The following is a 57,671-nucleotide window of genomic DNA, read 5'->3' as shown; positions in this document are numbered from 1 at the left end:
CGTCACAGAAGCCTGCCGGGCATCGACCGGGTCAAATTGAACGCTGATGGACCGGCTCGATTGCATGTCGAGCGAATCGGACAGGATCCAGCTACGCGAGCGGCTGAGGGTCAGCGCGCCGCTGCCGCGCAGCGTATCAACGCTGACGCTCGCGCCCTGCTGTGACTGGCTTGCCGGGGTGACGTTCGTCCTGGTGATCCTGCCCCAAAGCATTGCCTGTTCGGAATCGGGCAGTGGCGCCCCGCCCTTGGTCGAGGCAAGCGCGATGTCGGCGCCAGCGCTCGTTTCCCATTCCGCCGGCAGGCGAAACCCCATCGTCGCCTTGTAGGACCGGTCCGAAAGCTTGGTCGGCGACCAGATCAGCAGGTCGTCCGCCCGCGCCGCGGTGGTGAGCGAGGGCAGGATGGCGAATAGAATGCATGCTATTTTGGATGTCGTCATGAAGTAAGAACATTTTGCCTGACACAGGGCCGCGGCTCCGAAACCGAAGCAGCAGCACACATGAAGCGCTCGCAGCGAACGCGATCAGGGATCACGGCCAAGCCGCTCATCCCGGTTTCATCCTCGATTTAATGGTTGGCTCGGAAAGCCGGCGGCACCGAGTGCCTGTTCTTCAATAGACGCCTTAGCGCCCCGAATTGCCCATGCGACCGAAACCAGCCGCAGCGGAACCGCGATTCCTCAAGCGATGTTATAAGGATCACATCCAACCGCCGTTCTGTAAACCCCTTAAGGGTTGAAATCTGCTGCACCGCACACTTGCCGCCCCCTCCAAAGCCTAGTAGAGCCTGAGCCTACGAGAGAAATTTTCGCGAAATTCCACATGATGACCGGCAAAAGCGCGCCGCGGCGCCTCAGCATCTTCGGTTCGACGGGTTCGATCGGCCAGAATACACTCAATGTCGTCGATCATCTGGGCGGACGGGAGAACTTCGAAATCTCCGTGCTGACCGGCAGCGGCAATGTCGAATTGCTGGCCCGGCAGGCGAAATCCTCCGGTGCGCGGCTGGCGGTGACGGCAAACGACCGGCATTACGAATCACTGAAGAGCGAACTTTCCGGCAGCGGCATCGAGGTCGCCTCGGGAAAATCCGGCCTGATGGAAGCCGCCGACCGCGAAGTCGACTGGGTGATGGCGGCAATCGTCGGCACCGCGGGCCTGGCGCCGACCCTTGCCGCCGCGCGCCGCGGCGCCGATATCGCTCTTGCCAATAAGGAATGCCTGGTATCGGCCGGCGATCTGTTCATCGCAGCGATCCGCGAAGGCGGCGGCAAGCTGCTTCCTGTCGATAGCGAGCACAACGCCATCTTCCAGGTGCTGGAAGAGAACCAGCGTCACGCCATCGAGCGGGTCATCCTGACGGCGTCGGGCGGTCCCTTCCGCACCGCCTCGCTGCGTGACATGGCTGATGTGACGGTGGAAACCGCACGCGCCCATCCGAACTGGTCTATGGGATTGAAGATCTCGATCGACAGCGCCTCGATGTTCAACAAGGCGCTGGAGATGATCGAAGCCCGGCACCTTTTCGGTCTGAGACCCGAACAGATCGAAGTCATCTTCCATCCGCAATCGATCATCCATTCCATGGTCGGTTATACCGATGGGTCGGTGCTGGCGCAGCTCGGCGCGCCCGATATGCGCACCGCCATCGGTTATGCCCTGTCCTTTCCACGCCGGCCGAACCTGCCGGTCGAGCGGCTGGATTTCGCCAAGCTCGCCAGGCTGGATTTCGAGGCGCCGGATGAGGTGCGGTTTCCGGCGTTGCGGCTCGCACGCCTGGCGATGATGCGCGGCGGCGTTCAGGGCGCGGTGTTGAACGGCGCCAAGGAAGTGGCGCTCGAAGCCTTCATCGAAGGGCGGCTGTCCTTCCTCGCCATGGCCGAGGTCACTGAGAGGGTCATGGACGATCTGGCCGGCCTACCGCCGGCTGCCGGCATGGACGATGTCTTCGCCGCCGACAGGGAGGCCCGGCAAAGGGCCGCGGAGCTCATGACCCTGGCGATCRCCGAGTGAAGATCAGACGGGCCGATCGCCGAGTGGTCGCCCGCCTTTGATCCCGACGACCGCTATTAGCGCAACCGGTTCCCGCCCTCGTCGAACAACCGGCAATCCGACGGTTCAAACAGCAGGTTCACCTGCTCGCCCGCCGCAATACTGATCGGTGATCGATGCTCGACGGTGAGCGACTGGCCATCGGCAAGCTGGCAATAGAGATATTGCGTTCCCCCGAGATATTCTGAGAAATCGACCCTGGCCGTCAGGCTGCCCGATAGATCAGATGCCACCTTCAGATGCTCCGGCCGCAGGCCGAGCGTCACCGCGGCACCAACCCGCCGGTTTACGGGCGGCAGACCGCTTTCGATCTGCCGGCCGGCGACTTCGACCAGGCCTCCCTCACCCCAGCGGGCATTCAAAAGGTTCATCCGGGGCGAGCCGATGAAGCCCGCCACGAAGGTATTCGAGGGATTCTCGTAGATTTCCCGCGGCGTTCCCGCCTGTTCGACGCGGCCGTCGCGCAGTACGACGATCTTGTCGGCGAGCGTCATCGCCTCGGTCTGGTCGTGCGTGACATAGATCATCGTGTTGCCGAGTTCGCGGTGGAGGCGGGCGATCTCGATGCGCATCGAAACGCGCAGTTCGGCATCGAGATTGGACAGCGGTTCGTCGAACAGGAAGACATCGGGCTTGCGCACGATCGCCCGGCCGATCGCCACACGTTGCCGCTGGCCGCCGGAAAGCTGTCCCGGCCGCCGGTCGAGAAGATGGTCGATCTTCAGGATCGCGGAGGCGGCCTTGACGCGCGTCTCTATCTCCGCAGCATTGGTGCGCGCCATCTTCAATCCAAAGGCCAGGTTGTCGCGCACGCTCATATGCGGATAGAGCGCGTAGGACTGGAAGACCATGGCGATGCCGCGCTCGGAGGGATCGAGATCGGTGACGATACGCCCCTTGATCTCGACCTCCCCGTCGGTCACGTCTTCCAGGCCGGCGATCATGCGAAGAAGCGTCGATTTTCCGCAGCCGGAAGGGCCGACGAAGACGACGAATTCACCCTCCGCGATCGTCAGGTCGATCCCGTGGACCACCTGCAGATTGCCATAGCTTTTTCGCACGTCCTGGAGCACGACGCTCTTGTTAGCCATACCGTTCGTCATCCCCAACAGACCTACTTGTCCGACTGGACCCAGACGAGCATCTCTCCGGGCGCGCGGTTGTCCCAGAGATGATAGGGCACGAAACGTGCGGTGGCGACCTGCCTTTCGGCCGGCGCTTTGCGGTAGAGCGGGGTTCCCCAGTTCGACGTTTCCTCGCGCTCGACCCTGAGATCAAGGGCGACGGCATCATTGAGATCCTTCAGCACGACGGTTTCGGCTGTGGAGAGCTCGCGGGGCAGGACGATGGCGTTGAGGTCTTCGCCATTGTCTGTGGTTTCGACGCAATAGACCAGCGGGCCGCGCATCAAGGCGACGCGCCCGGCATCCTGGCGCACCTTCGGGTTGGCATATTGCGGCCGAAGCGCCAGCGGCAGGTAGAGGGCGACACGATCGCCCGCGGCCCACTCACGATCGATCCTGGCATATCCGTCCTGCATATTGGCATTGAGATCGAGCATCTCTCCGTTGACGCTGAGGGTTGCACCATCGGCCCAGTCCGGAATACGCAGCGACAGCGCAAACCGCGCCGGTTTTTCCAGCCTGGTCGTAAAGGCGACCGCGCCCTCCCACGGATAGTTGGTGGTCTGCTCGAGCTCCACCTCGGCGCCATTGGCCAACTTCAGCCGCGCGGTGCTCTCGCCATAGAGGTGCACGGCGATCTCATTGTCCGAAACGGCGTACATGTAGGAGCCGATCGAGGTCACCAGTCGGGCGATGTTGGGCGGGCAGCAGGGGCAATGGTGCCATTTCCACCGGTGATGTTTGCCGGCACTTTCAAGCGGGTTGTCATAGAAGAACGTCTTGCCGTCTGTGGAAAGCCCGGGCAGCGCGCCGTTGTAAAGCGCCTGTTCCATGATGTCGGCATAGCGCCGATCCGGACCTCGTCCGAGCATGCGGCTCGCCCAGAACACCAGCCCGACCGAGGCGCAGGTCTCCGCATAAGCGGTATCGTTCGGCAGATCGAAGTAATCGGTAAAGCCTTCGTTGGAGGCCGCCGGCCCGATGCCGCCGGTGATGTACATCTGCTTGGTCGTCAGATCGTCCCAGAGCGTTTCCAGCGCTGCCGTCAGGCTGTCGTCCTTGTATTCGGTGGCGATGTCGGCCATGCCCGAATAGAGGTACATGGCGCGTACCGCGTGGCCGACGACCTTTGTCTGCGCGCGCACCGGCTGGTGCGCCTGCGCATATTCATAGGTCTTCTGGTGGTACTGGGAGACATCGCGGCCGTCCCGGCTTGCTTCCGCCGTGAAGAAATGCGGTTCGGTGCCGCGTTCGTCGATGAAGTATTTCGACAGGTCGAGATATTTCTTCTCGCCGGTCACGCGGGCGAGCTTGACCAGCGCGAGCTCGACTTCCTCGTGGCCGCAATAGCCTGATATCTGGCCTTCGCCATGACCGAAAATCTTGATCATGTAATCGGCATAGCGGCACATGATGTCGAGCAGCTTGCGTTTGCCGGTCGCCTGATAATAGGCGACCGCAGCTTCCATCAGGTGGCCGGCGCAATAGAGTTCGTGATGGTCGCGCAGGTTGGTCCAGCGGCGGCTCGGTTCCACACGCTGGAACCAGGCGTTGAGATAGCCGTCCTCGTCCTGCAGCTTCTCATACAAGTCGATGATCTCGTCGGCGCGCGCCTCCAGCTTCGGATTCGGCCGGCGATAGAGCGAATAGGCGATGGTCTCGATCGACTTGCCGAGGTCGGAATCCCAGAACATCTGCGTCGTCCCGCCCCATGGCTGAATGGGAATGACGACCCCGGGGCTCGGCTGATCGACGTCGATCGCCTTGAGCATGCCGGCCTCGACGCAGCGGTCGAGAAGGGTCTCGGCGGTGGAATTGCAGACGGCGTCCTGCCATTTGCCCCAGAAGCCGCCGAGCTCCACATCGGGAACGGCGACGGGACGAAACTGGCGGTCATTGCTTGGTTTGGTCATGGGCTCCACTTTCTCTCAGATCATTTCACCGCGCCGGCCATCAGCCCGCGCATGTAGTAGCGTTGCAGGAGCAGGAAGACGATCAGGCAAGGGATCGTCATGACGACGACACCGGCCTGAACCGCTCCCCAGTTGATGGCGCCGAGCCGTCCGGCGCGAACCGCCGTCATCAGCACCGGCAAAGTGTATTTCTCATTGCTGGAGAGCAGCACGAGCGCGGCGAGAAACTCGTTCCAGGCATTGAGGAAGGCAAAGATCGCAACCGTCGCGACGCCGGGAAGCACCAGCGGCAGAAGAACCCGGACCAGAAGCCTGAGGTCGCGCGCGCCGTCGATGCGTGCGGCCTCTTCGATCTCCTTCGGCACGGCGTCGAAGGCGTTGCGCATCATGAAGACCGAGAAGGGCAGCTGCAGCGTCACATAGACGAGTGTCAGCCCAAGCAGCGAATTGTTGAGACCGAGCTTTGCCAGGATGATGAAGAGCGGCGTCAGGATCGATTGGAACGGGATCATCAGCGTCGCGATGATCAGCACGAAGAGCGCATTCTTCAGCGGGAATCGGTATCGCGAGAAGCCGTAACCGGCGAGCAGGCTGACGGCGACGGTCAACACCACGGTGGCGACCGAAACGAACAGCGAATTGATCATGTGCCGCCAGATGCCGGCGCCGAACGTATCGAGCAGCGCGTAGGAATCGATGCTGACGCCTGAGGTCGGCCACGGCGGCAAAGGCGGCAGGCTGGCCTCCGTGCCATGCCGGAAGGACGACAACAGCGTGATCACGAAGGGGGCGAGAAAGAAGATCGATATGGCGATGCCGGTCAGATGATAGGCCGACTTCGTCCGGACGGCCTTGCGCGCGCGACGTTCCTTTGAGGTGGTCATGGACGCTCCTCCCCGACGCGAAGCAGCCAGAACTGCACGATGCTGATGGCGACCAGGATGGCGAGAAGCACGATCGAGAGTGCTGCGCCATAGCCGAGATTGAACGACACGAAGGACTGATTGAAGATATAGTAGACCACCGAGATCATCTTGTTCTGCGGACCGCCCGCGGTCATGATGTAGAACTGGTCGAAGGCGAGGATCGAACCGGTGACGGAGACGATCAGCGCCAGCGCAATCGTCTTGCGCATCAGCGGCAGCGTCAGATGCCGGAACCGCTGCCAGCGGCCGGCGCCGTCGATGCGGGCGGCCTCCGTCAGCTCGGACGGAATGGCCTGAAGCCCGGTCAAAAGAATGATCATGGTGAAGCCTGCGATCTTCCAGACGACCATCACCACGATCGTCAGAAAGGCGGTGTCGAAGGTCGCAAGAAGATTGGGGCTCTTTTCGACAAGGCCGAGCGCCTTCAAGGCCGGGCCGATGAAGCCGCTATCGACATTGGCGAGCCAGACCCAGAGCAGGGAGGCTGTGGCAAGACCGACCACGACGGGCAGGAAGATGATCGTGCGGTAGGCGCCGACGAACTGCCGTTCCTTTTCGACGAAGATTGCCAGCGGAAAGGCAATGGCGAAGATCGCGATGGTGACGATCACGGTGTAATAGGCCGTGAAACTCAGCGCCGTCATGAAGCGGGTGTCGTTGGCCATGCGGAAATAATTGTTGAAGCCGATCCAGCGGGACGCCCCCATCAGCGGCCAGTTATGCAGGCTCATCCATCCGGTGAAGAGAACCGGCATGACGAAGAAGACGATGACCAGCGCCATGGCCGGCGCAATGTAGGCGAGACCGCGCCAGTTCGATCGGCGCCGTCGCCTGCGCCGAGGCAATAGAATCTCTGAACCGGAACCGGTCATCAAAACGCTCCGCATCTGTCGAGTGGAATTGGCCGGGAAGCTGCCACCGCTCCCCGGCCGCGGCCGGGAGAGAGTTATTGGCCGCTATCGATGATCGATTGCATTTCCGACTGGGCGCTCGAAAACGCGCCGTCGACATCGTCGCCGAAGATCGAGGCGTTGGTGAAGCTGGCCCAGGGTCCGTTGGCGCTGTTGATCAAGTCGTTGAACTGCAGCGTATAGGGTGTCTTGGCGACACCGATCGCCTTCAGGCCGACCTGCATGCGCGGATCGAGACCTTCCAACACCTTATCGGCGATATCGCCGCGCGTCGGCAGGCTGCCATATTTCGCCATGATCTTCTGGCCGTCCATCGAATACACATATTCGAGGAACTCCTTCACCGCGTCGATCTTCTTCGTGCCCTTGGTGATGACGAAGTTGTCGCCGCCGGCAAAGGACGAAGGCTTCCCGTCGACGCCGGGAATGAGGGTTACGCCGAAGTTGATATCGGGATGCTCGGTCACCAGCGTGCCGATGGCAAAGGCGCCGAGGCTTTGCTGGCCGATCTTGCCGTTGGTGAAGGTCAGGAAGTTCGCGCCGTTGTCGCTGGCGGCTCCCGCCGGCACGAGGTCCTTCTTGACCATGTTGCGGTAAATATCGACGGCCTTGCGCATCTGCGGCGTATCGAGCGTCGCCGTCTTGCTGTCGGCCGACAGGATATCGGCGCCCGCACCCCAGACGAGCGGCGTGAACGTGAAGATCATGCAGCCGCCGCAGCCGCCGCCGGAGAAATAGAAGCCGTAGGTATCGTCACCCAGCGCCCGGATCTTCTCGGCATTGGCGGTAATTTCGTCCCAATTCGCCGGTGCCTTTTCCGGGTCGAGGCCGGCCTTCTTGTAGAGATCCTTGTTCCAGGCAAAGACGGAGGTTTCGACCGACAGCGGCAGGCCGTAAATCCGGTCCTGATAGGTGCCGAGGCGAACATGCGATGGCGAAAGCGAGTTGAAATAGGGCAGGGATTTTGCCCAGTCCGTCAGGTCTTCCAGCTGCCCGGCCGCAGCAAAGGCAGGGTTATAGATGAGATCCATCGACAGCGCGTCTGGCGCCTGTCCGCCGGCGATCGCCGTCGCATATTTCTGCACCAACTCGGAGAACGGCACTTCGGTCATCACGACCTTGCTCTCGTGACCGGAATTATAGGCTTCGACAACCTTCTTGAAGGCATCGCCGATCCCCGAGCGAACCCACATTTCGACATTTTCGGCAGCCGACGCGGCCGACACCAGACATAGGGTAGCGATGCTGGTCGCCGCCAATAGACGCTTGATCATGACACTCCTCCCGATATGGCGCATCTCCTCGCGCCTTTGCTCATTCACGTGTTCTCATTCCGTGGGGGCTTTCCCCCCGCATGACTGCCGGACGATCAGCCGGCACGGCAATTTCCTCACTCCCGGCTCGACAGGCCGTCCTTCCGCAAGCGCGAGCACCGTCAATCCGGCTTGTCGCCCGAGCTCCTTCAGTTCCATGTCCACCGTTGTCAGCGGCGGCCGCGTCTGGGCAGCGACAATCTCCCAATTGTCGAAGCCGATCACCGAGACGTCCTGCGGCACCTTGACGCCGCGTTCGCGCAACGCATCCACAGCACCGCGGGCGATCTGATCGTTGCCGCAGAAGAGCGCGTCCGGTTTTTCTCCCGGTCTCTTCCAAAGCTGTTCGACCGCCTCATGGCCCCAGTTTTCCGACCAGACGCCGTAGAGCACCGGCTCGCGGTGACCTGCGACCTCGTGATAGGCGCCGGCACGCTCCCGCACCGAGAAGAAGTCCTCCGGACCGGTGATGTGCGCAATCCGCCGCCGCCCGATCTTCACGAGCCATTCCACCGCCAGCCGCGCACCCTGTTCGTCGTCAGACCGGAAGGTAACGCTGTTCTGCGTCCCCTCCGTGAATGCGTAGACGACAGGCACATGCAAATTCGACAGATCGACAGGCAGACGTCTGTCCAGACGTTTTCCTGTCGCGATGATGCCGTCGACCTGTTTGTCGAGCATCGCGTCGACATGGATCTGAGCGAGCGCCGGATCGTCTTCGATGGCGCACAGGAAGACCGAAACGCCGTGATCGACGAGAGCGTCGGAAATACCCGCCATGACAGGCAGCGTGAACCGGCCATAGGTGTCGTTCGTCAGCAGCCCGATAGTGAAGCTGCGTTTGCTGAGAAGACCTCTCGCCAGCGCATTCGGCCGATATCCGATTTCGGCGGCGATCCGTTTCACCCGCTCGCGCGTTTCCGACCCCATCCGGCCGGTATCATTGAGAGCTTTCGACGCCGTCGAGATGCTCACCGCGGCAGCYGCCGCCACCTCGTGGATGGTGATCCTGCCTCTTTTTCCTCCCGATATGTTCAGAACGTCCTCCTTCTGAAGTGACCTGAGAAAAGCTTTTACCAATCTCTATGTCAAGTGAGAAAAGGTTTTCTCACGCGAGCTCAAGGCGACGCAGTTTGCGGGAGGACGCAAGCGCAGGGAAAGATCCATGCGCATCGGTCGGGCCGATTGCGATGTGTCATCGGTGTTAAGACCAGGCGCAGAGCGGATGATCTTGAACGGGCATGGGAGGCTTGTTGCAGCGTCTTGCGGGAGCAAGGCTGATCGCTGTCAGAACCTCCAGTGGAGGCCCTGAATTACGGTTGGAACCGAGCGATCATCGAAAAATCAGGCGACGTGCCTTGCGAGCGCGCAGCGCGACCACAGCGAATGCAGCGCTTCGACCAGATGGGCGATATCGGCATCGGAATGCAGCGGCGTCGGCGTGATGCGCAGGCGCTCGGTCTTCTTCGGCACGGTGGGATAGTTGATCGGCTGGACGTAGACGCCGCAATTGTCGAGCAGCAGGTCGGAGATCCACTTGCACTTGGCCGCATCGCCGACCAGCACCGGCACGATATGGCTCGGGTTGGGCATATGCGGGATGCCGCGCTGGTCGAGCAGCGCTCTCAGCTTGCGGACACGGTCCTGATGGCGGGCGCGTTCGAACTGGCTGACCTTCAAATGCTGGATCGAGGCGACGGCGCCGGCGGCAAGTGCTGGCGGCAACGCCGTGGTGAAGATGAAGCCGGAGGCAAACGAGCGGATGAAATCGCAAAGTGCCGTCGAAGCGGCGATATAGCCGCCCATCACCCCGAAAGCCTTGCCGAGCGTGCCTTCGATGACCGTCAGCCGGTCCATCAGCCCCTCGCGCTCGGCAATGCCGCCGCCGCGCGGACCGTACATGCCGACGCCATGCACTTCGTCGAGATAGGTCATCGCCCCATATTTGTCGGCGAGATCGCAGATCTCCTTGATCGGGGCGATATCGCCATCCATCGAATAGACGCTCTCGAAGGCGATCAGCTTCGGCGCCTTCGGATCGGCGGCCTTAAGCTTGGCTTCGAGATCGGCCACATCATTGTGCTTCCAGATCACCTTGTCGCACTTGGCATAGCGGATGCCCTCGATCATCGAGGCATGGTTCAGCGCGTCGGAGAAGATGATGAGGCCGGGAATCTTCGCGCCGAGCGTGCCGAGGGCTGCCCAGTTGGAAACATAGCCAGACGTAAAAATCAGCGCCGCTTCCTTGCCATGCAGGTCGGCAAGCTCACGCTCGAGCATGACGTGATGGTGGTTGGTGCCAGAAATATTCCGGGTGCCTCCCGCACCCGCGCCACAGTGGTCGATGGCGTTCTTCATCGCCTCGATCACCTTCGGATGCTGGCCCATGCCGAGATAGTCGTTGGAGCACCAGACCGTGACTTCCTTTTCGCCATCCACGGTGTAACGCGTCGCGCGGGGAAAATTGCCGCGGTGACGTTCGAGATCGGCAAAAACGCGGTAACGGCCCTCGGTACGAAGCCCGTCCAGCTCGTTTTTGAAAAACGCTTCGAAATCCATCATATGCTCCAGTATCACGCGGATGTTCTTGATGACTGGACGTCCGCGCGTCAATGCTTACCCTTTGCTTTAACATCAACTGCGGCAAAAGGCCCAGATTTTTGAATGATTCCAGATAAAAAATATGCGAGCCGCGATCAACGAAATTGATGCCGCAGACGGCAGCCGAATTTGCGGACCGGGCAAAAGGCGACCCAGCCTGGTCGCAAAAAAATCAGCACATCGGATGGACAACCCTTTCTTCCGACATAGTTTTCGGTCTAGCCTGACAAAAAATAAGAAGGGACGGCCTTTGCCCGCTGGGCAACAACCTCGGAGAAAAAAGATGAAGAAAGTTGTCATACTCGCATTGATCGGCCTGTCGATCGCAAGCTGCACGCCGACGCAGCAAGGCGCCGGCATCGGCGCTGCATCAGGTGCCGTCATCGGCGGCGTAGTCACCGGCAACGTCCGTGGCGCGGCAGTCGGCGCCGCTATCGGCGGCGTGTCCGGCGCCCTCATCGGCAGCGTCGCGGAACAGCCTGGCCAGTGCTACTATCGCGACCGCTACGGCCGCCGCTACATCGATAGTTGCCCGCGCTGAGAGCGCTTGGAAATCGGCAAATTCAGGAAATCCCGGACACACGTCCGGGATTTTTTGTGCTAAATTAGCGCGTTGGCAATTTAAAATGGTACACCCCGCGCGATTTTGTCGCTAAGCTGTTCATGGCTGGGCAACGAAGCTTCAATGTAGACACAACCAAAAGCGGCGGATGCGGATCAGAGGGACAGGCCCGAAAACAGGTACTGCGTATCGGCGAACAGGCACCATGATGGTAGTCGCAGCGGCAGCTGCGTTCTCACCGGTCCTGATCGGCGACGCTTATGCCTTCAAGCTTTTCGGCATCACCATTTTCGGCAAAGAAGAAGACGAAGGCGAACAGGTGCCCGATCCGGTGCGCTACCACGTCGACCTCAGGGCCGATACCGCCGATCCCGACCTGAAAGAAGCGCTGGAAAACAGTTCTCGTCTCCTCAGTGACCAGAAGCAGCCGGTTTCCGGCGATCTCGGCATCGTCGTCAAGGCGCGCGACGACCGTGAGCGGCTGATCGCCGCCCTGTATGAAAAGGCCCGTTATGGCGGCCTGGTGACGATCACCATCGACGGCAAGAATATCGACGACCTGCCGCCCAATCCGACATTCGACCGGTCAGGGCCGATCCCCGTCACCGTCGACATTGCTCCCGGCCCTGTTTTCAAGGTCAGGGAGGTACAGTTCGGCGGCGATGCCGCAAACCATAATCCCGCCGATTACGACCTCGCCCCGGGCGCGCAAGCCGGCTCGCTGGCGATCATCAAGGCCGGCGACAAGATCGTCGAACAATTGAAGAGCGAAGGCCGGCCCTTCGCCAAATTGACCGAACGCAAGGTCGTCGCCGATCATAACAGCGACACCGTCGATATCGTCCTTGCTGCCGAGGGCGGTCCCATCGCCCCGATCGGCGATGTCGGCGTCACCGGCGAGAAGACCGTCAGGCCAGGTTTCATCCAGCGCTATTCCCGGCTGAACAAGGGCGAAGCCTACTCCCCGGAAGCGCTGAAGAAAGCCGGCGAGCGGCTTCGCGCCCTCGGCGTCTTTTCGAGCGTCACCATTCACGAAGGGGATGCGCTGGCGCCGGATGGCACCTTGCCGATGACGATCGAGGTTTCGGAAGGCAAGAGGCGCTACTTCGGCGTCGGCGCGCAATATTCCACCACCGACGGCTTCGGCATTCAGGGCTATTGGGGCCACCGCAACCTGTTCGGCGAAGCCGAAACGCTGAGGATCGAGGGAGCGGTCTCGCGGCTTGGCGAAACGACGGATGTCGGCAGCCTCGACTATTCCGCCGGCATCCTCTTCACCAAGCCCGGCGCCTTCTTTCCCGCCGCCACCCTGAAGGCGGGCATCGTCGCCAAGACCGAAAATCCGGATGCCTATAACGCGACGCTCGTCACCGCCTCGCTCGGCCTTTCCTACGAGCTGACCGACCGGGACACGGTCTCGGCCAGCGGCGAGGTCAGCTGGGAGCGCGACGATGACGCCTTCGGCGAGAACGACTATCTGACCTTCACCCTGCCGATCCAATATGATCGCGACGCACGTGACGACAAGTTCAACCCGACGGAGGGTTATCGCGCGACATTCTCGGCAAAGCCCGGCTACGAAATCTTCAACGCCACGCCCTATGCGGCATTCGAGGGCTCGATCTCCGGCTACCTGCCGTTCGGCCAGGAGGACGGCGTGGTGCTTGCCGGCAAGGTTGCCGCCGGCGTCCTGATCGGCGGCGATAGCATTGGAGATATTCCCGCCACGCAGCGCTTCTTTGCCGGCGGCGGCGGCTCCGTGCGCGGATACAGCTATCAGGAAATCTCGCCCTATAACGACAATGGCGATGCCACCGGCGGCCGCTCCTATGTGACCGGTTCGCTGGAGGCTCGCATCAAGATCACCGATACGATCGGCATCGTGCCCTTCATCGATGTCGGCACCGTATCGGACAGCACCTTTCCGGGTTTTTCCGATATTCGCGCCGGTGCCGGCGCCGGAATACGATATGCAACGCCTTTCGGCCCGCTGCGGCTTGATTTTGCCATGCCGCTGAACAAGTACGAAGATGGCACAGATTACGGAATCTACGCCGGCATCGGCCAATCCTTCTAGAATTGCCGATTCCCCCGTGTTTTCCGATCTGTGAGCCGTCATGAAAACGGGGTAGTGTCCGCGCCGATGCAAATGCTGGCAAAAATCGTCAACTGGATCGTACGGCTGACCGGCTATGCCGTCGGCGTCACTTTGATTCTCGCTGTCGCGGCACTTGCGATCTTCGGCTTCACCAGTTTTGGCGCCCGCATCGTCACCGAAAAGATAGCCTCCACGCTTTCCAACCGCGACATGACGATCCAGGTTCGTGAACCGCAAGGTCTTCTGACCGGCGGGCTTCGCGCCGCCGAGATCTCCATCTCCGATACCAGGGGCGTCTTTGCGGAAATTCATGGCATCGCGATCGACTGGAATCCGCTTGCGCTGCTGACCGGAACCTTCCACGCCAAACGCTTCGAGATCGAAGCGATCAACGTGCTACGCAAGCCGGTGCGCACCCTGCCCTCGCGGCCCGGAGCTGAAAATTCCGGCGGATTCGCTCTTCCGATCAAGGTCGATATAGACCGCGTCGCGCTGCCCGATATCAAACTTGCCGCACCCGTTGCCGGCCGCGCCTTTGCGCTCGCCGCCGAAGGCAGCCTTTCGGCGAACGGCGATGGCGGCGAGGCCGTCGTCAATGTCAGCCGTCACGCGGTACCGGATGCGCGGCTTGCCGCCGACATCGCCTATGCGCCGGCTGAAAACCGGCTGCGGCTGAAGGCGCAGCTTTCCGAGCCGAAGGGCGGGCTGCTGGCGGGCTTTCTCGGCTTGCCGGATAGCCCGGCCGTCAATATCGATCTCGACGGCCAGGGGCCGATATCCGATTGGAAAGGTAAAGTGCAGGCCGCCCTCGACGGACAGCAGCGCGCCGCAATCGAAGCCCGGCATCAGATCACGGCAGACGGATTGCACCACCTCGACCTCAAGGGCGGCGGTGACTTGAGCTCGCTGCTTCCATCGGCATTCCGGCCGCTTTTTGCCGGCCAGACCAATATCGATCTTGCCACCACCTTCGACGACCGCGGCAAGATCGATATCCAGACCGGCAATATCGCCACCGGCAGCGTCGTGATCGCCGCCTCGGGCACCCTCGATCCAGCCGGCAACAACAGCCTGAACGCCAATCTGCTCGGCACGTCGGGGCCTGTCGATTTCCGCTGGCCGCTCGCTGAAGGCGAAGCGCGCTTCCTCATTTCTGGCCTCAACCTGGCGCTAACCGGCGATGCGCAGGCCGCCCGACTGAACGTCAGCGGCTCGGTCGACACCGCAACCCTTCCGCAGGCCAATATCGGCAACATCAAGCTGACCGCAAAGAGCGACGCCTTCAATCTCGCCGCCCGTTCCGGCAGCGTCCAGTTGCGCCTCGTTGCCGGCGATACGACCTTCACCGACCCGAACCTCAATCGCGCCGTCCAAGGCCCGGTCACGATCGCCTCGCCGCTGCAGATCTCGCCCTCCGGCATCGGCTTCAACGGTACCACCGTCGAAAGCGCCAATATCAACGGCGGCCTCAACGGCTCCTACCGGCTGGCGGACAAAGCGCTGACCGGCAACCTCAAGCTCACCATCAACCCGGCAGCTCTGCCGGCTGCGATGACAAGCAGGTTCGACGGACCGATCTCGCTGGAAAGCCAGGTGGTCGGCACCATCCCCTCAAAATTCGCACTGTCCAATCTCGTCCTGAAATCCGGCACGCTCGAAGCCGCCGGCAACGTCGCACTCGACGGCGGGACGTTGAATGCCGATCTCTCCGGCCGGCTGCCTGACATCGGCAAGCTCATCCCCGGCGCCAGTGGTGGGGCGGGTTATGCGTTGAGGGTGGGGGGTGAGCTCCCGGCAATCTCCGTGACGGCCAATCTCAAGGCCGCCAGCCTTGAAATGGCCGACCGCGTGCTCGGCAACCTCAATATCGACCTGTCGGGTCTCGCCGATCCCAAGGCGCCGCAGGGCAGGATCGCCGCCACCGGCACGATCGATGGCCAACCGATCGGCATCAACGGCGACATCACCTCGCAGGACGGCAAGATAAGCATTCCGGCGCTGACCGCCGATATCGGCGGCAACCGACTGACCGGCAATGCGGAATTCTCGCCTACCCTGGAGCCAACAGCCGCACTGACCTTCGATTTCCCCAATGTCGGCCTGCTCGCCGCACTCGGCGGACAGAAGGCCGAAGGCGATCTCAAGGGTTCGCTCGGCGTCAGCAGCGACAGTGGCAAGATTGCGCTCAAGCTGCTTGCAACGGGCGGCTCGATCCACCGTGATACGCTTGCGATCGTCAAACCGGATATCGATGTCACGATCAGCGATCTCAATGCCCTTGCCGCAAACGGCACTATCAAGGCCGAGGGGGTAAGCGCCGGAACGAACAAGCTTGCCGGCCTTTCGCTGGGTTTTACCAAGCAGCAGAACCATACCGACTTCGATCTCGATGCTGCCTATGACGGCAATCCCGTGCTGGCCGCGGGCAATATCGAGGCTCAGGACGGCACGATCCACCTGAACCTTGATCGCTTCTCGGCAAGCCCCCGCAATATCCCGATCGAGCTGGCCGCACCGACGCAGGTCGCCATCGGCGGCGGCGCCGCCAATCTGAACGGACTGATGCTGAAAACCGGCACCGGCTCGGTAACCGTTACCGGTACCGCCGGCGAAACGCTGAAGCTTGATGCAGATATCCGCGAGCTGCCGGCAGCGCTCGCCAACGGTTTCGTGCCCAACCTTTCAGCCGGCGGCACGATCTCCGGAACGATTGCCGTGACGGGAACGCCGTCAGCACCGGTCGCCGACTTCAAGCTCGGCTGGAAGGATGCGACGACGGGCCAGACCAAGGGCGCCGGCCTGGCGCCGCTCGACATCACCGCCGGCGGCAAATTCGCCGACAACAAGCTCGATTTCGACACGACGGTCGGCAGCAATGACGGCCTCTCGCTGAAGGCCGCCGGCAATGTCGCGCTCGCCGACCCGAAGGCACCGGTGCTTGATGTCAACGCCGATATCCTCAACCTGCCTGCCCGCATCGCCAACGGTTTCGTTCCCGATCTCGCCGCCGCAGGCACGATTACAGGAAAAGTGACGGCCTCCGGCTCCCTCGCTGCGCCGACCGCCAATTTCGATCTCAACTGGAAAGACGCGGCGACGAGCCAGACGAAGCGTGCCGGCCTTGCGGATCTCGGCGTGAAGGCAACCGGAAAATTCGCCGACAACAAGCTCGATTTCGATACGGCGATCGGCGGCGGAAACAGCCTCTCGGTGAAGGCGACCGGCAATGTCGCCATCACGGGCACGACGATCGGCAACGTCAAGGTCGACGCTGCGCTGGCAAATGTCCCGGCGAATATCGCAAATAGTTTCGCCGCCGACCTCGCCGCCGAAGGCGCGATCTCAGGAAAGATCTCGGCCAGCGGGTCGCTTTCCGCTCCGAGTGCCGATTTCGATCTCACATGGAAAGACGCGGCAACGAGCCACACAAAGCGCGCCGGCCTTGCTGCGCTCGGCGTGACCGCATCGGGAAAATTTGCCGACAACAAGCTTGATTTCAACGCGGTGGTTGGCGGCGCCAACAGCCTGTCCTTAAAGGCAAACGGCAATCTTGCCATCAAAGGCACGACGATCGACAACCTCACGGTCGACGCCACACTGGCGAATGTTCCGGCAAATATCGCAAACAGCTTCGTCGCCGATCTCGCCGCCGAAGGTACGATCTCAGGAAAGATCTCGGCCACCGGATCCCTCCCGGTTCCGAATGCAGATTTCGATCTCACTTGGAAAGATGCGGCGACGAGCCACACGAAACGTGCCGGCCTTGCAGCGCTCGGCGTGACCGCATCGGGAAAATTTGCTGAAAACAAGCTTGATTTCAATGCTGCAGTCAGCGGCGATAAAGACCTCTCACTGAAGGCCATGGGCAATGTCGCACTCGCCGGCACGGCGATCGACAGCATCAAGGTCGATGCCGAGATCGCCAAGCTTCCGGCCAGTCTCGCAAATGCCTTCGTTCCCAATCTGGCGGCCGGCGGCACGATATCCGGCACTGCGTCCGCCTCAGGGACACTCGCCGCACCGAAAGCCGACTTCAAGCTCGACTGGACGGATGCTGCGACCAGCCAGACCAGAAGCGCTCATCTCTCGGGCTTAGCGCTCACCACATCCGGACGCTTCGCCGACGACCGGCTCGATTTCAATGCCACTCTCGCCGGCAAGGACGGCCTCTCGCTGAAGGCCGCTGGCAACGTCGCGATATTAGGCACCTCGGTTAAAACCCTCGACGTCAAGGCCGATCTTGCCAACCTGCCGGCAGGCCTCGCCAATGGCTTCGTCCCGGGTCTTGCCGCCGAAGGCACCGTCTCGGGCACGGCATCCGCCTCCGGCGCGCTGCCTAAACCGGCGGTCGATTTCAAGCTCGACTGGAAGAACGCCGCGACCGCCCAGACCAAGAGCAGCGGCCTTTCGGGCCTGAGTGCCGCGGCATCCGGCAAGTTCGCCGACGACCGGGTCGACTTCGATGCCAACCTTAGCGGCAAGGACGGCGTGTTGGCCAAGGCGACGGGCGGCGTCACGATCGCGGGAACGGCCATCCGGGACCTTTCGATCAATGCCGATATCCCGGCGCTGCCGGCAAATATCGCAAATGCTTTCGTTCCCGGTCTCGGCGCCGAGGGCACGCTTTCGGCAAACGCCATAACGTCGGGAACGCCGGCAAATCCGATCGTCGATTTCAAGCTCAACTGGAAAGATGCCGCGACCAGCCACACCAAGGCTGCCGGCCTTTCCCGCCTTGCGCTGGCGGCGACGGGAAAATACGCTGGTGACAGGCTGGATTTTGATGCCGCGCTCAACGGCAGCGGCGGTATTGCGCTGAAAGCCGCCGGCAATCTCGCCATCGCAGGCACGTCGATCAAGTCTCTCGATGTTACGGCGAATACCACCAATCTTCCGGCCAGCATCGCCAACGGCTTCGTTCCCGGCCTTGCAGCCGAGGGCGCGGTCTCAGCAACCGCAAAGGCCACCGGCACGCTATCGGCGCCCTCCGTCGACTTCAAGGTCGACTGGAAGAACGCGGCGACGAGCCAGACCAAAGGTGCCGGCCTTTCGCCGTTCAGCATCGGTGCATCAGGCAAACTTGCCGGAAACAGGCTGACGGTCGACACCAGCCTTGCCGGTGACGCCGGCATGTCGCTGAAAGGCGGCGGCAGTGTCGTGATCACAGGCAATCGCGCCCTCGACATGCGATTCAACGGCAATCTTCCTTTCGCCGTGCTCGGCGCCCCGCTTGCGCAGCAGGGGCTCGTTGCGGACGGCGTCGCCACCGTCAACCTCCAGATTGGCGGAACGGCCGCAGCGCCCGTTATCAACGGCACTGTCTCGACATCAGGCGCGAAGCTCGTCGACGTCCGACGCAATCTTGCCGTCAACAATCTTGCGGCGACCGTGACCTTCAATGGCAGCCAGGCCGTGATTTCGCGCCTCAGCGGCAACCTTGGCGGCGGCGGCACGATTTCGGCCAGCGGCACCATCGGCATCCAGCCGGCCGGCGGCTTTCCCGCTGACATTTCGATCAAGCTCGACAAGGCGGTCTATGTCGATGGAACGCTTGTCGTCTCGACCGTCAATGGCACGGTCGGCCTGCGCGGGCCGATCATGAATGCGACGCTGAGCGGCAACCTTCGGCTGGACAAAACCTCGATCACGGTCCCGGAAAAATTGCCGACCTCGCTGAGAGAAGTCGACATCCGGCATAAGAATGCGCCGCGGGCGGTGCTTGCGCAGCTACGCGATGACGGTGAGCGGAAACCCGGCGAGAAATCCTCCGTGATCACACTGGATCTCGAAATCGATGCGCCCTCGCATATCTTCGTACGCGGCCGCGGCATTGATGCCGAGCTTGGCGGCCGGGTGACCATCCGCGGAACAGCGGCTGCACCCATCGTGACCGGCGGTTTCATCATGCGCCGCGGTCGCATGACCATTCTCAACCGCCGCCTGGATTTCTCCGACAAGAGCAGGATCACCTTTGCCGGCGACCTGACGCCGGCGCTCGATATGGAAGCGACCTCGGCCTCCGGCTCGACGACGCTGACCGTCGACGTCGCGGGTCTCGCCACCGACCCCGCGATTACCTTTTCCTCCTCGCCCCAGCTACCGCAGGACGAGGTGCTGGCGCAGCTGATCTTCGGCCAGTCGATGTCGAAGCTCTCGCCGGTGCAGATCGCCCAGCTCGCCGACGCCGTCAGTCAGCTGGCCGGCAACCGCTCGACCTCGCTTTTCGAAGGCCTGCGCAACCAGCTCGGCGTCGACGATTTCGACGTCAGCACCGATTCCAAGGGACAGACGAGTGTCAGCGTCGGCCGCTATCTCAACGACCGCACCTATTTCGAATTGCAGCAGGGCGGTTCGGCCGGCGCCAAGGCGGTGATCAACCTCGATGTCGGCCGCGGCGTCAAGCTGCGGGGAGCGGCCGGGGGTAATGGCGCGGGCGAAGCCGGCATTGTCTATGAACGGGAATACTGAGCCAGCTTAACCTATTATTTTTACGCAATTCCGGACGGAAAACCGCTTCGCACTTTTCCTGGAAATTGCTCTAGAAACCCGTTTTGCTTGTCTTGAGAAGGATGTTGGTCTCGGTCGAATTGATGCCATTGATCAGCCGGATCCGGCGCAGCGTCTCGTCGAAGGCAGCAAGGTCGCGATCCTCGAGTTCGGCGACGAAATCCCATTTGCCGTTGGTGCTGTGAAGAGCCCGCACCTGCGGTAGGCCCCTCAACTGATCGGCCACCCTGTCGGCGAGCTTGCCGAGCACCTCGATCATGACGATGGCGCGCACGCCGGCGGACCGCGTCTCATGACCGGTGCGGATGGTGAAGCCGACGATGGTGCCGCTGGCGACCAGCCGTTCGATCCGGGCGGCAACCGTTGCCCGTGATGCACCCGTCATTGCCGCAAGCGAAGAGACGGAAATCCGGGCGTTATGGCGAAGTGCACTCAGAAGTTCAGTGTCGAGATCATCCACGCTGATCACTTTGTCAAAATAGGTTTATCAATCTGCGCAATCATAGTCCATTTCTGACACTTTTCCATCTTTTTGCCGCCAGCGCTTTATCCCACTATCGGCCGAAACAGGCCTCAACACGGAGCCCTCCAAAATGAATACCCAATCACGATCTGTCACCCTCATCGGCGCGCCGCTGGAAGAAGGCTCCGGCCGCAGAGGGGCTGCCATGGGCCCTGCGGCCCTGCGCATTGCCGGCGTCGACCAGACGCTGATCGAGCTTGGCCATGACGTCGCCGATATCGGCGATCTCAGGATCGTGCCGGCGATGGATCTGCCGAACCACCCGAAGGCCCACAATCTGAGGATCGTCGGCGCCTTCACGCGCGCCCTCGAAAGTAGCGTCCACGACGTGGCCGCCTCCGGCCGTTTTCCGCTGATTCTCGGCGGCGACCACAGCCTTTCCATKGGCAGCGTTTCCGGCATGGCCCGCTATGCCGCCAGCAAAGACCGCCCGCTCTTCGTCCTCTGGCTTGATGCCCATGCCGATTTCAATTCTCCGGCCACGTCGCCGTCCGGCAATATTCACGGCATGCCTGTCGCCTTCTTCTGTGGCGAGGCGGAGTTCGCCGAGATCCTGCCGAAGGGCCGTCCGTTCGTCGATCCAAAGAATGTCTTCCAGGTCGGCATCCGTTCGGTCGATGCGCGCGAGCGCGAGGAAATCCACGAACATGGCGTCAATGTCTTCGACATGCGCGCGATCGACGAGCAGGGCATCGGCGCCATCATGCGTGAGATCCTCGATGTCGTGACCAGGGCAAACGGCCTGCTGCACGTCAGCCTCGACCTCGATTTCCTCGATCCCGAGATCGCTCCCGGTGTCGGCACGACGGTCCCGGGTGGCGCGACTTTTCGCGAGGCGCATCTGGTGATGGAAATGCTCTCGGACAGCGGCCTCGTCTCGTCGCTCGATCTCGTCGAACTCAATCCGTTTCTCGACGATCGCGGCAAGAGCGCCCGCATCCTGGTGGAGCTGACGGCAAGCCTCTTCGGCCGCCGCATTTTCGATCGTCCGACACGCGCCGCATAAGAGCATGTCGAGCAAAAGTGTGCAGCGGTTTTGCGATAGCGACATGCGTTGAAATGAAACTAGAGGGAGAACGGCCATGAACACTTCGGAAAAACTGATCGCCACGGAACAACGGCTCGGCGCCCATAACTACAAGCCGCTCGACGTGGTGCTGACGCGTGGCGAAGGTGTTTATGTCTGGGATACCGACGGCAACCGTTATCTCGATTGCCTCTCGGCCTATTCCGCCGTCAACCAGGGCCATTGTCATCCGAAGATCCTCGCCGCCATGGTCGAGCAGGCGGGCAGGCTGACGCTCACCTCCCGCGCCTTCCGCAACGACCAGCTCGCCTATCTCTACGAAGAGCTTGCGGCTCTCACCGGCTCCCACAAGATCCTGCCGATGAATTCTGGCGCCGAAGCGGTGGAGACCGCCATCAAGGCGGTGCGCAAATGGGGATACGAGGTCAAGGGCGTGCCGGAAGGCAAGGCGGAGATCATCGTCTGCGCTGATAATTTCCATGGTCGGACGCTGAGCATCATCAGTTTCTCCACCGATCCCGAAGCCCGCGCCGGCTTCGGTCCCTATACGCCAGGCTTCCGCATCATTCCCTTCGGCGATGCCGAGGCTTTCGCCGCCGCAATCAATGCCAATACGGTGGCCGCCCTGATCGAGCCGATTCAAGGGGAAGCCGGCGTCATCATTCCGCCAGCAGGTTATTTCACCCGCATCCGCGAACTCTGCACGGCAAACAACGTCACCCTCATCCTCGACGAGATCCAGACCGGCCTCGGCCGTACCGGCAAGCTGCTGGCGGAGGAGCACGAAGGCATCGAGGCCGACGTGACGCTGATCGGCAAGGCGCTGTCCGGCGGCTTCTATCCCGTGTCGGCCGTGCTTTCGAATTCCGAAGTTCTGGGCGTGCTGCAGCCCGGCCAACACGGCTCGACCTTCGGCGGCAATCCACTCGCCTGCGCAGTGGCGCGTGCCGCGCTCAAGGTGCTGACGGAAGAGGGCATGATCGAGAACGCCGCTGTCATGGGCGACTACTTCCTCGAAGGCCTCGGGTCGATCCGCTCGAACATCGTCAGGGACGTGCGCGGCCGTGGCCTGATGATGGCCATCGAACTGGAACCCGAAGCCGGCGGCGCACGGCAATATTGCCATGCGCTGAAAGAGCGCGGCCTTCTCGCCAAGGATACCCACGACCACACAATTCGCCTCGCTCCGCCGCTGGTCATCACCAAAGAGCAGGTGGATTGGGCAGTCTCGCAGATTGAGAAGACGATAGGCTGAGTAAATCGGCGCAATTCTTCTTCACGATCTCGAACGTGCATGGAAGATCCCGAAAGCCGGAGATCGGCTGGAAGAGATCGACAGCAAAACCGCCTGGTTTTCATCCGAGATTAAAAACCTTCGCAATCGCGTCTCCCGATTTAGATTTGGGCAACACTCTTTCGCTAATGTCGTCGATAACCGTAACGATGCTTCGCCGAGCGCAAAGCCATCGCGTGGTATGAGGGCAAAGCTTGGCCGCGCCAATGGTGGCGCATCCGCTTCTGCCCTGGCTTACGATAGTTGGGAAGAATTCTAATGGCCACGATCAATTCGACTAACTTCAGCGGCGATACGCTCGAAATTATTGCCTTCCGCCTGCATGACCAGGAATTCTGCGTCAAGACCACGACCATCCGCGAAATCCGCGGCTGGGCGCCGTCGACGCCGATCCCGCATGCGCCGGCCGATGTCATCGGTGTCATGAACCTGCGCGGCTCGGTGATCCCGATCATCGATCTTGCTTTCAAACTCGGCATGAAAAGCACGGTCGCCAATGAGCGCAGCGCCATCGTCGTCGCCGAAGTTCACAGCATGGTCATCGGCATGCTTGTCGACCGCGTCTCGGATATCCTCACCATCTCCTCCAGCCAGGTCCAGCCGGTGCCCGAGGTGACCGCCTCCTTCGACCGCGCTTATTGCGAAGGTATCATTGCCTCGGAAAACGGAATGATCTGCTTCCTGAACCTCGCCAAGATGTTCAAGGAAAACGAGACGGATGAACTGGYGGCCTGATCGGCCAATATAATTCTCAATAAAAACCGCCCACACGGGCGGTTTTTTGTTGCGCATCGCGAGCAAGCCTCGGCCGCCACCATCCGCCTTGGCGCTTTTGATTAGAAACAGCTTCTATACCGGAAATTAACCACGTTCCGTCATCATGGGATACTCAAGGATGACACGTTTTCCGCCAATCTGGGAATGACAACCAGTACTGTCTGTCTTCTCATCACCGGCATTCCTTGTCCGATCGGCTTCGCCTTGCCAGACGAAGCAGCAGAAAACTGTGCATTTCAGAGGGACGGGAATGTTTGGTCTATCTTCCGATTCGAAATATATTCTCAATGCCATTTCCAAATCGCAGGCGATTATCGAATTCGACCTCAAGGGAAATATCCTCACGGCGAACGAGAATTTCTGCAATGCACTTGGTTATCGCCTGAGCGAGATCGTCGGCAAGCATCACAGCATGTTCTGCGAGCCGGCCTATACGGCAACGCCTGAATATCGTGCCTTCTGGGCACGGCTCGGGCGTGGCGAATATGATGCCGGTGCTTACAAGCGTCTCGCCAAGGGCAACAGAGAGATATGGATCCAGGCTTCCTACAATCCTGTTCTTAAGGGCGGCAAGCCATTCAAGGTGGTGAAATTCGCGGCCGACATCACTGCCGCCAAGAAGCAGGCGGTCGAGGATTCCGGCAAGCTGGAGGCGATCTCGCGTTCGCAGGCGGCGATCGAATTCACCCCGAAGGGCGAGATCCTGACCGCGAATGAGAATTTCTGCAAAGCCATGGGATACTCCCTGGCCGAGATCTCCGGCAAGCATCACAGCATATTCTGCGATCCGGCCTATGTCAGCACCGAGGATTACGGCAGCTTCTGGCGCCGTCTTGCCAATGGCGAATTCATTGCCAACGAATTCGTCCGCTTCGGCAAGGACGGCCGCGAAATCTGGATCCAGGCTGCCTATAACCCGATCGTCGATGCCGACGGCAAGGTCTACAAGGTCGTGAAGTTCGCAACCGACGTCACCCAACGCATGAGCGCGATTTCACTGCTTGGTGGCGCGCTGCGCCAGCTGTCCGAAGGTGATCTGACACGGACGGTGGACACGCCCTTCGTCCCGTCGATGGAACAGTTGCGGCACGATTTCAACACCGCAATCAAAGGTCTTGCCGAGACGATGAAGACGATCGGCGAGAATGCCAGCGCGATCGCCTCCGGCTCACGCGAGATTGGCGCATCGGCGGACTCCTTCTCCAAGCGGACGGAACAGCAAGCCGCATCCATCGAAGAAACCGCAGCCGCGCTGGAAGAGATCACCACGACTGTCAACGATTCCAGCCGTCGCGCCGATGAGGCCGGCCGCCTTGTCGCCATGACCAAGCAGGGCGCCGAGCAGTCCGGTATCGTGGTCCGCAATGCCGTCGCCGCCATGGGCCAGATCGAACAGTCCTCCCGCGAAATCACCAACATCATCGGCGTCATCGACGATATCGCCTTCCAGACCAATCTCCTGGCATTGAATGCCGGCGTCGAGGCAGCCCGCGCCGGCGAAGCCGGCAAGGGCTTCGCCGTAGTGGCCCAGGAGGTCAGGGAGCTCGCCCAGCGCTCCGCTAACGCCGCCAAGGAGATCAAGACGCTGATCAACACGTCGGGCGAGCATGTCAGGAACGGCGTCGGCCTCGTCGGCCAAACCGGTAAAGCGCTCGAGGAGATCGTCGCCCAGGTCGGCGATATCGACGGCAACGTCGTCGCCATCGTCGAAGCCTCCAGGGAGCAGGCAACCGGCCTCAAGGAAATCAACCAGGCGGTCAATACGCTGGATCAGGCAACCCAGCAGAATGCCGCCATGGTCGAGGAGAGCACCGCTGCCAGCCACAGCCTTGCGAGAGAGGCCGAAACGCTGCGTGTTCTGCTGACGAGGTTCCGTCTGCCAGGCCAGACCCAGACCACAGGCAGGCATGAGGCAAGACAGACGGGCTCACCGGCGCTGCATCTTGTTTCACGTGTCGCAAAGGCGCACGGGACTGCCGCGGCAACCGCCCAGAGCTGGGAAGAGTTCTGATCCCAGTCTTCCCGCATATCGCCATTTTACCGTGCCGCAGCCAGGCGGCACTTTGATCAGACTGCGTTGTATACGAAGATAAAAGCGCGACGCATGATTGCGACGATCCTTTCACGATCGAGCAGGCCTACCCCCGCCAACGCCCCATCTGTCCGTGTTTCCGCTGCAGTCATGAACGACTCCTCCTTGATTCAGGCCTGGGTTGATTGAGACTTGGCTTGATTCAGACTTACTGTCACCGGCGCATGCGCAGGCAGGTTGCTTCCTGCCTCCCCTCCCGCATGGGCCGATCCTGATTACTGAATCTAAGCATGTCGCGCAAAAGTGTGCAGCGGTTTTGCGGTAACGACATGCGTTTTAAATAACGACCTAAAGCACGAGGAGCCAATCTAAAAGATGCGACGCGCTCTAGTGTGTTACCGGCTCCGGCTTTCGGATAAGAGGAACGGCCTGAAGCACGAGTGCATCCAGGCCGTTTTCCTCATTCTCCAGAATTTCGAACAACTGCCGCCGCATGCGCGGGTCCCAGAATTTGTTGATATGGGTGGCGACCCCCTGCGCGGCCTCGCTTTCCGGCTGGCTCTTGAAGAAGGTGGCGATCTGGTTTGCCATATAGACGAGCTTGGTTTTGGTATCATGCGACATCGGCAATGCTTCCGGGCGAGATGCGGTGCGGGTGAGTGAAGATCTCGAAATCCTCGCCGCGCACCAGCGCGACGAGCGTCATGCCGGCCTCTTCGGCCGTGCGGATGGCGAGAGCCGTCGGCGCGGAAATGGCGATAAGCACAGGGCTGCCGAGGATCGCCGCCTTCTGCACCATCTCGACGGAAAGCCGGCTGGTGACGACGACGGCGCCGTCGCCACCTCTTTCACCGGCGCGGATGACGGCGCCGCAGAGCTTGTCCAGCGCATTGTGCCGGCCGACATCTTCGCGCACGGCAATCAGCCCTCTGTCGGGAAGATAGAACCCGGCGCCGTGCACCGCCCGTGTTTCGCGATGCAGCGGCTGGGCCTCGTTCAGAAGCGAAACGGCGCGGACGATATTCGCATGCGACAGCACCAGCGGGGATGTCGAAACATCAGGCACCGGCCGTACCGCCTGTTCGATCGATTCGATGCCGCAGAGCCCGCAGCCGACCGGCCCCGCCATGCTGCGGCGCCGTGCCCGCAGCCGATCAGCGACGTCATCGACCAGGCTCACCTGCACATCGATCCCCTGCTCACCCTCGATAACCTCGACGCCCGATATCTCCGCCGGCCCGGCGATGATCCCTTCGGTCAAACTGAATCCGACGGCGAAATCCTCGAGATCCGCAGGCGTTGCCATCATCACCGCATGCGAACTGCCGCCATAGGAAAAAGCGATCGGCACTTCTTCCGGCACGATGCGAGAGCTCGTGTGCACAATACCGTTGCGGCGGGCGGTTTCGAGAGCACGGGCGGTGACGGTGAAGGTCATGATGCGCGTTCCTGCTTACCGAGCCGCTCCCGCATCGTCACTCCGCCGCCTCGAGCTTGCCAGCGATGCGGCGTGATTGCCGCGCCTGCTCGTCATATTCCAGCTGCCATTCACTCGGCCCGTTGGAGGGCGAGACCTGCACCGCCGTCACCTTGTATTCCGGGCAGTTCGTCGCCCAGTCGGAGAAATCGGTGGTGATGACGTTCGCCTGCGTATTGGGATGATGAAAGGTCGTATAAACGACACCCGGCGCGACGCGATCGGTGATCAGCGCCCTGAGCGTCGTGTCGCCGGAGCGGCTGCCGAGTTTCACCCAGTCGCCATCGCGAACGCCGCGCTGCTCGGCATCGTGTGGATGGATTTCCAGCCGGTCTTCCGCGTGCCAGATGACATTCTCGGTCCGCCGCGTCTGCGCCCCGACATTGTACTGGCTGAGGATGCGGCCGGTTGTCAGCAGCAGCGGGAAGCGCGGGCCGGTACGCTCGTCGGTCGCTACATATTCGGTGCGGATGAACTTGCCCTTGCCGCGCACGAAGCCATTGACATGCATGATCGGCGAGCCGAGCGGGTTCTTCTCGTTGCAGGGCCACTGCACCGAGCCCATTTTATCGAGATAGTCGTAGGAGACCATCGCGAAACTCGGCGTCGTCGCAGCGATCTCGTCCATGATCTCGGACGGATGGGTATAATGCCAGTCGAGCCCCATCGCCTGGGCAAGCTTCTGCGTCACTTCCCAGTCGCCATAGCCGTTGCGCGGCGACATCACCTTGCGCACGCGGTTGATGCGGCGCTCCGCATTGGTGAAGGTGCCGTCCTTCTCGAGGAAGGTCGAGCCCGGCAGGAAGACATGGGCGTAATTGGCGGTCTCGTTGAGGAACAGATCCTGCACGACGACGCATTCCATCGCCGCAAGCCCCGCCGCGACATGTTTGGTATCGGGATCGGACTGCAGGATGTCTTCACCCTGGATGTAGATGCCCTTGAAGGAGCCGTCGACTGCCGCATCCAGCATGTTCGGAATACGCAGGCCTGGCTCGTTGTTGAGCTTCACGCCCCAGAGCTTTTCGAAGATGTCACGCGTCGCATCGTCGGAAATGTGCCGGTAGCCCGGCAGTTCGTGCGGGAAGGAACCCATGTCGCAGGAGCCCTGCACATTGTTCTGGCCGCGCAGTGGGTTCACGCCGACGCCGGGACGGCCGATATTGCCGGTCGCCATCGCCAGGTTGGCGATCGCGATGACCGTGGTCGAGCCCTGGCTGTGTTCGGTGACGCCGAGGCCGTAATAGATCGCACCATTGCCGCCCTTGGCATAGAGCCTTGCCGCGCCGCGCAGATCCGCCGCCGGCACGCCGGTGAAGATCTCGGTCTGCTCGGGACTGTGCTGCGGTTCGGCGACAAAGGCCGCCCAATCCTCGAACTCCGACCAGTCGCAGCGCTCGCGGATGAACACCTCGTCAAAGAGGCCTTCGGTGACGATCACATGCGCCAGCGCCGTCATGACCGCGACATTGGTGCCGGGCTTCAGCGGCAGGTGATACGACGCCTCGATATGCGGCGAGCGGACGATATCGGTGCGGCGCGGATCGATGACGATGAGCTTGGCGCCTTGGCGCAGCCGCTTCTTCAGCCGCGAGCCGAACACCGGATGCCCGTCGGTCGGATTGGCGCCGATGACGACGACGACATCCGAATGCTCGACGCTGTCGAAATCCTGCGTGCCCGCCGACGTGCCGAACGTCTGGCCGAGGCCGTAGCCGGTCGGCGAATGGCAGACGCGGGCGCAGGTATCGACATTGTTGTTGCCGAAGCCGGCGCGGATCAGCTTCTGCACCAGATAAGTTTCCTCATTGGTGCAGCGCGACGAGGTGATGCCGCCAATCGCCTCGCGGCCGTATTGATACTGGATGCGGCGGAACTCCATCGCCACATGCGCGAAGGCTTCGTCCCAGCTGACCTCCCGCCAGGGATCGCTGACCTTTTCGCGGATCATCGGATTGAGGATGCGGTCCTTGTGGGTGGAATAGCCATAGGCGAAGCGGCCCTTGACGCAGGAATGGCCGCGATTGGCCTGACCGTCCTTCCACGGCACCATGCGCACCAGTTCCTCGCCGCGCATCTCCGCCTTGAAAGAACAGCCGACGCCGCAATAGGCGCAGGTGGTCACGGCTGAATGCTCCGGCTGGCCGATCTGGATCACCGATTTCTCCGTCAGCGTCGCCGTCGGGCAGGCCTGGACGCAGGCGCCGCAGGACACGCATTCGGAATCGATGAAATGCTCGTGCATGCCGGGCGAAACGCGTGAGCCGAAGCCACGGCCCTCGATCGTCAGCGCGAAGGTGCCCTGCACTTCCTCGCAGGCGCGCACGCAGCGCGAACAGACGATGCACTTGGAGGGATCATAGGTGAAGTAGGGATTGGATTCGTCCTTCGGCATCCATTTCAGATTGATGTCGCCGTTGCTGCGCACCTTGACGTGGTTGTCGCCCTCATAGCCGTAGCGCACATCGCGCAGGCCGACGGCGCCCGCCATGTCCTGCAATTCGCAATCGCCGTTGGCCGCGCAGGTGAGGCAGTCGAGCGGATGGTCGGAAATATAGAGTTCCATCACGCCGCGGCGGATATCCTTCAGCCGCCCCGTCTGCGTGTGCACCACCATGTTCGCCGCCACCGGCGTCGTGCAGGAGGAGGGTGTGCCGTTGCGGCCCTCGATCTCGACGAGGCAGAGCCGGCAGGAGCCGAAAGCGTCGACCATGTCGGTGGCACAGAGCTTCGGCACCTTGATGCCGGCCTCCATCGAGGCGCGCATAATGGAGGTGCCCTCCGGCACGCTGATCTGCTGTCCGTCGATGGTGAGCGTCACCATGGCCTCGGACTTCGAAGCCGGGGTGCCATAGTCGATTTCATGGATGAGAGACATGATGGGTCTCCTTGCTTGAGATGGTGACGTCAGCGCAGGCGTTCCATGAAAAACTCGTCATTCCGCCGCCTCCACCAGAGGTGCCGGCGAAAAATCCTCCGGGAAATGCGTCATGGCGCTCATGACAGGATAGGGCGTGAAACCACCCAGCGCACAGAGCGAGCCGAACTTCATCGTGTTACAGAGATCGGCAAGCAGCACCCGGTTCTTCTCCGGCTCGATACCGCGGGCGATCTTATCGGCCGTCTCGACGCCGCGCGTCGAGCCGATGCGGCAGGGCGTGCACTTGCCGCAGCTTTCGACGGCGCAGAATTCCATCGCGAAACGCGCCTGCTTCAGCATATCGGCCGTGTCGTCGAAAACGACGATGCCGGCATGGCCGATAAGCCCGTCCTTGGCGGCGAAGGATTCGTAATCGAACGGCGTGTCGAACAGTGCCCGCGGGAAATAGGCGCCGAGCGGTCCGCCGACCTGCACGGCTTTGACCGGCCGTCCCGTCACTGTACCGCCACCGATCTTGTCGACGATATCTCCGAGCGAAAGACCAAAGGCCGTCTCAAAGAGGCCGCCATATCTGACATTGCCCGCAATCTGCAGCGGGATGGTGCCGCGTGAGCGGCCCATGCCGAAATCGCGGTAGAAGGCCGCACCCTTTTCCATGATGACGGGCACCGAAGCCAGCGAGATCACGTTGTTGATGACGGTCGGACAGTTAAACAGCCCCTTATGCGCCGGCAGCGGCGGCTTGGCGCGCACGATGCCGCGCTTGCCCTCGAGACTGTTCAGCAGCGCCGTCTCCTCACCGCAGACATAGGCGCCGGCGCCGGTGCGCACCTCAATATCGAAGGCGCGGCCGGATCCGAGCACCGATGGTCCGAGGATACCGACCTGGCGCGCGAGGCCGACGGCCTCGGTCATGACAGCGATCGCATGCGGATATTCCGAACGCGTATAGACGAAACCCTTGGTCGCCCCGGTCGCCAGCCCTGATATCGCCATGCCCTCGATCAACACGAAGGGATCGCCCTCCATGATCATCCGGTCGGCAAAAGTGCCGCTGTCGCCCTCATCGGCATTGCAGACGATATATTTACGTTCGCCGGCGGCATCGAGAACGGTCTTCCACTTGATGCCTGTGGGAAAGCCGGCGCCGCCGCGTCCGCGCAGGCCGGAATCGGTGACTTCCTTGACGATTTCGGCTGATGTCATCGAAACGGCGCGGCGAAGGCCGGCAAGACCGCCATGCGCCTCGTAATCCGCCAGCGAAAGCGGATCGGTGACGCCGCAACGGGCGAAGGTCAGGCGAGTTTGCTCCTTGAGGAACGGGAGGTCTTCAACCTCCCCGAGACAGAGTCGATGCTCGCCTCCATCAATCATCCCGGCATCGAACAGATCAGCCACATCCTTGGACTTCACGGGTCCATAACCGATGCGCTTTCCGGCTACCTCGATCTCGACCAGTGGCTCCAGCCAGAACATTCCGCGCGAGCCGTTGCGCACGATCTCGGCATCGAAGCCGCGGGCGGCGATCTCCTGGGCAATCGCCTTTGCCACCTTTTCGGCCCCGAGCGCCAGCGCTGCGGCATCGCGCGGAACATATATCCTCACCGTCATCGACGTACCTCCGCGACGAGTTCCGCCGCCGTCTGATCGTCGACCCGTCCATAGAGCTCGCCGTCAAGCATCACCGCCGGCGCGCAGGCGCAGAGCCCGAGACAGTAGACCGGCTCCAGCGTCACGCCGCCATCGAGCGTCGTCTGATGAAAATCAATGCCGAGCAGCGCCTTGACGCGTTCGGCCAGCGCATCGCCACCCATCGACTGACAGGCTTCGGCGCGACAGAGCTTCAGCACGTGCCGGCCGGCGGGATGGTCGCGATAATCGTGATAGAAGGTCACCACGCCATGCACCTCGGCACGCGAGAGGTTCAATTCCTCCGCGATGACGGGCATGGCTTCCTGCGGCACATAGCCGAATTCCTGCTGAACCTCGTGCAGAATGGGAAGCAGCGGCCCTTCGAGAAATCGAAGATCGGCGACGATGGCTCGGGTGCGCGCTGCAATATCGCCTTCGGCGATATGAATGGTCATAAGGCAGCCCTCCCGGCGGCTTGCTCGTTGCGGAATAGCGGGCCTCCCCCGGCCGAGTGCTATTCCGCAACTACCATTTCAGGGAAGCAGCCGGTGATCAATAAAGCTATCTCGTTGCTTGATAGGTTTTTTCTATCAGAGTTCTTCGTCTTGCACGAGCACCCTCGCCTCGTGCAGCAAGGCCGATACAAGCGGCGTAAAGGGCTCGCGATAAGGCGCAACAAGGCCGACCAGATGATGCGCCTCCGGCTCGACGATCGGGATCATGCGGATTTCCACTGGAAATCCAAAGGATTTGGCCACATTGCGCGGCATGATGCTCGCCCAGCGTCCAGTCCTGACATGCGAGAACAGCACGATCATCGAGTTGGATTCGAGCGTCGGATGCGCTGTGGCGCCCGCTTCCGTCAAGTGGCGGTTGATGATCCGACGGTTCTGCATGTCGGCAGTCAATAGACAAAGCCGAAGATCGCCGATCTCCCGCCAAGTCACGTTGTCGCGATCGGATAGCGGACTGCCTGCAGCCGTGATCAGATTATAGCGCTCGGCATAGAGGGGAACGGTCGTGACGCGGCCGAGCGGCTCGTTTTCGAGATAGGTGATGCCGGCATCGATTTCGAGGTTTTCGAGCATGCTCAGCACCTGCAGCGAATTCCGCGAGACGATCGAAAAGGTCACGCCGGGATGCCGCTCCTGAAAAGGCGTGGTGATGCGCGAAAGCATGGCGAGCGCGGTCGGAATAGCGGCGAGGCGGATGTGGCCGGAAAGGCCGCGGCGCGCGGCGCGCATCTCTTCGCGCATGGTGCGGGCATCGCCGACGATGCGTCGGGCCCATTCGAGCACGCGCTGCCCTTCCGGCGTCAGCCCCTGGAACCGCGAACCGCGCTGCACCAGCATGACGCCAAGCTGATCCTCGAGCTGCCGGATGGCAGCCGAAAGCGTCGGCTGCGAGATCCCGCACTCCTCCGCGGCGCGGCCAAAATGCTTTTCATTGGCAAGGGCGATGAAGAATTCCAGCTTGTCGATCATCCGGTCTCCCGATCCGGCATGACATCATCCGGGTCAGTTCATCTTTGACGCAGCAGCCGTGCTCCGCAAGGGCGATCGCTAACTGTTTTCTGCAGCCGGAAAAAGATCGAACAGCGATTCGAGGAAGGCAAGCACGCTGACATTGCCGATGCTGTAATAGACCAGCCTGCCCTGACGGCGCGTATGGACCAGGCCTTCGAGCCTTAAACGCGCCAACTGCTGCGAGACCATTGCCTGCTGTATGCCGAGGATGTTCTCGATTTCACTCACCGTCCGCTCCTCGTTCGCCAGTATGCAGAGGATCAGAAGTCGGGTCTGGTGCGCTAGCGCTTTCAGCAGATCGCTCGCTTCGTGGGCTTTTCCAGCGAGTTTGTGCAATTCCTGGCCGGTCATCCCCGGCTCGGGTTTGGGCAACGGCATTCGGTATTATCTCGGAAGGGAGGCGATGAGGTAGATCAGCACAATAGCATATTCGCACAAGCGAATTGGTCAAAAGTGATGAAATGCCAAAAAAGGTCCAAACAAATCAGCAGATAAGCTGACCGCCGTTGATCTCGATCACCTGTCCGGTGATGTAGCCCGAGAGCGAGGGAGCCGCCAGGAACAGATAGGCGGGAGCGCAGTCCTCCGCCGTGCCGAGCCGCTGCAGGGGGATGGATTTTCTCGTCTGTTCCAGCTTTTCGCGGGAGGAATAGCGCTCATGGAATTCCGTCTCGATCGTTCCCGGTGACACGCAATTGACGCGGATTCCGTCCGGTGCAAGCTCACGGGCAAGCGCCTTGGAATAGGTCGCAACGAAGGCTTTCGAAGCCGAATAGATCGAGGAGCCGGGGCTGCCGCCGGTCAGCGCCGAAATCGAAACCGTGTTGACGATGGCAGCGCCTTCAGCCGCCTTCAATGCCGGCAGCAGCGCGCGTGTCAGCGCCACCACCGATGTCTGGTTGAGCCGCACGACCGCCTCATATTCTGCGTCGGTGAGCGTGGCAGCGGGAAAACGGCCAAGCATGGTACCGGCATTGTTGACGAGCACATCGACCCTGTCGAAGAAGGCGAGAGCATCTTCAGCAAATTGCGCTGCGCCACCGACTGCGGAGAAATCGGCATGCAGCAGCAGCGCCCGTCTTTCAGATTCAGCCGTCAGCAGGAAATCCGGGAGGTCGCGTCCCGGCTTGCGCCCGGTATGGACGATTACTTTCGCGCCGCAGTCCAGGAACTGCCGGGCCACTTCAAGGCCGATGCCGCGACCGGCGCCGGTCACGACCACATTGCGATTTTCGAACAGTCTGGGATGAAACACGAAGCCGTCCTCCTCGCGGACAGTGCCGCCGGTTGCGTCACTCGCCCTTAACATATGAGCACGCCGACCGAAAGAAAGGCGCGCATCGATCTTTCCCGGGAGAGACTTGGTCTCACCCCGGAAACTGCTCTTCCCAAGAAGTTCCAGCCTTCTAGTTTTCGGTCTCCAGAAGCCGCGCGCCTGGCCCCTCCTTGCCGAGCCGGTCGCAGGGATTGCGCAACGGACAGCTTTCGATCGACAGGCAGCCGCAGCCGATGCAGCCTGTCAGACGGTCGCGCAGCAGGCTAAGCCGCCTGATTCGGGCGTCGAGATCATCCTTCCAGCGCGCCGACAGCGTCTGCCAGTCGGCGACGGTCGGTGTGCGTCCCTGCGGCAGGGACTCGAACGCCGCCTGGATTTCCGAAAGCGGAATGCCGACACGCTGCGCCACCTTGATGATGCCGAGCCGGCGCAGCACATCGCGGCCATAGCGCCGCTGGTTGCCGCGGGAGCGGATGCTCGAGATCAGCCCCTTGGTCTCGTAAAAATGCAGCGCCGAGACGGCCAGGCCGCTGCGCTCTGCCACTTCACCGACCGTCAGGAGCTTGCCGAGCGGCGCCGCAGGAATTGTATCCATCACCTCTTGACCTCAATATTAGTTGAGGTTTTATACCCTTGGCTCCTGCAATCGTAAAGTCCAATCGCAACAAGGAGCGACGCGTGAAAACACCCACCAGGCTGGCTGTCATCTATGGGAGCACGAGAGAGGGCCGCATCTGCGACCGGGTGGTCAAATGGCTGACGCAGGAGCTCGTCCGCTTCCCGCAATTTGATATCGACATCATCGACCCGCTGGATTTCGCGCTGCCGGCCAACCGTGACATGACGCACCCCGAAATCGACAGGCTCGCCGGACGGCTTGGCATGGCCGACGCCTTCATCATCGTCACGCCGGAATACAATCACAGCTTCACCGCCTCGTTGAAGTCGATCATCGATTTCTTCTTCGAGCCCTGGCAGGGCAAGCCGGTCGCCTTCGTTTCCTATGGCGGCATATCTGGCGGCCTGCGCGCCGTCGAACAGCTGCGGCTCGTCTTTGCCGAACTCCACGCCGTGACGATCCGCGATTCGGTCAGCTTTGCCGCACCTTGGAACCGCTTCGACACAGACGGGCGGCTCGACAATCCCGCCGACGCAATGCGTTTGCTCGATCGGATGATGGCGAGGCTGGAATGGTGGACGCAGGCGCTCGTCACTGCCCGCAGCGATCGTCCCTATACCGACACAGAGCGCCGCGCGTCTTTTCGGACGCGCTAAGGACGCTCTATTACTTTGAATCTGCGCATAACCCCGAAAATCGATTCCGATTTTCGGGGTTATGCGCTAGCCGCCTGAGGCAGAGAGCTCCGGTTCCGTTCCCGGCAGGTACGGAACCATTGGGAACACCCGGACAGGACCTCCGTCCGGGTGTTTCCCGTCGCATCAGGTCCATCCCGACCGCGCAGACGGGTTCGCAATTTTGCTGTTGCGGGGAGGAAACCCCGGTGATAGTTTCCGCGCAAATAACAGGGGAGCTCCGTATCGCCGGGGCTGAGATGTGAGGTGCAAGCCTCTGGACCCTTCAAAGCTGATCTGGGTAATGCCAGCGGAGCGAGGTTCAGATGTTCTCAGGCGCACAGGTGTCACTCTATCCGATGTCCGGCAATTTCGTCGGCATCATTCTTGATGCCGTCAAGGCGCTCGACCCCTATCGCGACCGGCTGCGCATCGAGACCGATGACATCTCCACGCTGCTGGTCGGCCCGCCTGACATTCTCTTCGCCGCCATGCACGATCTATTCGTTGCCGCTGCGAAGACCGGCGAGCATTGCGTCCTGTCCGCCGCCGTTTCACGTGGCTGCCCCGGCGAGCCCGACGACGTCATCTGCGGCGTCAATCCTTCCCTCGGTCAGGCGGAGCCGCTTGCCGAACGTATAACAGCCGCACTTGCCGCCGTTGAAACCACCACCGAGACCGGCCAGCCGACCGCTGCGCAATTCTCGCTCTACGTCATGGGAACCGGTACCCATATGGACGAGATTTATGGCTGCATCGACTTCCTGAAGCGCTCCGGCACCTTCGACCGTGCCAAGAATTTCTGCACCAGGCTTTCTGGCGATGCCGGTGCCGTCTTCGCAACCATTCGTGAGGCCTTCTATCGCTTCGGCGACCCCGAGGACATGTTACCCTCGACATCACGGCGTCTGCCAATAGCCCGACGAAAGCCTGAAATCGAACGCTGATGACACTGCCACAACCATCGGCTTCGCGCCTTGCCGCGCACCGCGCCGCTCTCTACCGGGGCATACCCGCCTTGCTGGCCGGCTGCGTCTTTTTGGCGGCATGGGAACTCTATGTCGATCTTTCCGGTATCAAACCTTCCATCCTGCCGGCGCCTTCGCGCATCGTCATCCAGGGCTGGCTGAACCGCGAGGCGCTGATATCAAACACCTGGCCGACGCTCGGCGCGACACTCGGAGGTTTCGCGCTGTCGCTGGCCTTCGCCTTCGCCGCCTCGATCCTCATGGATTTCGTGCCCTTCATGCGCCGGGCATTGCTGCCGATCTTCATCGCCAGCCAGACCCTGCCGCTGGTGGCGATCGCGCCCCTCGTCGTCCTCTGGTTCGGCTTCGGCCTGTTGCCGAAGATCCTGCTGGTGGCGCTCGTCACCTTCTTCCCGCTGCTCGTCGCCTTGCTGCAGGGCTATGAATCGACTGACCGCGACATCGCCGAATTGCTGAATTCGATGAAAGCGAGCCGCTGGCGCATTTTCCGCCTGGCACGGCTTCCCTCCTCGCTGCCCTATTTCTTCGCCGGCCTGCGGATCTCGATCACCTATGCCGTCGTCGGCGCGATCTTTGCCGAATATGCCGGCGCCGCCCGCGGCCTCGGCATCTATATCCTCAACGCCAAGAACAATTTCCGTCCCGATCTCGTGCTCGCCGCCGTCGTCATCAGCGCCGTCCTGACACTCTGCCTCTTCGGAGCGACGCTATTGATCCAGCGCCTCGTCATGCCCTGGCAGCCAACCGCGGAGCGGCGCCGATGAGCGATGCAATGGTTGAACTGCACAATATCTCGAAGTCCTTCGACGGCATGAAGGTGCTGGGCGATATTTCGCTCGCCGTCGCAGACGGCGAGTTCGTTTCGATCGTCGGCCCCTCCGGCTCCGGAAAATCGACGGTGCTGCGACTGCTGACCCAGGCACTGCGCCCCGATGCCGGCACCATGCTTTTTAAGGGCGTGCCGCTGGAACAGGCGCCGCATTCCTTCGCCTTCATGCCGCAACGCGATGCGCTGATGCCCTGGCGCCGGATCATCGACAATGCGGCACTCGGTCTCGAGGTGAAAGGCATGAGCCGCCGCGCGGCCCGCGCCGCCGTCGCGCCGCTGTTCGAGAGCTTCGGCCTTGCCGGCTTCGAACACCACTATCCCTCCGAGCTGTCAGGTGGCATGCGCCAGCGCGCCGCGCTGCTGCGCACCGTCGTCCAGACCCAGGACATGCTGCTGCTCGACGAGCCTTTCGGCGCGCTGGACGCGCTGACGCGCACGCAGATCCAGGAATGGCTGCAGGGCATGTGGACCGAACACCGTTGGACGGCGCTGCTGATCACCCACGATGTTCGCGAGGCCGTGTTCCTCTCCGACCGTATCTACGTGCTTTCGGCCCGTCCGGCGCGTATCATCCGCGAATTCCGCGTTCCCCTGCCCCGCCCGAGAAGCATTGCCGATCTCGGCTCGCCGGCGGCCCAGGCGATCGAAACCGAAATCCTGCAAACCCTGCTTCATCCGCTAAAACAGGATGATTTTAGGCCGGTCGGCCTCAAATCTGAATCCTGTTCTGATTTAAAGAGTTAGAGCATGATGTCGTCCGAAAACCGCTCACATTTTTCGGCATCATGCTCTAGAGACCTGAGGAGGTCACCATGCTGCTTCTCACTCGTCGCCAGACGATCTTCGCCGCCATCGCGGCAAGCCTCGCCGGCCGTACCGCCCTCGCCCAATCGGCGCCCGCAAAGGTTCGCGTCGCGCTCGACTGGACACCCAACACCAACCATATCGGCATCTATGTCGCCAAGGCGAAGGGCTTCTATGCCGATGCCGGGCTCGATGTCGAGATTCTTCCCTTCACCGACACCAGCGCCGGAACGCTGGTGTCCAACGGCGTCGCCGATTTCGGCATCAGCAGCGAGATCGAGACCCTCACGCAGCGCGCTGGCGGCGGTGACGTGAAGATGGTCTACGGCGTCGTCCAGACGGAAACCGCACGCCTGATCTTCAAGGGCGGACGCGACGACATCAAGAGCCCGAAAGACCTCGACGGCAAGACCTATGGCGGCTTTGGCGGTACCTGGGAGAGCGCGCTGATCTCCGCGATGATCCGCAATGACGGCGGCAAAGGCGACGTCAAGACCGTCACCCTCGGCACCTCCGCCTACGAGGCGCTGGACAATGGCTCGATCGATTTCACGCTGGAGATCTACACCTGGGAAGGCATCGCCGCCGAACTGGAAAACCGGAAGATCGGCCGCTTCCACTATTCCGATTACGGCATTCCCGACGAACAGACGACGGTCATCGTCTCAAGCGACGCCTATCTCTCCGCAAGTCGGGAACACGCCCGCGCCTTCATCCAGGCGACACGAAAGGGTTATGCCTACTCCGTCGACCATCCCGACGAAGCCTGCGAGCTGCTGATCTCTGGAAGCAACGGCGCACTGATGAATACGGAACTGGTAAAGGCTTCTCAAAAGGCATTGATCGAGGGGCACTTCCTGAAATCCGAGGCCGGCGTGATCGGTAAGCTCGACCCGGCAAAGGCCGGGGCCCTCGGCGGATTCCTGATGGAGAATGGCATTCTGGTCGATGCGAATGGCGCCGCACTCAAGGAGAAGCCGGACTTTTCCACCTATTATACCAACGAACTTCTCGACTGAGCCCACCCCCTGCCTTGCCCGTCGCGGCTTTCCGCTGCAAAATCTCAGATACGGATTCAGATCTTGGGCCGCTCCGGCCTAAGAGCTGAATCCGTATCTAAATCAAGGAAGTGGTGCATGATGTCGTCCGAGCACCGCTCACACTTTTCGGCATCATGCTCTGGGCAAGGTGGGGAGGCAGGATGCGACAACAGGAGAGACTGGCCGGAGCGGACTTTCTGCGCGCGACGGCCTGTCTGCTGGTGCTCGCCCACCACTTCGCGCTGCGGCTGGATATGCGCAGAATCCCTGACGAACTCGGACCGACCGCACATATCCTCCGCTTCGGCAATTTCGGCGTCGCCATCTTCTTCGTGCTCAGCGGCTTTCTTCTTGCCCATCCCTTCTGGCGCGCACTCGACGCGGGCGGCGACATGCCGCGCCTCCGCCATTACGCGATCCGCAGGGCGGCGCGCATCGCTCCTGGCTTCTGGTTCGCCGCCACCATCGGCTTCGCTCTCAGCCTGACGCTGCTTGCCCTGCCGCTGACGCCGGAGATTGTGCTCCGCTACGTCTCCGGGCTGCTGTTCATGAGCCAGTGGCATTGGCGTACCTTGTTTCCTGTCGAAGCCGACGGGCCGCTCTGGTCGATTGCCTTCGAGGTCACCAGCTATGTGCTCCTGCCGATCTGCTTTCTCCTGCTATTTCGTTTGCCCCCCCTGAGGCGGCGCCCGTTGCTTGCCCGCTTCGCCTGGTTTTGCGTCATCGCAGCCGTACTTCTCGCCCATATGCTGATCCTGACCTTCTTTCCGCTCGACGACATCGGACGCGGCTGGCAGTACGGCCTGCAGGGCGGCGCGAAGGAGTGGATGCCGAGATATAATCCGATCGGCTTCTTTGCCGTCTTCGCGCTCGGCGCGCTTGCCGCGGGCGTCGAGGTCATGCTCCCAACAAGGCGCGCCTCCTGGTTCGATGTTGTATCGCTCCTGGCCATCGCCGTTGCCGGCTACCGCCTCGTCATATCGCCCGGCGGCTCCGACGAGGCTTACGGCTGGCTCGAAATCCCCTACGGTTTTCCGGTCTTTCCGCTGGCGGTCGCAACGGCGCTCGTTTCGCTCAGCCATTCGCAACACCTGGGAAGGCTGTTCGACAACGCTCCTGTCCGCTACATCGCAAAGATCTCCTTCGGCATCTATATCTGGCAGGAGATCATCCTGATATTGATCCAGAGACTCGACCCGGGCTCGTTTGGCTTTTCCTCGGAAAATGTCGTCACCGGCTGGCTGCAATCTTGCGGGCTGGCGGCGGCGCTCATCCTTCTGGTCGCGAGCCTCAGCTACTTCCTGCTGGAAAAACCGGCGATCGATCTCGGCAACCGGCTGACATCTCGCCTACCCAATCGGGCTACTCCTTTCAAAGTATAAATTCGCCATAGGTGCAACTACAGGCATTAAGGTTAACGCGAAATACTCCCATTTTTGGCGTCTTTAGGGTTATCAAATTCATATTTATACCGATGACAAACGATACGTGACCATGTATCTGTCTCACTGCTGTTCAGTATCGCATCTAAACTTGTGGACCTTGCGTAATGAATGCTTTTACTTCGAAGACGAATTCACGCTTCGATCCGTCTCAGCGTCAGGACAAAACCAAGACCCTGGTTATAGCGAACTCCAACATTCGCCAGCCGGATAGCTTTTCCCCTGTAGAAAGAAAAATGGCGTTGCGGCTGGCCATGAAGCGGTTGATCGACATCGTCGCCTCAGTCAGCGCCCTTCTCGTGCTGGCGCCGCTTTTTCTGGCCATCGCTCTTTTCATCAAACTCGACGATGGCGGTCCGGTGTTTTTCCGCCAGATCCGCTGGGGGCTGAACGGCCGGAAGATCACGGTCTTCAAGTTCCGGTCGATGCGCGCCGAAGCTTGTGATCCGAGCGGCGTTCAACAGACCGTCAAGGGCGACAGCCGGGTGACAAGCATCGGCGCGGTGCTCCGCAAGACCAATATCGACGAGCTGCCGCAGCTTTTCAACGTCCTCAGGGGCGAGATGTCGCTGGTCGGCCCGCGCTGCCACGCCATCAACATGCGGGCAGCCGGCAAGCTCTACGAAGAACTGGTGCCGGACTACCATCAACGCCACATCATGCGCCCCGGCATCACCGGTCTTGCGCAGACACGCGGTTGGCGGGGCCCGACGGCGCGATCGCTGCAAGCCCGCGCCCGCATCGCTTGCGATATCTATTATGTCAGGAATTTCAGCCTGCTGCTCGACCTGAAGATACTGCTCAGGACGGTCGTCATCGAGCTGCGCGGCGGTACAGGCTTCTGAGATGAACTTTGCGCGTTGCAAAAGCGGCGATATCCACCGCTTGTTCATTTCAAGCCACCAGTGGCGCTGTCTTCCGCCCCCTAAGAGATGGAACGGACACAAAAAAGGCGGCTGTTACAGCCGCCTTTCATCGTCATAGTCGATTGCGATCAGTCCTGTTGAACGATACCGCTCAGATGCGTCATTTCCATGATGAAGTGCTCGAGCTTCGACTTATGCTCGTGCAATTCGGCATGTTCGAGTTCCCTACGGGCGGCCTCGATGCGGCGGGTCAGCTCGTCCTTTTGGAGTTCTTCGACCGGAACTGCAGATTCAGCAAGCAATGTACAGCCGGTCGGCAGGATATCAGCAAAACCGCCGAACACCACATAGTCCTGTTTCTTACCGGAGGCGAAACGCACGCTTACGACACCAGGCTTGATCGTCGTCATCGTCGGAGCATGGTTTGCCATGACCGTCATTTCGCCTTCGGTCGCAGGAATGACGACCTCAGTCACCATCTCCGACAGCAGCAGGCGCTCCGGTGAAACGAGCTCAAAGTTGAAATTGTCAGCCATCAGTGACTTACCTTCTCGGCTATGGCTTTTGCATCTTGCAATTTTGTCCCGCAGAACGGGCAGTGCAGTATCGCTTGATCGAGATAGCCGAGGCCTTCCTCGCTCTGGACAAGACCTACCACCATCATCAGCACACCATTATCGGCGCGATAGACGGTGGGAGCAGCTGGTTCCGGAAGATCCGCCACGACCCCCCTCAGGGAGTCGCAGCAGAATATTTCGTCTAGCGCGTCGCTCATCAAGCAGCTACGAGCTTCTTGGCCTTCTCGACAGCTTCGTCCATAGAGCCGACCATGTAGAAGGCAGCCTCCGGCAAGTGATCATATTCGCCGTTGACGAGGCCCTTGAAGCCCTTGATCGTGTCTTCAAGAGCAACCAGTTTGCCCGGCGATCCGGTGAAAACTTCGGCGACGAAGAACGGCTGCGACAGGAAGCGCTCGATCTTGCGGGCGCGGGCGACGGCAACCTTGTCTTCTTCGGACAGTTCATCCATGCCAAGGATCGCAATGATGTCCTGGAGGGCCTTGTAACGCTGCAGCGTCGACTGGACCTTACGGGCGACTTCGTAATGCTCTTCGCCGACGACCAACGGGTCGAGCATGCGCGACGTGGAGTCGAGCGGATCGACGGCCGGGTAGATACCCTTTTCAGCGATCGAGCGCGACAGAACCGTCGTTGCGTCCAAGTGAGCGAACGAAGTTGCCGGCRCCGGGTCAGTCAAGTCGTCGGCCGGAACGTAAATGGCCTGGACCGAGGTGATCGAGCCGGTGGTTGTCGTCGTGATGCGCTCCTGCATCTGGCCCATGTCGGTTGCGAGCGTCGGCTGATAGCCGACGGCCGACGGGATGCGGCCGAGCAGAGCCGACACTTCGGAACCTGCCTGCGTGAAGCGAAAGATGTTGTCGACGAAGAACAACACGTCCTGGCCCTGGTCACGGAAGTGTTCGGCGACCGTCAGGCCGGTCAGAGCAACGCGCGCGCGCGCACCCGGCGGCTCGTTCATCTGGCCGTAAACCAGCGCAGCCTTCGAGCCTTCGCCACCACCGTGCTTGTTGACGTTCGATTCGATCATTTCATGGTAAAGGTCGTTGCCTTCGCGGGTGCGTTCACCGACGCCCGCAAAAACCGAGTAACCACCATGCGCCTTGGCGACGTTGTTGATCAGTTCCATGATCAAGACGGTCTTGCCGACGCCGGCGCCACCGAAGAGGCCGATCTTGCCGCCGCGTGCATACGGGGCGAGAAGGTCGACGACCTTGATGCCGGTGACGAGGATCTGCGCTTCTGTCGACTGCTCGACATAGGTCGGCGCATCCTGGTGGATGGAGCGCTTGTGGGCGGTAACCAGCGGACCTGCTTCGTCGACCGGCTCACCGATGACGTTCATGATGCGGCCGAGCGTCTCATTGCCGACGGGAACCATGATCGGAGAGCCCGTGTCGGTGACTTCCTGGCCGCGCACGAGACCGTCGGTCGAATCCATCGCTATGGTACGAACGACGTTTTCGCCAAGGTGCTGCGCAATTTCGAGAACGAGGCGATTGCCGTTGTTGCTGGTTTCCAGCGCGTTCAGGATCTTCGGCAGTTCGCCTTCGAAAGCAACGTCGACGACGGCGCCGATAACCTGTGTGACTCTGCCGACAGAGCCTGTCTTGGGGGTAGCTGCCTCAGCCATTTTCTGACCCTCTTTTCCTAACCTCAGAGCGCTTCCGCGCCCGAAATGATTTCAATGAGTTCCTTGGTGATCTGCGCCTGACGCTGGCGGTTGTAGCTCAGCGTCAGCTTGTTGATCATCTCACCGGCGTTACGCGTCGCATTATCCATCGCGCTCATCTTCGCACCCATCTCGCCGGCAACGTTCTCGAGGAGCGCACGGAAGACCTGGACCGAGATATTGCGCGGGATCAGATCTTCGAGGATCGATGCCGGATCCGGCTCATATTCGTAGACGGCACCTGCATGCGCGGCATCTTCGCTCTGTACTCCGCCCGTCGAAGCCGGGATGAGCTGCTGCGCTGTTGGAATCTGGCTGATCACCGACTTGAATTCGGAATAGAATAGCGTGCAGACGTCAAATTCACCAGCCTCGTACATCTGGATGACGCGCTTGCCGATCTGGTCCGCATTCTCGAAACCGATTCGCTTGACGTCGCGCAATTCCTTGCGCTCGATGATCAGAGAAGCATATTCGCGGCGAAGGATGTCATAACCCTTCTTGCCGACGGTAAAGATCTTCACCGTCTTGCCCTCGGCAAGCAGCTTGCGGACATGCTCGCGCGCAAAGCGTGCGATTTGCGAATTGAAGCCACCGCAAAGACCGCGTTCGGCTGTGCAGACCACCAGCAGGTGAACCTGGTCCTTGCCGGTACCGGTCATCAGTGTCGGCGCGCCATCCGCATCGGTGACGGCCTTGGCGATGTTCGCCAGAACCGCRCCCATGCGCTGCGAATAAGGCCGGGCGGCCTCGGCCGCCTCCTGCGCACGCCGAAGCTTCGCCGCGGCGACCATTTTCATCGCCTTGGTGATCTTCTGCGTCGCCTTGACGGAGGCGATCCGGTTTTTCAGATCCTTAAGTGAAGGCATCCGTGATCCGTCCTAACTTAGGGCCCGATTACGAGAAAGACTTTGCGAAGCTATCGAGAGCAGCGGTAAGCTTGCCCCTGGTATCATCGCTGATTGCCTTTTCCGTGCGGATCGCGTCGAGGATGGCGGTGCCTTCCGAACGCAGATATGAGAGGAGACCCTGCTCGAACTTGCTGACCGAAGCAACCGGCAGCTTGTCGAGATAGCCGTTGACGCCCGCGAAGATCACCGCGACCTGTTCCTCCGTCTTCAGCGGCGAGAACTGCGACTGCTTCAGGAGTTCGGTCAGGCGTGCGCCACGGTTCAGCAGGCGCTGCGTCGCAGCGTCGAGGTCCGAACCGAACTGGGCGAAGGCAGCCATTTCGCGATACTGCGCGAGTTCGCCCTTGATCGAGCCGGCAACCTGTTTCATCGCCTTGATCTGCGCCGCCGAACCAACGCGGGAAACCGACAGACCAACGTTCACGGCAGGACGGATACCCTGATAGAAAAGATCGGTTTCAAGGAAGATCTGGCCGTCGGTGATCGAAATCACATTGGTCGGAATGAAGGCCGAAACGTCGTTACCCTGCGTCTCGATAACCGGCAGAGCGGTCAGCGAACCGGCGCCCATGTCGTCATTCATCTTCGCAGCGCGCTCGAGCAGGCGCGAATGCAGGTAGAAAACGTCGCCCGGATAGGCTTCGCGACCCGGCGGGCGGCGCAGCAGAAGCGACATCTGACGGTAGGATACGGCCTGCTTGGACAGATCGTCGTAACCGATCAGCGCATGCATGCCGTTATCACGGAAATATTCGCCCATGGTGCAGCCGGYAAACGGAGCCAGGAACTGCATCGGCGCCGGATCGGAAGCGGTGGCGGCAACGATGATCGAATATTTCAGAGCGCCGCGCTCTTCGAGCACCTTGACGAACTGCGCGACAGTCGAACGCTTCTGGCCGATGGCGACGTAGACGCAGTAAAGCTTCTCACCTTCCGGACCGTTGTCGTGAATGGCCTTCTGGTTGAGGAAGGCATCGAGAAGGATCGCGGTCTTGCCGGTCTGGCGGTCGCCGATGACGAGTTCGCGCTGGCCGCGGCCGACCGGGATCAGCGCATCGATGGCCTTGAGGCCAGTCGACATCGGTTCATGAACCGACTTGCGGGGGATGATCCCGGGAGCCTTGATGTCGACGCGCGAGCGGCGCGTCGCATTGATCGGGCCTTTGCCGTCGATCGGATTGCCGAGCGCGTCGACGACGCGGCCGAGCAATTCAGGTCCGACCGGAACGTCGACGATGGCGCCGGTCCGCTTGACGGTGTCGCCTTCCTTGATGTCACGGTCAGCGCCGAAGATGACGACGCCGACATTGTCGGATTCGAGGTTCAGCGCCATGCCACGGACGCCGCCCGGGAACTCGACCATTTCACCGGCCTGGACATTGTCCAGACCATAGACACGAGCGATACCGTCACCGACGGAGAGAACCTGGCCGACTTCCGAGACTTCTGCCTCTTTGCCGAAATTTTTGATCTGGTCTTTGAGAATTGCGGAAATTTCCGCGGCGCGGATATCCATCAGCCAACCTCTTTCAATGCGAGCTTAAGGGTAGAGAGTTTGGTACGAAGAGACGTATCAATCTGACGGGACCCGACCTTCACGATCAGACCACCAAGAATTGACGGATCAACCGTGACGGCAATCGTCACGTCTTTGCCGGTAACGCTCTTGAGTGCCACCTTCAATTCGGTTTCCTGCGCTTGCGAAAGCGCATGCGCCGAGGTGACCTCGGCGGAAATTTCACCGCGATGGTTCGCGGCGATGATGCGGAAGGCCTTGATCATGCCCGGCAGGGCAAACAGGCGGCGGTTGCGCGCCACGACCTTCAGAAAATTGGCGAAGAAACCGCTGATGCCGGCCTTCTCGCTGATGGCGACGATCGCCTTCAACTGGTCTTCGGCGGAGAAAACCGGGCTTGCGACGAAACGCTTCAGGTCGGCACTCTCATCCAGCATCGTCTGGAAATGGTCAAGATCGGCGGTTACGCTGTCGACGGCGCCCTGCTCGAGCGCCAGTTCGAAAAGCGACGAGGCATAGCGCTCGGCAACACCAGAAGTAAGCTGGGACGTGTCTGCCACTGGCACAAATTTCCCTGATTTCAACCCAAAATCCGGCTCTCGGCGGGCGCCGAACCTATGATCTTGAATTCGTTTTGATTTCCCCCAGAAATCACAAGAGAAGCCTCTTGCTTCTTCCGAAATTCGGGGTCCGTCTAACATAGGATGTACGGACTCGCAACACGCGTAACGCCCGAATATGCCTTTCATATGATTTTCTGTTCGCAAAATTGCGCAATGGCCTGGAAGGAGGCCAGAAATGCCGTCTGCCGGCAGAGAGAGTCACGTCTGGATGAAGCCGAAAACGTAGAGCAGCGGTAGCGCGGCCAAAGCAATCTGCACAACCAGGAGTAAATAGTTGACGAGATTACTCCCCTTATCGGACAGGATCGAGATGATACGGGCAAAGGCAGCCATCGCGAAAGAGGCGCCGAGCGCCATGTAGATCCAGTCCTGGGCGAGCAGGATCGCCGACAGGCCGAAACCGAGATAGAAACCGCCCATCGAGCGTCCCTCGCCGAAACCTTCCGGCCGCCCCTCCTGCGCCTGCAGACCGAGAAGACGGAAAGTCTGCCCCGGCGCGAACATCATGATGAAGCCGGCAAGCGCCGTGAAAGCGGCAGAGCAAAAAGCAAGCTGCTCGCCAAGCTCGGTCGGAAAATAAAACTCCATGCGTCAGCCCCAAATCACCCGGATGAATCAGTGTTTTATGGCATGGGCCGAAAAAGGAGGAAATGGCGTCTAGAGAAAACTCTGCGGATCGATATCCAGCTGCACCTGCACCGATCCGCGCTCCTTGGGTGACTGCGACAGCATCGCCCGCAGGAACCCCTGCATGTCCGAGTTCCGCCGGCCGTGCACCAGGAGGCGGAAGCGATGACGGCCGCGTACCAGCGCGAGCGGCGCTTCGGCCGGGCCGAGCACCGAGATACCCGACACCTGCGGTGCGGCGTTGCGCATGCCGCGCGCATGGTTTTCAGCATCATGGCGGGTTTCGGCCGAAACGATGATCGAGGCAAGCCTGCCAAAGGGCGGCAGCACGGCGCGTTCGCGTTCGCTGATCTCGCGCTCGTAGAAGGCGTCGGAATCACCTGATACGATCGCCTGCATGACAGGATGCTGCGGCTGATAGGTCTGCAGCAGCCCATGGCTCTTCAGGCCGGTGCGCCCGGCCCGGCCGGTCACCTGCGACAAAAGCTGGAAGGTGCGCTCGGCCGCGCGGGGGTCTCCATTGGCAAGGCCGAGATCGGCATCGACGATGCCGACCAGCGTCATCAGCGGAAAATTATGCCCCTTGGCGACAAGCTGGGTACCGATGACGATATCGGCCTCGCCCTTGGCGATCGCTTCGAGCTCCAGCCGCAGCCGCTTCACCCCACCCATAATATCCGAGGAGAGAACGATCGTTCGCGCCTCCGGGAAATGCCGTTCCACCTCTTCGGCGATGCGCTCGACTCCTGGCCCGCAGGCAACGAGATGGTCGAGCGTGCCGCATTCCGGGCAGGCTTCCGGCGTGCGCTCGGCATGGCCGCATTGGTGGCATTGCAGCTGCTTGCGGAAACGATGCTCCACCAGCCAGCTCGAACATTGCGGGCACTGGAACCGATGGCCGCAGACCCGGCAAAGCGTCAACGGCGCATAACCGCGGCGGTTGAGAAACAGCAGCGCCTGTTCGCGCTTCTCCACCGTCTTGCCGATCGCCCGGATCAGCACCGGCGACAGGAAGCCGCTCCGCTCCGGCGCATGCCTGCGCATATCGACCAGATGCAGGTCCGGCATCGCCGCATCGCCGAAACGCGTCGGCAGGTGGACGGTGCTGTAGCGTCCGCTCTGCCCGTTGACCTGGCTTTCGACCGACGGCGTCGCCGACACCAGGATGACGGGGAAATCGCCGATTCGGCCGCGCACCACAGCCATGTCGCGAGCATTGTAAAAGACGCGATCCTCCTGCTTGTAAGCGGGATCGTGCTCCTCGTCGACGATGATCAGGCCGAGATCCTCGAAGGGCAGGAAGAGTGCCGAGCGCGCGCCCGCCACCACCCGCACTTCGCCGGTCACCGCCTGGCGCCAGACCTTTTCGCGCATGCGCGGCGCAAGATCGGAATGCCATTCGGCCGGCTTTGCCCCGAAGCGGTCCTGGAAGCGCTCCATGAAACTGGCCGTCAGCGCGATCTCCGGCAGCAGGATCAGCACCTGCTTGCCACGTTTCAGCGTCTCGGCAATCGCCTCGAAATAAACCTCGGTCTTGCCGGAGCCGGTCACCCCGTCGATCAGCGACACCGAAAATTCGCCCTTGCGGACGTCGGTAACGATCTCTTCGGCTGCCTCCTTCTGCGGCCCTTCGAGACGTGCGGCGGCAAAATCCGGATCGGGCATCGCCACAACCGGCGGCGGCGGCAGGAATATCGCCTCAAAAATGCCGAGCGTGATCAGTCCGTCGACGACGCTCGTCGAGACGCCCGCCGCATGGGCAAGACCGCTGCGTGTCCAGGAAAAGCCGTCGGAGGCGGTATCGAGCACCCGGGCGCGCGCCGGCGTCATCCGTTCCGGTTCGCCGCCGACGAGCTTCAACCCCTCCACCATCGGTTCCGGCTCGAAGGCGTTCGGCGCCCTCAGCGCCATGCGAGCAACGAGCCCAGGCGGCGAGAGCGTATAGGTCGCCACCCAATCGATGAAATCCCGCATCTCCCTGGAAAGCGGCGGGCAGTCGAAGACATGGCTGATCGGCCGAAGCTTCTTCGGATCGACGCCGTCTTCGCCGCCGTCCCAGACGACGCCGATCACCTGCCGCGGCCCGAGCGGCACCTGCACGACCGAGCCGGGCTCGACCGCCATGCCATCCGGCACCGAATAGGAATAGGGTTTGGGCGCCGGCATCGGCACCAGCACCGGAACCGTTCGGTTCGCGGGCGGTGCCTCGAAAAGCGCGCCAAAGAGATCGGACGAATCTGTGCTCATCGCGCGAGACCATGCCCGCAAATCGATGGAATTGAAACTGCAAAGACGGAGCAGGATTCTGCTCGTCCCCTGCATCTCCGCTTTCCACGGCCGCGCCTTGCGCATGATGACCACGCGGTCGAAAATGTAGTATGCGGTCGCAGGAAGACGGCGTATTTCGCGATACCGACCTTATAGAGACTCGAGCAGGCCGCCATTGACGATCCCACGATTGCCGAAAAGATTTTTGTTCGAAATGCCGAGGCGCTGTTCTTCGGCCGCTGAATTGGAGAGTACGAATGGCCAGACTGACCGAAGATGCCAAGGGCGTCTATGTGATCGCCGTAACCCCCTTCACCGATGACGGCGCGCTCGATCTCGCCAGTATCGACAGCATGGTCGATTTCTACGAGGGCGCCGGCGTCACCGGCCTGACGGTGCTTGGCCAGCTCGGCGAGGCCCCGAAGCTGACCGCCGAGGAATCGCGGACAGTCGTCCAACGGGTGCTGAAGCGCCTCGACGGGCGCCTCCCCGTCGTTGTCGGCGTTTCGGCGCCAGGGCTTGCGCCGATGAGCGAACTTGCCGAAGCCGTTATGGGCGAGGGGGCGGCCGGTGTCATGGTTGCGCCGCCCTGGACCGTCAAGACTGACGATCAGGCCTTCGCCTTCTACCAGTCGGTTGGCGAGACCCTGGGCGATACGCCCTTCGTGCTGCAGGATTATCCGCTCACCACCAATGTGACCATCGCGCCTAAGGTCATCGAGCGCATCGTCAACGAGGTGCCGAATTGTGTCATGCTCAAGCACGAGGACTGGCCGGGTCTTTCGAAAATCTCAGCGCTTCGCGCCGCCAGCGACAAGGGCGCCATGCGGCGTATCTCCATCCTCTGCGGCAATGGCGGGCTTTTCCTGCCCGAAGAGATGGGCCGCGGCGCCGATGGCGCAATGACCGGCTTTTGTTATCCGGAGATGATGGTTGGCGTCGTCGAGGCCTATGCAGCCGGAAATCCCGATCGCGCCCATGCGATCTTCGACGCCTATCTGCCGCTCGCCCGCTACGAACAGCAGCAGGGCATTGGCCTTGCCTCGCGCAAATATGTGCTTGCCAAGCGCGGCGTGATCAAGTCGGCCACCCTGCGCAAGCCGGGCGCCAAGCTCTCCGCACTCGATATTGCCGATGTCGAGCGGCTGTTGGCGCGCCAGGCCATCCGCCTCAAGGAGATCGGGGCGTAACACACTGGCGCAAATCCGAAGCCGCTGGACCATCGTTATGGTGCTGCAGCGCGAGCAGATGGCTATGTCCATCTCGTCCGTGAGGCTGAAACCCGAGCGACTCCCAGAACCTTGCCGCACCATCGTTTCCCGCATGAACGGTGACGAGGGTACAGAAGGACGACGCATGGTCAACCAGAGCCATGGCAAGCATCCGGCCGATGCCGCGCCCGCGCATTGCGGGACTGATGTAGAAACGCCGCATCCGCAGCACCCCTGACATGGCCGTTTCAACAGTCATGCCGCCGATGCCGGCGAGCACCTCATCGGCATAGGCGCCAAGCAGCCTTTCGCCATCACGATCGAATCTGACGGCGCCGGTCGACCATTCGTCGATAAGGCGGGCGATATGGCGATAGCCTTCTTGCCGGGCCTCGCTTTCGAGATCTGCGATCTCCTGCGGCAACCGATCGCGGAACGTGCGGATATTGATTGTCATGGCAATGCCGGTGGTTCTAGATTGCAGGAACCGGAACCTCGCGGTGCATCGCCGCGGCCGGCGGGCCGACCGGCACGAAGGTCGCGTCGCCATCCCCGGCCATATCCTGCACCGTATGTTTCTCCAGCGCCTTCGTCACCTCATTGAGATCGCCGTCTAGCTGTTCGGCGGGAATAAGATTGCCGATCACGAAATCGAAGCGGTCGCCGCGTTTGTTCAACAGTTCGTGGAACACGGTCATGTCGCGAAGCTCCGTCGACCATTTCGCCAGCCAGTAGAACAGCCCAGAATTGCGCGCCGTCACATGGACCGGAAGGATCGGCAGATTGTATTTGCGCGCCAGCCCGACGGCCGAGGTCTTCCATGGCCGTTCGTTCAGCCGGCCGTTTGCCCAGTAGGCGATGCGGCCTGAGGGAAAGAGCACTGTCGCCTTGCCTTCCTTCACCGCATGGTTGGTCAGTTGCAGCGTTTCGCGCGCCTTCAGCTTGCTCTTATGCTCCTCCCGCCATTCGACAGGAATGATCATCTCGGCAAACCGCGGATTGACGCGGATGGCATCGCGATTGGCAAAGAACATCATGTCCGGCCGACGCGCTTTCAAGAGATCGAACACGGCAACGCCATCGGCGATGCCTGTGGGATGGTTGCTGACGAGGATGAAGCCGCCGGCATCAGGGATGCGTTCGCCATTGGTGATGCCGATGTCGAGCTTCAGCACATCACTCAGATATTCGAACGACTGGAAACCCGGCATCTTGGCAACCGCATTGGCGAATTCGAGCGCCTTGTTGTAACGCAGCAGCGTGTAGAGGAATGGCCGCATGACCGGCCAGAGCGGATTTTTCACGATCCTCTGGCCGCGTTCGGCAATCAGCGTATCGACGATATGACCGGGCTTTCCCTGTGAAACGAGAGCGATCGCTTCCGCGAGCTGTCCGAAAGCCGTCATGGAATCGCGCCGTGCCATGAAAGATCCTGTCTATGGGTAAAAGCTATCGCAGTACAATATGATCGAAGGATGACAAAGGCTTGGCCGGCATTAGCAATTCCATAACTGTTCCTGCTCCAAATTGGCGGACTTGAAGGCAAAATCAAGGCCAGCAACGTGAACGAACTGCTTGTTATCGCCGATCCGCGCCTGATGGCGGAGCGTGCCGCATGGCTTGAAAATCTCGCCCGTGAGCGCCGTCTTTCCGAGCATACGCTCGACGCTTACGAGCGCGACACCCGCCAGTTCCTGACCTTCCTGACCGGCCATCTCGCCGGCCCGGTGACGCTCCGGGACATCAGGGAGTTGCGCCCCGCCGATTTCCGCGCCTTCCTGGCGGCCCGGCGCAGGCAGGGCTCCGGCGCCCGCTCGCTCGGCCGCAATCTCGCCGGTCTCCGTTCGCTGCTGCGCCATCTCGAAAAGAAGGGCCTGGTCAACGCCGCCGGCGCCGGCGCAGTGCGCTCGCCGAAACAACCGAAATCGCTGCCCAAGCCGCTGTCGGACACGCAGGCGATCACCGTCGTCAGCGACGACGCCCAACTGCATGACGAACCCTGGATTGCGGCGCGCGATGCGGCTGTCATGACGCTGCTCTACGGCTGCGGCCTGCGCATCTCCGAAGCGCTTGATCTTGCTCCCGCCGACCTGCAGAAGGGCGCAACGGTGCTGCGCATCACCGGCAAGGGCAACAAGACGCGGCTGGTGCCGTTGCTGTCTGTGGTTTTCGACGCGGTCGAGAAATACCGCGCGCTCTGCCCATACCATCTCGAAAGCGGTGAACCGCTGTTTCGCGGCGCCCGCGGCGGCAAGCTGCAGGCGGCAATCATCCAGCGCACCATGCAGAAGATGCGCAGCGCCTTCGGTCTGCCGGAAACGGCGACACCGCATGCCCTGCGCCATTCCTTCGCCACCCACCTGCTTGCCGGCGGCGGCGATCTGCGCACCATTCAGGAATTGCTCGGCCATGCCAGCCTTTCCACAACGCAGGTCTATACCGGAGTCGATGCGTCACGGCTGCTCGAGGTGTATGATCGGGCGCATCCGCGCGCCTAGCGCATCGGCCCGGAAATCGGAATTGATTTTTGGAAGCACGATGCGTTGATTTAAAGTGCATCGTCATGAATCCGATTTGATGTGATGCACTTTAACTTTCGTTAACGCATTCTCTTAAAGGAATATGCGCAAGCCGGGCGTAGACCATGAAACGCACAAGGCATGTGATCGGAACACCCATCATGACGACATCAATCGGCCGCCGGACGTCTTACCTCGCAGTGCCGGCCAATCTGTTGCTCTGGCTGATCGCAGCCTTTCACATGCTGCTTCTTGCGGCCCTCTTTGTCGCCTTCCTGACTGCAAGGCCGGCGGCGGCCGAAGACGTGGCCTGCACTGGCCGCAACCTGATGGTCGAGTTGCAGCAGAACGACCCTGCCCGCTATGCCGAGGCGCTGAAGGAAGCCGACGCCACGCCGAACGGCAAGGGCATCTTCTGGAAGGTCGAGAAGCCGGGACTTGCACCTTCGTGGCTGCTCGGCAGCATGCATGTTACCGATCCGCGCGTGCTCGCCTTGCCACCGCGCGCCCAGGCAGCCCACGATGCCGCCAGTACGATCGTCATCGAATCCGACGAGATCCTCGATGAGCGGAAAGCGACCGCCGCCCTGCTCGCAAAGCCGGAGTTGACGATGTTCACCGACGGCACGACGATCGACAAGCTGCTTTCTCCCGAGGACTACAAGCGCCTCGAAACCGGCCTCAAGCAGCGCGGTATCCCGCTCAGCGCCGTTTCCCGCATGCGGCCCTGGATGATCTCGAGCGCCGTCGCCCTGCCGGCCTGCGAAATCGCCCGCAAGGCAAAGGGCGTGCAGTTCCTCGACCAGAAGATCGCCACCGATGCCGTTGCTCAGGGCAAGCAGGTCAAGGGGCTGGAAACCCTTGCCGAACAGATCCAGGCCATGGCCGATCTGCCGGTCGAATTCCATCTGAAGTCGCTGATCGAGACGCTGGAACTCGGCGACAAGATGAGCGATGTCGTCGAGACGATGACCGACCTCTACCTCTCCGGTGATATTGGCATGACCATGCCGATGCTGAAAACGGTGACGCCTGAAGAAGAGGGCGAAAATAACGATTATGCCGCCTTCGAGCAGCGTGTCATCCTCGACCGCAACAAGGTAATGGCCGAACGCGCCGCCCCCATTCTCGACGGCGGCAACGTCTTCATGGCCGTCGGCGCCCTGCACCTGCCCGGCAAGGACGGCGTCATCGAACTGCTACGCCAGCAGGGCTTCACGGTGACAGCCGTTAATTAGGTCCAACCTCAGTAATTTGCGGTAGCGGCAGCTCTCTGAGATTGACAACCCCAGTTTGCATACGTCACATGGCGGCATTTACAGCCCTTTGTTCCCAAAAGAGTTTCAATGCTCAGCCAGAATATGGTTTTCACCTCGAGAGCGGCCTCGAAAGGTCTTCCCACGTTCGGTAACGRCGCACTGCTAGTGGCGGCGGCGATGCTAACGATATTTTCCTTTTCGCCTGCCTTGGCCGATGACGAACTGGCTTGCCCGGGTCAGAACCTTTTGATCCAACTGGAAAAGGAAGATCCCGTCCGTTTCAGGAAGGCTGTCGAGAAAGCCGAGACGATACCGAACGGCAATGCGATCTTCTGGAAAATCGAAAAGCCGGTCTCCAGCCTTCCTGGTTGCTCGGCACGATGCATGTGAGCGATTCTCGTGTATTGGACATGCCGGAAGGATTTTACGAAGCGTACGACGCTATCGACACTCTGACTGTCGAGTTAGCGGAAATCGCAGAGCCGGAAAAACTTGTGCTGGAGATCTTCAAGCATCCCGAGCTGACCACGCTCCCGGGTGACAAGACCCTCGATCACATCTTGCCCCCTGACGCGACCAGCGAAGTCGCTGCCGGCTTGAAGAAAAAGGGCATCAACGTGAACCTGATGGCTAAGATGCGACCTTGGTTCATCTACGCCAGCCTCCAGACACGTGGCTGCGATATCAAGCGCAGAGCAAGCGGCCTCAGGGTACTGGACGAATCTCTCGCCCTCGAGGCGCTAGATGATGGTGTCAATCTGGTCGGCCTGGAAACGCCAGTCGAGCAAATTAAGGCCCTGTCGGATGTCCCGGACGACCGCATGCTTCAGAACCTGCGGGAGTTGTTGGCGTTTCCGAATGGTATGGATGACATAACCGAGACGATGATCAGCCTCTACGATCAGGGTAAGATCGGAATGATCTTCTCGCTCATGGAGGTCGTCTCGACAGATCTCGCTGCTGAAAAAGCCTTCGAAAACCGTATGATCACGGATCGAAACAAGGTCATGGCGGAGCGGGCGAAGCCCTACCTCGACAAGGGGCGCACCATGATCGCCGTCGGAGCGGCGCACCTGCCCGGCGACGACGGCTTGGTTGAACTGCTACGCCGGCAGGGCTTTACCGTCACCGCGGTGAACTGAACCCGCTGACGGTCAGCCGAGCGTCATGCGGCGCAGAACATTGCTTTTCCAATAGAACTGATGGACGAGGGCGCCGGCGACATGCGCCGCAATCAGCGCCCAGAGAATGATCTTCAGGACATCCGCGTGGAACGAACCGGCGGGATAGATACCGAAATAGTAGGCGGCGATGCCCGAAAGCGGCATCGAGAAGATCAGGATGTAGAGGCCGGCATGGGCAAGCCTCGCTGCAAGACGGAAGATCGCCGGCTCCTGTGCGACCTCGTCCGGGACGCCCTTGGTAAAACGCAGCCCGAGCCTGAGGACGGCAAGCATCAGGATGGCGATGCCGACATAGGCATGGATATTCGCCGACGAAATCTGCTCCGGCGTCGGTACCTGGCCTCTGCGCATCAGCCGATGCCAGATATTCATGCCATCGGGAAACAGCAGGTTGAAGAAGATCAGCAGCGCCACGGCCCAGTGAAGAAAACGCTGGCTCAGGCTGTAACTCACGATGGACGGCTGCTGCATTTCTGGACCTTCACGGATGCTGAACTCAACGATAGGCAACAACTAAAACAGCCGCCTGCCTTTCGGCAAGCGGCTGTATGCTTTGTTACGAATATGTAAGATTACATATGGATCGGCTTGAAGAAGGTTGCGAGCGCAGCCTCTTTCACCGCTTCCGACATTGTGGGATGCGCGTGGCAGGTACGGCCGAGATCTTCTGACGAACCGCCGAACTCCATCAGCACGGCGATCTCGTGGATCATCTCGCCGGCGCCGAAGCCGACGATATGGCCGCCGAGCACGCGGTCGGTTTCCTTGTCGGCAAGAATCTTGACGAAGCCGTCCGTCGCCAGCATCGCACGCGCCCGGCCGTTCGCCGTGAACGGGAACTTGCCAACCTTGTAGGCGATATCATCCGCCTTGAGTTCTTCCTCGGTCTTGCCGACGGAAGCGATTTCCGGCTGGGTGTAGACGACGCTCGGAATGACCTCGTAATTCACATGGCCATGCTGCCCGGCAAGGATTTCGGCAAGCGCCACGCCCTCGTCTTCCGCCTTGTGCGCCAGCATCGGACCCTTGACCACATCGCCGATCGCATAAATGCCGGCAACATTGGTCTTGAAGTGACCGTCGATCTCGACGCGGCCGCGATTGTCGAGCGTAACACCGGCCTCTTCGAGGCCGAGACCCGATGTATAGGGCTTGCGGCCGGTGGCGATCAGCACGACTTCGGCCTCGAGCGTCACCTTGTCGCCGCCCTTGACGGGCTCGAAAGTGACCTTGGCGCCCTTGTCGCCCTTTTCAACGCCGGTGACCTTGGCGCTGAGATTGAAATCGATGCCCTGCTTGGCAAGCATACGCTGGAATTGCTTGGAGACTTCGCCGTCCATACCACCAAGGATGGTGTCGAGATATTCGACGACGGTGACTTTGGCGCCGAGGCGCGACCAGACGGAACCGAGCTCGAGACCGATAACGCCGCCGCCGACGACGATCAGCGTTTCAGGCACCTTCTCCAGCGCAATGCCGCCGGTAGACGAGATGATGGTCTTTTCATCGATCTCGACCTGCACGCCAGGAATGCCGGCGACGTCGGAGCCGGTGGCGATGACAATGTTCTTGCCTTCGATCTCCTGC

At 61.1% G+C, this 57,671-nt stretch carries 48 protein-coding genes, 1 pseudogene and 1 riboswitch (1 of these 50 running past the window's edge); of the genes and pseudogenes, 19 read left to right on the top strand and 30 right to left on the bottom strand.

The annotated features are described in order from the left end of the window. Window positions 1-441, bottom strand: partial view of a hypothetical protein gene (locus AC1D1Z_RS05500; RefSeq protein ID WP_131647581.1) — the 5' portion only. The gene continues 210 nt to the left of window position 1, outside the view; 441 of the gene's 651 nt are visible here — the first part of the coding sequence; the start codon lies at window positions 439-441; the stop codon falls past the left edge of the window. Window positions 442-823: 382 nt separating this feature from the next. Between AC1D1Z_RS05500 and dxr the strand changes: the two genes are divergently transcribed. Beyond that, the gene (gene dxr / locus AC1D1Z_RS05495; RefSeq protein ID WP_477849757.1) at window positions 824-2,014 is read left to right on the top strand and encodes a 1-deoxy-D-xylulose-5-phosphate reductoisomerase; all 1,191 of its coding nucleotides are present in this window, start codon (window positions 824-826) and stop codon (window positions 2,012-2,014) included. 56 nt (window positions 2,015-2,070) lie between these two features. Here dxr and AC1D1Z_RS05490 read toward each other — a convergent pair whose 3' ends face one another. The 7 genes from AC1D1Z_RS05490 to hemA form a co-directional block, all read right to left on the bottom strand. Then, the gene (locus AC1D1Z_RS05490) at window positions 2,071-3,156 is read right to left on the bottom strand and encodes an ABC transporter ATP-binding protein (RefSeq protein WP_131647580.1); all 1,086 of its coding nucleotides are present in this window, start codon (window positions 3,154-3,156) and stop codon (window positions 2,071-2,073) included. A gap of 11 nt (window positions 3,157-3,167) precedes the next feature. Beyond that, on the bottom strand, window positions 3,168-5,090 hold the full coding sequence (locus AC1D1Z_RS05485) for a glycoside hydrolase family 127 protein (RefSeq protein WP_131647579.1): 1,923 nt from the start codon (window positions 5,088-5,090) through the stop codon (window positions 3,168-3,170). Window positions 5,091-5,110: 20 nt separating this feature from the next. After that, the gene (locus AC1D1Z_RS05480; RefSeq protein ID WP_131647578.1) at window positions 5,111-5,974 is read right to left on the bottom strand and encodes a carbohydrate ABC transporter permease; all 864 of its coding nucleotides are present in this window, start codon (window positions 5,972-5,974) and stop codon (window positions 5,111-5,113) included. Continuing rightward, entirely contained in the window at window positions 5,971-6,888 is a 918-nt protein-coding gene (locus AC1D1Z_RS05475) for a carbohydrate ABC transporter permease (RefSeq protein ID WP_131647577.1), read from the bottom strand. Before AC1D1Z_RS05475 ends, AC1D1Z_RS05480 begins: the two co-directional genes overlap by 4 nt. 74 nt (window positions 6,889-6,962) lie before the next feature. Beyond that, window positions 6,963-8,201 (bottom strand): ABC transporter substrate-binding protein, encoded by a 1,239-nt coding sequence (locus tag AC1D1Z_RS05470; protein ID WP_018448143.1) that lies wholly within the window; start codon window positions 8,199-8,201, stop codon window positions 6,963-6,965. Window positions 8,202-8,255: 54 nt separating this feature from the next. Continuing rightward, on the bottom strand, window positions 8,256-9,233 hold the full coding sequence (locus AC1D1Z_RS05465) for a LacI family DNA-binding transcriptional regulator (RefSeq protein ID WP_028734255.1): 978 nt from the start codon (window positions 9,231-9,233) through the stop codon (window positions 8,256-8,258). A gap of 351 nt (window positions 9,234-9,584) precedes the next feature. Continuing rightward, window positions 9,585-10,799 carry a 5-aminolevulinate synthase gene (gene hemA / locus AC1D1Z_RS05460; RefSeq protein ID WP_018517247.1) on the bottom strand — a complete coding sequence of 405 codons (1,215 nt, stop codon included), beginning with the start codon at window positions 10,797-10,799 and terminating at the stop codon, window positions 9,585-9,587. A 325-nt stretch (window positions 10,800-11,124) separates the two neighbouring features. On the opposite strand from hemA, the gene AC1D1Z_RS05455 reads away from it, so the two are divergent. From AC1D1Z_RS05455 to AC1D1Z_RS05445, 3 genes are all read left to right on the top strand, one after another. Then, entirely contained in the window at window positions 11,125-11,382 is a 258-nt protein-coding gene (locus AC1D1Z_RS05455; protein ID WP_012759223.1) for a YMGG-like glycine zipper-containing protein, read from the top strand. A 169-nt stretch (window positions 11,383-11,551) separates the two neighbouring features. After that, on the top strand, window positions 11,552-13,480 hold the full coding sequence (locus AC1D1Z_RS05450; protein WP_028734254.1) for an autotransporter assembly complex protein TamA: 1,929 nt from the start codon (window positions 11,552-11,554) through the stop codon (window positions 13,478-13,480). 66 nt (window positions 13,481-13,546) lie between these two features. Then, on the top strand, window positions 13,547-19,969 hold the full coding sequence (locus AC1D1Z_RS05445) for a translocation/assembly module TamB domain-containing protein (protein WP_447011246.1): 6,423 nt from the start codon (window positions 13,547-13,549) through the stop codon (window positions 19,967-19,969). A gap of 70 nt (window positions 19,970-20,039) precedes the next feature. Here the strand turns inward: AC1D1Z_RS05445 and AC1D1Z_RS05440 are convergent, their stop codons facing one another. After that, window positions 20,040-20,477, bottom strand: coding sequence for an Lrp/AsnC family transcriptional regulator (locus AC1D1Z_RS05440; RefSeq protein ID WP_176707449.1), 438 nt, complete (start codon window positions 20,475-20,477; stop codon window positions 20,040-20,042). 124 nt (window positions 20,478-20,601) lie between these two features. Here AC1D1Z_RS05440 and rocF point away from each other — a divergent pair, with 124 nt between their 5' ends. The 4 genes from rocF to AC1D1Z_RS05420 all read left to right on the top strand — a co-directional run bounded on the left by rocF (window position 20,602) and on the right by AC1D1Z_RS05420 (window position 25,640). Continuing rightward, window positions 20,602-21,537, top strand: a complete 936-nt coding sequence (gene rocF, locus AC1D1Z_RS05435; protein WP_477849750.1) for an arginase — start codon at window positions 20,602-20,604, stop codon at window positions 21,535-21,537. Between the two features lie 76 nt (window positions 21,538-21,613). Beyond that, window positions 21,614-22,813, top strand: a complete 1,200-nt coding sequence (gene rocD / locus AC1D1Z_RS05430) for an ornithine--oxo-acid transaminase (protein WP_047620339.1) — start codon at window positions 21,614-21,616, stop codon at window positions 22,811-22,813. A gap of 297 nt (window positions 22,814-23,110) precedes the next feature. Further along, window positions 23,111-23,587: a chemotaxis protein CheW gene (locus AC1D1Z_RS05425; protein ID WP_477849748.1), complete on the top strand. Its 477-nt coding sequence runs from the start codon at window positions 23,111-23,113 to the stop codon at window positions 23,585-23,587. A 292-nt stretch (window positions 23,588-23,879) separates the two neighbouring features. Next, a complete protein-coding gene (locus tag AC1D1Z_RS05420; RefSeq protein ID WP_131646867.1) occupies window positions 23,880-25,640 on the top strand; it encodes a methyl-accepting chemotaxis protein in 1,761 nt (586 codons plus the stop codon). A gap of 408 nt (window positions 25,641-26,048) precedes the next feature. On the opposite strand, the gene AC1D1Z_RS05415 is transcribed toward AC1D1Z_RS05420, so the two are convergent. The 9 genes from AC1D1Z_RS05415 to soxR form a co-directional block, all read right to left on the bottom strand. Continuing rightward, window positions 26,049-26,285 carry a formate dehydrogenase subunit delta gene (locus AC1D1Z_RS05415; RefSeq protein WP_018448151.1) on the bottom strand — a complete coding sequence of 79 codons (237 nt, stop codon included), beginning with the start codon at window positions 26,283-26,285 and terminating at the stop codon, window positions 26,049-26,051. Beyond that, window positions 26,275-27,099 carry a formate dehydrogenase accessory sulfurtransferase FdhD gene (gene fdhD / locus AC1D1Z_RS05410; protein ID WP_113543702.1) on the bottom strand — a complete coding sequence of 275 codons (825 nt, stop codon included), beginning with the start codon at window positions 27,097-27,099 and terminating at the stop codon, window positions 26,275-26,277. Before fdhD ends, AC1D1Z_RS05415 begins: the two co-directional genes overlap by 11 nt. A 37-nt stretch (window positions 27,100-27,136) precedes the next feature. After that, on the bottom strand, window positions 27,137-30,016 hold the full coding sequence (gene fdhF / locus AC1D1Z_RS05405) for a formate dehydrogenase subunit alpha (RefSeq protein ID WP_131646868.1): 2,880 nt from the start codon (window positions 30,014-30,016) through the stop codon (window positions 27,137-27,139). A gap of 57 nt (window positions 30,017-30,073) precedes the next feature. Then, window positions 30,074-31,630: a formate dehydrogenase beta subunit gene (locus AC1D1Z_RS05400; protein WP_131646869.1), complete on the bottom strand. Its 1,557-nt coding sequence runs from the start codon at window positions 31,628-31,630 to the stop codon at window positions 30,074-30,076. Next, on the bottom strand, window positions 31,627-32,106 hold the full coding sequence (locus tag AC1D1Z_RS05395) for a formate dehydrogenase subunit gamma (protein ID WP_064649762.1): 480 nt from the start codon (window positions 32,104-32,106) through the stop codon (window positions 31,627-31,629). The genes AC1D1Z_RS05400 and AC1D1Z_RS05395 overlap by 4 nt, the downstream gene beginning before the upstream one ends. Before the next feature lie 135 nt (window positions 32,107-32,241). Next, on the bottom strand, window positions 32,242-33,135 hold the full coding sequence (locus AC1D1Z_RS05390) for a LysR family transcriptional regulator (protein WP_003543441.1): 894 nt from the start codon (window positions 33,133-33,135) through the stop codon (window positions 32,242-32,244). A gap of 78 nt (window positions 33,136-33,213) precedes the next feature. Beyond that, window positions 33,214-33,555 (bottom strand): ArsR/SmtB family transcription factor, encoded by a 342-nt coding sequence (locus AC1D1Z_RS05385; protein ID WP_018069028.1) that lies wholly within the window; start codon window positions 33,553-33,555, stop codon window positions 33,214-33,216. 106 nt (window positions 33,556-33,661) lie between these two features. After that, entirely contained in the window at window positions 33,662-34,432 is a 771-nt protein-coding gene (locus AC1D1Z_RS05380) for an SDR family NAD(P)-dependent oxidoreductase (protein ID WP_018517248.1), read from the bottom strand. Between the two features lie 151 nt (window positions 34,433-34,583). After that, complete coding sequence (soxR, locus tag AC1D1Z_RS05375) at window positions 34,584-35,048, bottom strand: redox-sensitive transcriptional activator SoxR (protein ID WP_017995352.1); 465 nt, start codon at window positions 35,046-35,048, stop codon at window positions 34,584-34,586. 83 nt (window positions 35,049-35,131) lie between these two features. Between soxR and AC1D1Z_RS05370 the strand changes: the two genes are divergently transcribed. The 7 genes and pseudogenes from AC1D1Z_RS05370 to AC1D1Z_RS05340 all read left to right on the top strand — a co-directional run bounded on the left by AC1D1Z_RS05370 (window position 35,132) and on the right by AC1D1Z_RS05340 (window position 41,695). Then, complete coding sequence (locus AC1D1Z_RS05370) at window positions 35,132-35,728, top strand: NADPH-dependent FMN reductase (RefSeq protein ID WP_028734244.1); 597 nt, start codon at window positions 35,132-35,134, stop codon at window positions 35,726-35,728. 240 nt (window positions 35,729-35,968) lie between these two features. Next, a riboswitch (TPP riboswitch) is annotated at window positions 35,969-36,082 on the top strand. Further along, window positions 36,073-36,680, top strand: a pseudogene (locus AC1D1Z_RS05365) (YkoF family thiamine/hydroxymethylpyrimidine-binding protein). (Overlaps the previous riboswitch by 10 nt.) Window positions 36,681-36,692: 12 nt before the next feature. Then, a complete protein-coding gene (locus AC1D1Z_RS05360; protein WP_131646871.1) occupies window positions 36,693-37,499 on the top strand; it encodes an ABC transporter permease in 807 nt (268 codons plus the stop codon). Next, window positions 37,496-38,308 carry an ABC transporter ATP-binding protein gene (locus tag AC1D1Z_RS05355; RefSeq protein WP_131646872.1) on the top strand — a complete coding sequence of 271 codons (813 nt, stop codon included), beginning with the start codon at window positions 37,496-37,498 and terminating at the stop codon, window positions 38,306-38,308. The genes AC1D1Z_RS05360 and AC1D1Z_RS05355 overlap by 4 nt, the downstream gene beginning before the upstream one ends. Window positions 38,309-38,376: 68 nt before the next feature. After that, window positions 38,377-39,387, top strand: coding sequence for an ABC transporter substrate-binding protein (locus tag AC1D1Z_RS05350; RefSeq protein WP_131646873.1), 1,011 nt, complete (start codon window positions 38,377-38,379; stop codon window positions 39,385-39,387). A gap of 182 nt (window positions 39,388-39,569) precedes the next feature. Beyond that, on the top strand, window positions 39,570-40,790 hold the full coding sequence (locus tag AC1D1Z_RS05345; RefSeq protein ID WP_131646874.1) for an acyltransferase family protein: 1,221 nt from the start codon (window positions 39,570-39,572) through the stop codon (window positions 40,788-40,790). Between the two features lie 167 nt (window positions 40,791-40,957). Continuing rightward, window positions 40,958-41,695, top strand: a complete 738-nt coding sequence (locus tag AC1D1Z_RS05340) for a sugar transferase (RefSeq protein WP_018243851.1) — start codon at window positions 40,958-40,960, stop codon at window positions 41,693-41,695. A 149-nt stretch (window positions 41,696-41,844) separates the two neighbouring features. On the opposite strand, the gene AC1D1Z_RS05335 is transcribed toward AC1D1Z_RS05340, so the two are convergent. The 8 genes from AC1D1Z_RS05335 to AC1D1Z_RS05300 form a co-directional block, all read right to left on the bottom strand. Continuing rightward, window positions 41,845-42,252 carry a F0F1 ATP synthase subunit epsilon gene (locus tag AC1D1Z_RS05335; protein WP_018243852.1) on the bottom strand — a complete coding sequence of 136 codons (408 nt, stop codon included), beginning with the start codon at window positions 42,250-42,252 and terminating at the stop codon, window positions 41,845-41,847. After that, window positions 42,252-42,491: a hypothetical protein gene (locus AC1D1Z_RS05330; protein ID WP_018243853.1), complete on the bottom strand. Its 240-nt coding sequence runs from the start codon at window positions 42,489-42,491 to the stop codon at window positions 42,252-42,254. The genes AC1D1Z_RS05335 and AC1D1Z_RS05330 overlap by 1 nt, the downstream gene beginning before the upstream one ends. After that, window positions 42,491-43,927 (bottom strand): F0F1 ATP synthase subunit beta, encoded by a 1,437-nt coding sequence (gene atpD, locus AC1D1Z_RS05325; protein ID WP_477849736.1) that lies wholly within the window; start codon window positions 43,925-43,927, stop codon window positions 42,491-42,493. The genes AC1D1Z_RS05330 and atpD overlap by 1 nt, the downstream gene beginning before the upstream one ends. Window positions 43,928-43,950: 23 nt before the next feature. Continuing rightward, window positions 43,951-44,835, bottom strand: coding sequence for a F0F1 ATP synthase subunit gamma (locus AC1D1Z_RS05320; protein WP_018243855.1), 885 nt, complete (start codon window positions 44,833-44,835; stop codon window positions 43,951-43,953). Window positions 44,836-44,863: 28 nt separating this feature from the next. After that, window positions 44,864-46,393 (bottom strand): F0F1 ATP synthase subunit alpha, encoded by a 1,530-nt coding sequence (gene atpA, locus AC1D1Z_RS05315; RefSeq protein ID WP_477849734.1) that lies wholly within the window; start codon window positions 46,391-46,393, stop codon window positions 44,864-44,866. Then, window positions 46,393-46,959: a F0F1 ATP synthase subunit delta gene (locus AC1D1Z_RS05310; protein WP_018243857.1), complete on the bottom strand. Its 567-nt coding sequence runs from the start codon at window positions 46,957-46,959 to the stop codon at window positions 46,393-46,395. Before AC1D1Z_RS05310 ends, atpA begins: the two co-directional genes overlap by 1 nt. Before the next feature lie 255 nt (window positions 46,960-47,214). Continuing rightward, entirely contained in the window at window positions 47,215-47,604 is a 390-nt protein-coding gene (locus tag AC1D1Z_RS05305; protein WP_018243858.1) for an AGROH133_08824 family phage infection protein, read from the bottom strand. Between the two features lie 69 nt (window positions 47,605-47,673). Next, window positions 47,674-49,890 (bottom strand): primosomal protein N', encoded by a 2,217-nt coding sequence (locus AC1D1Z_RS05300; RefSeq protein WP_131646875.1) that lies wholly within the window; start codon window positions 49,888-49,890, stop codon window positions 47,674-47,676. Between the two features lie 278 nt (window positions 49,891-50,168). Here AC1D1Z_RS05300 and AC1D1Z_RS05295 point away from each other — a divergent pair, with 278 nt between their 5' ends. Continuing rightward, window positions 50,169-51,101, top strand: coding sequence for a dihydrodipicolinate synthase family protein (locus tag AC1D1Z_RS05295; RefSeq protein ID WP_131646876.1), 933 nt, complete (start codon window positions 50,169-50,171; stop codon window positions 51,099-51,101). Here the strand turns inward: AC1D1Z_RS05295 and AC1D1Z_RS05290 are convergent. Together AC1D1Z_RS05290 and AC1D1Z_RS05285 are read right to left on the bottom strand one after the other, a co-directional pair. Then, window positions 51,082-51,579, bottom strand: a complete 498-nt coding sequence (locus AC1D1Z_RS05290) for a GNAT family N-acetyltransferase (RefSeq protein ID WP_131646877.1) — start codon at window positions 51,577-51,579, stop codon at window positions 51,082-51,084. The two genes, AC1D1Z_RS05295 and AC1D1Z_RS05290, sit on opposite strands and share 20 nt — an antisense overlap. Before the next feature lie 16 nt (window positions 51,580-51,595). Next, window positions 51,596-52,546 (bottom strand): GNAT family N-acetyltransferase, encoded by a 951-nt coding sequence (locus AC1D1Z_RS05285; protein WP_113543715.1) that lies wholly within the window; start codon window positions 52,544-52,546, stop codon window positions 51,596-51,598. Between the two features lie 138 nt (window positions 52,547-52,684). On the opposite strand from AC1D1Z_RS05285, the gene AC1D1Z_RS05280 reads away from it, so the two are divergent. From AC1D1Z_RS05280 to AC1D1Z_RS05270, 3 genes are all read left to right on the top strand, one after another. Next, window positions 52,685-53,620, top strand: coding sequence for a tyrosine recombinase XerC (locus AC1D1Z_RS05280; RefSeq protein WP_018243873.1), 936 nt, complete (start codon window positions 52,685-52,687; stop codon window positions 53,618-53,620). 182 nt (window positions 53,621-53,802) lie between these two features. Further along, window positions 53,803-54,879: a TraB/GumN family protein gene (locus AC1D1Z_RS05275; RefSeq protein WP_047620379.1), complete on the top strand. Its 1,077-nt coding sequence runs from the start codon at window positions 53,803-53,805 to the stop codon at window positions 54,877-54,879. Window positions 54,880-55,127: 248 nt separating this feature from the next. Continuing rightward, the gene (locus AC1D1Z_RS05270; RefSeq protein WP_245515874.1) at window positions 55,128-56,042 is read left to right on the top strand and encodes a TraB/GumN family protein; all 915 of its coding nucleotides are present in this window, start codon (window positions 55,128-55,130) and stop codon (window positions 56,040-56,042) included. A gap of 12 nt (window positions 56,043-56,054) precedes the next feature. Here AC1D1Z_RS05270 and AC1D1Z_RS05265 read toward each other — a convergent pair whose 3' ends face one another. Continuing rightward, complete coding sequence (locus AC1D1Z_RS05265; protein ID WP_131646879.1) at window positions 56,055-56,555, bottom strand: cytochrome b; 501 nt, start codon at window positions 56,553-56,555, stop codon at window positions 56,055-56,057. A 101-nt stretch (window positions 56,556-56,656) separates the two neighbouring features. After that, window positions 56,657-57,671, bottom strand: a 1,015-nt coding sequence (gene lpdA, locus AC1D1Z_RS05260) for a dihydrolipoyl dehydrogenase (protein WP_477849728.1), incomplete at its 5' end; no start/stop codon positions are given.

Source organism: Rhizobium sp. P1_E1 (assembly GCF_056406015.1).
The sequence above is the reverse complement of the archived record's forward strand: the minus strand, read 5'-3'. Positions and strand labels throughout refer to the sequence as shown.

Excerpts from the sequence above, each read along its gene's own strand:
- AC1D1Z_RS05490 (WP_131647580.1), bottom strand. The coding sequence starts at position 3,156 with ATGACGAACGGTATGGCTAACAAGAGCGTCGTGCTCCAGGACGTGCGA.
- AC1D1Z_RS05485 (WP_131647579.1), bottom strand. The coding sequence starts at position 5,090 with ATGACCAAACCAAGCAATGACCGCCAGTTTCGTCCCGTCGCCGTTCCC.
- AC1D1Z_RS05480 (WP_131647578.1), bottom strand. The coding sequence starts at position 5,974 with ATGACCACCTCAAAGGAACGTCGCGCGCGCAAGGCCGTCCGGACGAAG.
- AC1D1Z_RS05475 (WP_131647577.1), bottom strand. The coding sequence starts at position 6,888 with ATGACCGGTTCCGGTTCAGAGATTCTATTGCCTCGGCGCAGGCGACGG.
- AC1D1Z_RS05470 (WP_018448143.1), bottom strand. The coding sequence starts at position 8,201 with ATGATCAAGCGTCTATTGGCGGCGACCAGCATCGCTACCCTATGTCTG.
- hemA (WP_018517247.1), bottom strand. The coding sequence starts at position 10,799 with ATGGATTTCGAAGCGTTTTTCAAAAACGAGCTGGACGGGCTTCGTACC.
- AC1D1Z_RS05455 (WP_012759223.1), top strand. The coding sequence starts at position 11,125 with ATGAAGAAAGTTGTCATACTCGCATTGATCGGCCTGTCGATCGCAAGC.
- AC1D1Z_RS05450 (WP_028734254.1), top strand. The coding sequence starts at position 11,552 with ATGCGGATCAGAGGGACAGGCCCGAAAACAGGTACTGCGTATCGGCGA.
- AC1D1Z_RS05445 (WP_447011246.1), top strand. The coding sequence starts at position 13,547 with ATGCAAATGCTGGCAAAAATCGTCAACTGGATCGTACGGCTGACCGGC.
- rocD (WP_047620339.1), top strand. The coding sequence starts at position 21,614 with ATGAACACTTCGGAAAAACTGATCGCCACGGAACAACGGCTCGGCGCC.
- AC1D1Z_RS05420 (WP_131646867.1), top strand. The coding sequence starts at position 23,880 with ATGTTTGGTCTATCTTCCGATTCGAAATATATTCTCAATGCCATTTCC.
- AC1D1Z_RS05415 (WP_018448151.1), bottom strand. The coding sequence starts at position 26,285 with ATGTCGCATGATACCAAAACCAAGCTCGTCTATATGGCAAACCAGATC.
- fdhD (WP_113543702.1), bottom strand. The coding sequence starts at position 27,099 with ATGACCTTCACCGTCACCGCCCGTGCTCTCGAAACCGCCCGCCGCAAC.
- fdhF (WP_131646868.1), bottom strand. The coding sequence starts at position 30,016 with ATGTCTCTCATCCATGAAATCGACTATGGCACCCCGGCTTCGAAGTCC.
- AC1D1Z_RS05400 (WP_131646869.1), bottom strand. The coding sequence starts at position 31,630 with ATGACGGTGAGGATATATGTTCCGCGCGATGCCGCAGCGCTGGCGCTC.
- AC1D1Z_RS05395 (WP_064649762.1), bottom strand. The coding sequence starts at position 32,106 with ATGACCATTCATATCGCCGAAGGCGATATTGCAGCGCGCACCCGAGCC.
- AC1D1Z_RS05390 (WP_003543441.1), bottom strand. The coding sequence starts at position 33,135 with ATGATCGACAAGCTGGAATTCTTCATCGCCCTTGCCAATGAAAAGCAT.
- AC1D1Z_RS05385 (WP_018069028.1), bottom strand. The coding sequence starts at position 33,555 with ATGCCGTTGCCCAAACCCGAGCCGGGGATGACCGGCCAGGAATTGCAC.
- soxR (WP_017995352.1), bottom strand. The coding sequence starts at position 35,048 with ATGGATACAATTCCTGCGGCGCCGCTCGGCAAGCTCCTGACGGTCGGT.
- AC1D1Z_RS05360 (WP_131646871.1), top strand. The coding sequence starts at position 36,693 with ATGACACTGCCACAACCATCGGCTTCGCGCCTTGCCGCGCACCGCGCC.
- AC1D1Z_RS05355 (WP_131646872.1), top strand. The coding sequence starts at position 37,496 with ATGAGCGATGCAATGGTTGAACTGCACAATATCTCGAAGTCCTTCGAC.
- AC1D1Z_RS05350 (WP_131646873.1), top strand. The coding sequence starts at position 38,377 with ATGCTGCTTCTCACTCGTCGCCAGACGATCTTCGCCGCCATCGCGGCA.
- AC1D1Z_RS05345 (WP_131646874.1), top strand. The coding sequence starts at position 39,570 with ATGCGACAACAGGAGAGACTGGCCGGAGCGGACTTTCTGCGCGCGACG.
- AC1D1Z_RS05340 (WP_018243851.1), top strand. The coding sequence starts at position 40,958 with ATGAATGCTTTTACTTCGAAGACGAATTCACGCTTCGATCCGTCTCAG.
- AC1D1Z_RS05335 (WP_018243852.1), bottom strand. The coding sequence starts at position 42,252 with ATGGCTGACAATTTCAACTTTGAGCTCGTTTCACCGGAGCGCCTGCTG.
- AC1D1Z_RS05330 (WP_018243853.1), bottom strand. The coding sequence starts at position 42,491 with ATGAGCGACGCGCTAGACGAAATATTCTGCTGCGACTCCCTGAGGGGG.
- AC1D1Z_RS05305 (WP_018243858.1), bottom strand. The coding sequence starts at position 47,604 with ATGGAGTTTTATTTTCCGACCGAGCTTGGCGAGCAGCTTGCTTTTTGC.
- AC1D1Z_RS05300 (WP_131646875.1), bottom strand. The coding sequence starts at position 49,890 with ATGAGCACAGATTCGTCCGATCTCTTTGGCGCGCTTTTCGAGGCACCG.
- AC1D1Z_RS05295 (WP_131646876.1), top strand. The coding sequence starts at position 50,169 with ATGGCCAGACTGACCGAAGATGCCAAGGGCGTCTATGTGATCGCCGTA.
- AC1D1Z_RS05290 (WP_131646877.1), bottom strand. The coding sequence starts at position 51,579 with ATGACAATCAATATCCGCACGTTCCGCGATCGGTTGCCGCAGGAGATC.
- AC1D1Z_RS05285 (WP_113543715.1), bottom strand. The coding sequence starts at position 52,546 with ATGGCACGGCGCGATTCCATGACGGCTTTCGGACAGCTCGCGGAAGCG.
- AC1D1Z_RS05275 (WP_047620379.1), top strand. The coding sequence starts at position 53,803 with ATGACGACATCAATCGGCCGCCGGACGTCTTACCTCGCAGTGCCGGCC.
- AC1D1Z_RS05265 (WP_131646879.1), bottom strand. The coding sequence starts at position 56,555 with ATGCAGCAGCCGTCCATCGTGAGTTACAGCCTGAGCCAGCGTTTTCTT.